50 protein-coding genes and 1 other RNA gene (2 of these 51 cut by a window edge) are annotated in these 57671 nt (G+C 31.1%); 9 read left to right on the top strand and 42 right to left on the bottom strand.

Annotation, left to right across the window (positions count from 1 at the left end; translation table 11 throughout):
• On the bottom strand, positions 1 to 6430 hold the 5' portion of the coding sequence (locus tag B2694_RS14335) for an RHS repeat-associated core domain-containing protein (RefSeq protein ID WP_346886323.1). 1382 nt of this gene lie to the left of the window's left edge; 6430 of the gene's 7812 nt are visible here — the first part of the coding sequence; it begins with the start codon at positions 6428 to 6430; the stop codon falls past the left edge of the window.
• A gap of 312 nt (positions 6431 to 6742) precedes the next feature.
• On the opposite strand from B2694_RS14335, the gene B2694_RS14330 reads away from it, so the two are divergent.
• Positions 6743 to 7009: a DUF1294 domain-containing protein gene (locus B2694_RS14330; protein WP_346870997.1), complete on the top strand. Its 267-nt coding sequence runs from the start codon at positions 6743 to 6745 to the stop codon at positions 7007 to 7009.
• 212 nt (positions 7010 to 7221) lie between these two features.
• Here the strand turns inward: B2694_RS14330 and B2694_RS14325 are convergent, their stop codons facing one another.
• The 9 genes from B2694_RS14325 to B2694_RS14285 form a co-directional block, all read right to left on the bottom strand.
• Positions 7222 to 7731, bottom strand: coding sequence for a flavin reductase family protein (locus tag B2694_RS14325; protein WP_346886322.1), 510 nt, complete (start codon positions 7729 to 7731; stop codon positions 7222 to 7224).
• Positions 7732 to 7760: 29 nt separating this feature from the next.
• Positions 7761 to 8915: an ornithine racemase Orr gene (gene orr, locus B2694_RS14320; RefSeq protein WP_346886321.1), complete on the bottom strand. Its 1155-nt coding sequence runs from the start codon at positions 8913 to 8915 to the stop codon at positions 7761 to 7763.
• Between the two features lie 45 nt (positions 8916 to 8960).
• Positions 8961 to 10289: a GlmL-related ornithine degradation protein gene (locus B2694_RS14315; RefSeq protein ID WP_346886320.1), complete on the bottom strand. Its 1329-nt coding sequence runs from the start codon at positions 10287 to 10289 to the stop codon at positions 8961 to 8963.
• A gap of 167 nt (positions 10290 to 10456) precedes the next feature.
• Positions 10457 to 12637 (bottom strand): D-ornithine 4,5-aminomutase subunit OraE, encoded by a 2181-nt coding sequence (gene oraE, locus B2694_RS14310; protein WP_346886319.1) that lies wholly within the window; start codon positions 12635 to 12637, stop codon positions 10457 to 10459.
• Positions 12637 to 12999, bottom strand: coding sequence for an ornithine aminomutase subunit alpha (locus tag B2694_RS14305; protein ID WP_346886318.1), 363 nt, complete (start codon positions 12997 to 12999; stop codon positions 12637 to 12639). The genes oraE and B2694_RS14305 overlap by 1 nt, the downstream gene beginning before the upstream one ends.
• Positions 13000 to 13070: 71 nt before the next feature.
• Positions 13071 to 14483 (bottom strand): 2-amino-4-oxopentanoate thiolase subunit OrtB, encoded by a 1413-nt coding sequence (ortB, locus tag B2694_RS14300; protein ID WP_346886317.1) that lies wholly within the window; start codon positions 14481 to 14483, stop codon positions 13071 to 13073.
• Between the two features lie 24 nt (positions 14484 to 14507).
• A complete protein-coding gene (gene ortA, locus B2694_RS14295; RefSeq protein ID WP_346886316.1) occupies positions 14508 to 14804 on the bottom strand; it encodes a 2-amino-4-oxopentanoate thiolase subunit OrtA in 297 nt (98 codons plus the stop codon).
• A gap of 37 nt (positions 14805 to 14841) precedes the next feature.
• A complete protein-coding gene (gene ord / locus B2694_RS14290; RefSeq protein WP_346886315.1) occupies positions 14842 to 15888 on the bottom strand; it encodes a 2,4-diaminopentanoate dehydrogenase in 1047 nt (348 codons plus the stop codon).
• Between the two features lie 333 nt (positions 15889 to 16221).
• Positions 16222 to 17580, bottom strand: coding sequence for a sigma-54 interaction domain-containing protein (locus B2694_RS14285; RefSeq protein WP_346886314.1), 1359 nt, complete (start codon positions 17578 to 17580; stop codon positions 16222 to 16224).
• 236 nt (positions 17581 to 17816) lie between these two features.
• On the opposite strand from B2694_RS14285, the gene B2694_RS14280 reads away from it, so the two are divergent.
• Both B2694_RS14280 and B2694_RS14275 read left to right on the top strand, forming a co-directional pair.
• Positions 17817 to 18584 carry a threonine/serine exporter family protein gene (locus B2694_RS14280; RefSeq protein ID WP_346886313.1) on the top strand — a complete coding sequence of 256 codons (768 nt, stop codon included), beginning with the start codon at positions 17817 to 17819 and terminating at the stop codon, positions 18582 to 18584.
• Between the two features lies 1 nt (position 18585).
• The gene (locus tag B2694_RS14275) at positions 18586 to 19047 is read left to right on the top strand and encodes a threonine/serine exporter family protein (protein ID WP_346886312.1); all 462 of its coding nucleotides are present in this window, start codon (positions 18586 to 18588) and stop codon (positions 19045 to 19047) included.
• Positions 19048 to 19199: 152 nt separating this feature from the next.
• Here B2694_RS14275 and ssrS read toward each other — a convergent pair.
• The 19 genes from ssrS to B2694_RS14180 form a co-directional block, all read right to left on the bottom strand.
• Positions 19200 to 19379, bottom strand: a non-coding RNA gene (gene ssrS / locus B2694_RS14270) — 6S RNA.
• Between the two features lie 141 nt (positions 19380 to 19520).
• Entirely contained in the window at positions 19521 to 21305 is a 1785-nt protein-coding gene (aspS, locus tag B2694_RS14265) for an aspartate--tRNA ligase (protein ID WP_346886311.1), read from the bottom strand.
• 93 nt (positions 21306 to 21398) lie between these two features.
• Positions 21399 to 22847 (bottom strand): coproporphyrinogen III oxidase, encoded by a 1449-nt coding sequence (locus B2694_RS14260; RefSeq protein WP_346886310.1) that lies wholly within the window; start codon positions 22845 to 22847, stop codon positions 21399 to 21401.
• Between the two features lie 61 nt (positions 22848 to 22908).
• A complete protein-coding gene (locus tag B2694_RS14255; RefSeq protein ID WP_346886309.1) occupies positions 22909 to 23511 on the bottom strand; it encodes an MBL fold metallo-hydrolase in 603 nt (200 codons plus the stop codon).
• Positions 23512 to 23547: 36 nt separating this feature from the next.
• Positions 23548 to 23997 (bottom strand): D-aminoacyl-tRNA deacylase, encoded by a 450-nt coding sequence (gene dtd, locus B2694_RS14250; protein WP_346886308.1) that lies wholly within the window; start codon positions 23995 to 23997, stop codon positions 23548 to 23550.
• Positions 23998 to 24012: 15 nt separating this feature from the next.
• Entirely contained in the window at positions 24013 to 26184 is a 2172-nt protein-coding gene (locus tag B2694_RS14245) for a bifunctional (p)ppGpp synthetase/guanosine-3',5'-bis(diphosphate) 3'-pyrophosphohydrolase (protein ID WP_346886307.1), read from the bottom strand.
• 106 nt (positions 26185 to 26290) lie between these two features.
• Positions 26291 to 26809 (bottom strand): adenine phosphoribosyltransferase, encoded by a 519-nt coding sequence (locus B2694_RS14240; RefSeq protein ID WP_035134477.1) that lies wholly within the window; start codon positions 26807 to 26809, stop codon positions 26291 to 26293.
• 123 nt (positions 26810 to 26932) lie between these two features.
• Positions 26933 to 27778 carry a DHH family phosphoesterase gene (locus B2694_RS14235; protein WP_346886306.1) on the bottom strand — a complete coding sequence of 282 codons (846 nt, stop codon included), beginning with the start codon at positions 27776 to 27778 and terminating at the stop codon, positions 26933 to 26935.
• A 252-nt stretch (positions 27779 to 28030) separates the two neighbouring features.
• Positions 28031 to 30175 carry a protein translocase subunit SecD gene (secD, locus tag B2694_RS14230; protein ID WP_346886305.1) on the bottom strand — a complete coding sequence of 715 codons (2145 nt, stop codon included), beginning with the start codon at positions 30173 to 30175 and terminating at the stop codon, positions 28031 to 28033.
• Between the two features lie 168 nt (positions 30176 to 30343).
• Positions 30344 to 31708, bottom strand: coding sequence for a thioether cross-link-forming SCIFF peptide maturase (gene scfB, locus B2694_RS14225; RefSeq protein ID WP_346886304.1), 1365 nt, complete (start codon positions 31706 to 31708; stop codon positions 30344 to 30346).
• A 58-nt stretch (positions 31709 to 31766) separates the two neighbouring features.
• Positions 31767 to 31904 carry a six-cysteine ranthipeptide SCIFF gene (gene scfA / locus B2694_RS14220; protein ID WP_035134469.1) on the bottom strand — a complete coding sequence of 46 codons (138 nt, stop codon included), beginning with the start codon at positions 31902 to 31904 and terminating at the stop codon, positions 31767 to 31769.
• A 27-nt stretch (positions 31905 to 31931) separates the two neighbouring features.
• Entirely contained in the window at positions 31932 to 32300 is a 369-nt protein-coding gene (locus tag B2694_RS14215) for a TIGR04086 family membrane protein (protein ID WP_346886303.1), read from the bottom strand.
• 54 nt (positions 32301 to 32354) lie between these two features.
• A complete protein-coding gene (yajC, locus tag B2694_RS14210) occupies positions 32355 to 32645 on the bottom strand; it encodes a preprotein translocase subunit YajC (RefSeq protein ID WP_346848654.1) in 291 nt (96 codons plus the stop codon).
• A 51-nt stretch (positions 32646 to 32696) separates the two neighbouring features.
• The gene (gene tgt, locus B2694_RS14205) at positions 32697 to 33824 is read right to left on the bottom strand and encodes a tRNA guanosine(34) transglycosylase Tgt (RefSeq protein WP_346886302.1); all 1128 of its coding nucleotides are present in this window, start codon (positions 33822 to 33824) and stop codon (positions 32697 to 32699) included.
• Positions 33825 to 33840: 16 nt separating this feature from the next.
• A complete protein-coding gene (gene queA, locus B2694_RS14200; RefSeq protein ID WP_346886301.1) occupies positions 33841 to 34869 on the bottom strand; it encodes a tRNA preQ1(34) S-adenosylmethionine ribosyltransferase-isomerase QueA in 1029 nt (342 codons plus the stop codon).
• Between the two features lie 38 nt (positions 34870 to 34907).
• Positions 34908 to 35915 carry a Holliday junction branch migration DNA helicase RuvB gene (gene ruvB / locus B2694_RS14195; RefSeq protein WP_346886300.1) on the bottom strand — a complete coding sequence of 336 codons (1008 nt, stop codon included), beginning with the start codon at positions 35913 to 35915 and terminating at the stop codon, positions 34908 to 34910.
• Positions 35916 to 35952: 37 nt separating this feature from the next.
• Positions 35953 to 36546, bottom strand: a complete 594-nt coding sequence (ruvA, locus tag B2694_RS14190) for a Holliday junction branch migration protein RuvA (RefSeq protein WP_346886299.1) — start codon at positions 36544 to 36546, stop codon at positions 35953 to 35955.
• A gap of 293 nt (positions 36547 to 36839) precedes the next feature.
• Positions 36840 to 37499, bottom strand: a complete 660-nt coding sequence (locus B2694_RS14185) for a hypothetical protein (protein ID WP_346886298.1) — start codon at positions 37497 to 37499, stop codon at positions 36840 to 36842.
• A 226-nt stretch (positions 37500 to 37725) separates the two neighbouring features.
• Positions 37726 to 38139: a DUF3785 family protein gene (locus B2694_RS14180; protein WP_346886297.1), complete on the bottom strand. Its 414-nt coding sequence runs from the start codon at positions 38137 to 38139 to the stop codon at positions 37726 to 37728.
• 232 nt (positions 38140 to 38371) lie between these two features.
• Here B2694_RS14180 and B2694_RS14175 point away from each other — a divergent pair, with 232 nt between their 5' ends.
• The 4 genes from B2694_RS14175 (at position 38372) to B2694_RS14160 (ending at position 43501) form a co-directional block, all read left to right on the top strand.
• Positions 38372 to 39763, top strand: a complete 1392-nt coding sequence (locus B2694_RS14175; protein ID WP_346886296.1) for a hypothetical protein — start codon at positions 38372 to 38374, stop codon at positions 39761 to 39763.
• Between the two features lie 194 nt (positions 39764 to 39957).
• Positions 39958 to 40251 carry a metalloregulator ArsR/SmtB family transcription factor gene (locus B2694_RS14170; RefSeq protein WP_346886295.1) on the top strand — a complete coding sequence of 98 codons (294 nt, stop codon included), beginning with the start codon at positions 39958 to 39960 and terminating at the stop codon, positions 40249 to 40251.
• Between the two features lie 158 nt (positions 40252 to 40409).
• Positions 40410 to 42902 carry a CoA-disulfide reductase gene (locus tag B2694_RS14165; RefSeq protein WP_346886294.1) on the top strand — a complete coding sequence of 831 codons (2493 nt, stop codon included), beginning with the start codon at positions 40410 to 40412 and terminating at the stop codon, positions 42900 to 42902.
• A 431-nt stretch (positions 42903 to 43333) separates the two neighbouring features.
• Positions 43334 to 43501 carry a hypothetical protein gene (locus B2694_RS14160; RefSeq protein ID WP_167402853.1) on the top strand — a complete coding sequence of 56 codons (168 nt, stop codon included), beginning with the start codon at positions 43334 to 43336 and terminating at the stop codon, positions 43499 to 43501.
• 232 nt (positions 43502 to 43733) lie between these two features.
• On the opposite strand, the gene B2694_RS14155 is transcribed toward B2694_RS14160, so the two are convergent.
• The 7 genes from B2694_RS14155 to hflX form a co-directional block, all read right to left on the bottom strand.
• Positions 43734 to 43982, bottom strand: a complete 249-nt coding sequence (locus tag B2694_RS14155) for a BhlA/UviB family holin-like peptide (RefSeq protein ID WP_346886409.1) — start codon at positions 43980 to 43982, stop codon at positions 43734 to 43736.
• 289 nt (positions 43983 to 44271) lie between these two features.
• Positions 44272 to 44418, bottom strand: coding sequence for a hypothetical protein (locus B2694_RS14150; RefSeq protein ID WP_346886293.1), 147 nt, complete (start codon positions 44416 to 44418; stop codon positions 44272 to 44274).
• A gap of 382 nt (positions 44419 to 44800) precedes the next feature.
• The gene (locus B2694_RS14145; protein WP_035134436.1) at positions 44801 to 45541 is read right to left on the bottom strand and encodes a YebC/PmpR family DNA-binding transcriptional regulator; all 741 of its coding nucleotides are present in this window, start codon (positions 45539 to 45541) and stop codon (positions 44801 to 44803) included.
• A gap of 95 nt (positions 45542 to 45636) precedes the next feature.
• Positions 45637 to 46290, bottom strand: coding sequence for a YigZ family protein (locus B2694_RS14140; RefSeq protein WP_346886292.1), 654 nt, complete (start codon positions 46288 to 46290; stop codon positions 45637 to 45639).
• 73 nt (positions 46291 to 46363) lie between these two features.
• A complete protein-coding gene (locus B2694_RS14135) occupies positions 46364 to 47272 on the bottom strand; it encodes an EamA family transporter (protein WP_346886291.1) in 909 nt (302 codons plus the stop codon).
• Complete coding sequence (locus B2694_RS14130; RefSeq protein WP_346886290.1) at positions 47265 to 47969, bottom strand: HEAT repeat domain-containing protein; 705 nt, start codon at positions 47967 to 47969, stop codon at positions 47265 to 47267. Before B2694_RS14130 ends, B2694_RS14135 begins: the two co-directional genes overlap by 8 nt.
• Positions 47970 to 48040: 71 nt before the next feature.
• Positions 48041 to 49828, bottom strand: coding sequence for a GTPase HflX (gene hflX, locus B2694_RS14125; protein ID WP_346886289.1), 1788 nt, complete (start codon positions 49826 to 49828; stop codon positions 48041 to 48043).
• 151 nt (positions 49829 to 49979) lie between these two features.
• On the opposite strand from hflX, the gene hpt reads away from it, so the two are divergent.
• A complete protein-coding gene (gene hpt / locus B2694_RS14120) occupies positions 49980 to 50507 on the top strand; it encodes a hypoxanthine phosphoribosyltransferase (protein WP_035134426.1) in 528 nt (175 codons plus the stop codon).
• A 141-nt stretch (positions 50508 to 50648) separates the two neighbouring features.
• Here hpt and B2694_RS14115 read toward each other — a convergent pair whose 3' ends face one another.
• Positions 50649 to 51380: a class I SAM-dependent methyltransferase gene (locus tag B2694_RS14115; RefSeq protein WP_346886288.1), complete on the bottom strand. Its 732-nt coding sequence runs from the start codon at positions 51378 to 51380 to the stop codon at positions 50649 to 50651.
• A 144-nt stretch (positions 51381 to 51524) separates the two neighbouring features.
• Positions 51525 to 52157: a sporulation protein YunB gene (gene yunB, locus B2694_RS14110; protein ID WP_346870404.1), complete on the bottom strand. Its 633-nt coding sequence runs from the start codon at positions 52155 to 52157 to the stop codon at positions 51525 to 51527.
• 184 nt (positions 52158 to 52341) lie between these two features.
• On the opposite strand from yunB, the gene B2694_RS14105 reads away from it, so the two are divergent.
• Complete coding sequence (locus B2694_RS14105) at positions 52342 to 54933, top strand: transglycosylase domain-containing protein (RefSeq protein WP_346886287.1); 2592 nt, start codon at positions 52342 to 52344, stop codon at positions 54931 to 54933.
• Positions 54934 to 55005: 72 nt separating this feature from the next.
• Here the strand turns inward: B2694_RS14105 and spoVAE are convergent, their stop codons facing one another.
• From spoVAE to sigF, 4 genes are all read right to left on the bottom strand, one after another.
• Positions 55006 to 55365 carry a stage V sporulation protein AE gene (gene spoVAE, locus B2694_RS14100; protein WP_346886286.1) on the bottom strand — a complete coding sequence of 120 codons (360 nt, stop codon included), beginning with the start codon at positions 55363 to 55365 and terminating at the stop codon, positions 55006 to 55008.
• Between the two features lie 2 nt (positions 55366 to 55367).
• Positions 55368 to 56387 (bottom strand): stage V sporulation protein AD, encoded by a 1020-nt coding sequence (gene spoVAD / locus B2694_RS14095; RefSeq protein ID WP_346886285.1) that lies wholly within the window; start codon positions 56385 to 56387, stop codon positions 55368 to 55370.
• 4 nt (positions 56388 to 56391) lie between these two features.
• Positions 56392 to 56844 carry a stage V sporulation protein AC gene (spoVAC, locus tag B2694_RS14090; RefSeq protein WP_346848631.1) on the bottom strand — a complete coding sequence of 151 codons (453 nt, stop codon included), beginning with the start codon at positions 56842 to 56844 and terminating at the stop codon, positions 56392 to 56394.
• A gap of 265 nt (positions 56845 to 57109) precedes the next feature.
• Positions 57110 to 57671 carry the 3' portion of an RNA polymerase sporulation sigma factor SigF gene (gene sigF / locus B2694_RS14085; protein ID WP_035134413.1) on the bottom strand. The gene runs 194 nt beyond the window's last position, so only the last 562 of its 756 coding nucleotides appear in the window; the start codon falls outside the window, past its right edge; its stop codon occupies positions 57110 to 57112.

Raw genomic sequence — 57671 nt, 5'->3', positions numbered from 1 at the left:
TATTTACAGTTTCAATTCTTCCTAAATCATCATAGGTATATTTTATTTCGCTATTGCCATTTTTTATTGATGATACCATTGAAGTTGTTGAACCTGCATAACCAGCTTTGTATTCATATCTTGTATCATAGGTATAAGCAACATCTAAGTTTAGTGTTCTAGATTTAGTTCTTCCTATAGAATCATAAATATAAAAATAGGTTTTTCCTGAAGGCACTGATCCATTTGCGGGTTTTCCATCCTTATCAAACTCAAAGAATGATGAATATAGTTTCCCATTTATATAGTTTTCTTTTTTACTAGTTTTATCAGTCTTATCATAATCATATTTAAACCAATTTCCACTTGAATCCTCTGTTTTTACTAGTCTGTCTGCTAAGTCATAGGTGTATTTATTAGTAATTCCGCTTTTTAAATCCTGTGATATAGCTAAATTCCCAGAATTATCATAGGTATATTTTGAAGCTGTCTTACCATCTAGGGTTTTACTAGTTACCCTATTTAAATTATCATAACTGTAGGCTACTGTATTGCCATTTCCATAGGTAGCATTTTTTAATACACCTGATACATTATCATAGTTATTGGTTATTAAAGTGCTACTTCCCACTGCTACAGATTTCTGATTTCCATTTCCATCATAGGTAAAGTTGTAGCTTGTACTATTGCTAGAAACCTTTGATAATCTATCATTATTATAAGCATAGTTGTTCTGTCCAACCCTAGCAGTTGCTTTTCCTCTTCCTTTAGTATACATTGATTTTACAGCATTGTCATCATAGCATTTGCTTGAAAGTATGAGTTCATCTAGATTTCCTTCTATTGAACTACCAGATAATTTTTGACCTATACATATGTTAGCTCCTGAAAAATCTTTATAGGTACCTGAAGCTGATTTTTCTTTGTTTCCATTAATATACATATTGGTTGTAAGAGTTGTTCCGCTTTTATTCCAAGATATTGTTAACATATTCCATTGTCCTGTGGTTACAGCTGTATTTGATGTTATTATATCTACAATACTTCCACTACTATTCTTAACAGATAACTTTACTTTATTATCCGAAGCTAAATATGCCTCTATCACACCAATATTTTCTCTAGTTGTTCCAGAAAATATATATCTTGTACTAGTACTTGCACTAGGTTTAAGCCAAATATTCATTGTTCCTGAGTTGTCCCTTATTCCACTACTATAGTTAGCATATCTGCCTCCTGTAGCTTGCATAGTTAGCTCATTAGATGAATCATACTTACTCTTATCTGTAAGTGCTCTAAGTCCATTAATACTTGAAGAATTTCCTCTTAAAGGAACATATTCATCCCAATTTTTGTAGTATCCATAGTTACCACTTTTTAGCTTATTATAGTACCCTTTTAATTCTGTTAAATTATCTAGTTCATTGGAACAGTAGAACTCTTCAACTTCTCCATTAAGTGCATTACTTCTATTTGATTCAGCCCCTACTCTAACATTACCACCAGTAAAGTCTTTTACACTACTAACAGTAGCATTCTTTATTTCATCATCTATAGTTAATGTAGCTTTTAATCCTGAAGTTGTATTTTCCCATTGTAATATAGAAGAATACCAAGTGTTAGCATTAACAACTTTACTTGATATAATTATATCTTTCGAAACGCCGCTACTGTCTCTAACTGCTAGACATAATTTATTACTTGTATTTATATACGTTTTAAATAAACTTCCATTAGGAGATGAACTATTGAGTAAGTATCGTGTAGTTCCGTTGTTATAAGTTTTAAATTTAATAGCCATGGTTCCCTTATTTTTACTAATACCAGTATTATATAGTGGTCCTCCACCATTTTGAATTTTAAAAGTATAATGTCCATTACTATCTTTTACTGGAGTAGCACCTAACTCAATATATCTGCTTCCTAGATCTCCACTACTGTTACCGTTTATAAAGAAAGTTTCTCCGGTTTTCTGAGTCCCATATTGTTTATATCCAGTGGTGTTTACCAGCTTATCTGTCTCATCGTATCCATAATAAGTAGCAACTCCCTCTGAATTAATTGTTACATCTAACGTATCCTTAGATTCGCTATATACGTTCAGTATTTCGTTTCCACTGGTATCTATAGTTCTTTTTGTGTATCCTGCAGTATCACCTGAAATATTACTGCTTTCCATAAACAATCCACTTCCAGATATCTTTGATACTACTGCATTCCCATACTCATCATAAATAAAAGAACTTATAATGTTTTCTGCCGTAGTAGTTTGAATTAAATTCCTATTACCATCGTATGAATACTTAGTTGTATTTCCTTTTGGATCTGTAACAGAAGTTAATTTATCGTCACCATCATATTTATAATTAGTTTTTTGTTTTATTAAATCCTCTGTAGATATAATATTACCCTTATCATCGTACTGATAGCTTGCACCAAATTCTTCTTTATATAATTGGAATCCATCAAAATAAGCTATATTAGCATTTTTATAGTAAAGTCCATATATTTTTACACTTTTATAATCACTTTTAGCCACAACTTGTCCTGATACATATTGCCATGTTGATGAATCTCCATTAAAAGGAATTACAGTCCATTCATAACTACCGTCTGGTTTTTCTAGTCCTACATCTAGAGCAAAGTATCTTCCGCTAACATCAACTGGAAGAGATTCTCCTTTTGCCCAACCAGATGCTACAAAAACATCATCTTTCTTACCTGAAATATTTATAGTTTGATATATATTCTTATTTTTATTAGGATTCCCTGGTATTTTATAAACAGCCTTTATTTTATCTAAACTTGAAGGATAAGTTGCGTCCGTAGAAATATCTAGACCCATACCGTTTTCCCAATTGCTGGCATCCCAAAAGCTAGCACTTTTGCCTCCATTTTCTACAAAGTTGGCATTCTCCACCAGATTATATCTATTAGCAATTTCTCCATCCTCTACTTGTAGATTATCAAAGTATGCAGTCCCCGTTTCTTCAACTACTCCACATCTGATATATACAGTATTAGATACCGAATCTGCCGGCAGTGTAAATGTAACTGACTCTCTATTCCATCCCGTAGTTCCACTTATATGTTTAGATTCTATAGTTGAGTATGCCCCAGCATTATTCTGATAGTTTACAAATAAAGCAGCACCTTTTTTATTAGTATTACTTATTCCATCAGTGGATACATATCCTGAAAATGTATAAGTCTTACCCTTTTCTAAGGTGACAGCTTGACTATAAAATCTCCTACTAGTTTTATTTGTCATATTTACCTTTAATGAATATTTTCCCATGTTAGCTTTTGTAGTAGTAAATTCATTAGTACCTGCAGAACCTGTCCAGTAATCATTTGCCCAATATTTATCCTTTAACTCACAATTATGATTCATTAAATAATTACTACTTGTCTTTTGAACTTTAGATTCTAATTCTAGTCTGTTTTTTACTTTTTCATTACTATTATACTTATAGTATTGTGCACTTCCATTAGAATCTTTAATAGATATTGTATTTCCTCCATTATTAAATTGATAAGTATTAGTTCTACCCTTAACATCCTTTATTTCAGTTTCATTATAGCTGTATTTAAAGGTTAGACTTTGCCCCTGTGTCCCAGCTGTATCTACATAAGTGGCAGTTTTAACTCTTGAAGTAGAACCTCCATAATAGGTATAAAGCAATTTAGCACCATCTAAACTTTTAACAGCAGATAAATTGTTATTACCTTCATAAGTATAATAAGATGCCTTACCATCTGGATAAGTTATTCTGCTTAATTGTATTCCATTATAAGCATAGCTAGTTTTTCTTCCCGCCGGATCAGTAATACCAATTAACGTTCCACCTGATGTATATTGTAAAAGTGTAGTTCTTCCTATGCTATCCTGAACTCCACTTATTATCGTTCCACTATAAAGTATAGTGTTAGTGTTATTAGTAGTATCTGTTATAGTTTTAAGATAACCACCAGGAACAAAATATAATTTATTTCTATCTTTATCCGTAATTATATAGCTTCCATCACTATTTTTAGAGAATTTAATACCTTCAAGACTTTCACATTTATAAGTTTTAGATGCTGAATCATAATAAAAATAATGATTAGTTCCATCACTATCAAAATATTTATAATAGGTTTTACCATTTATTACTTCTTCTGTTATCCTTTGTTGAATATTGAGTTTCCACCCTTTTCCGTATCCTATATCAATGCTTTTATCATTACTATTATAAACATGTTCAATTTTCAATGCTAACCTACTATCTGAGGCTGTATAATCATTATGGGTAAAAACAACATTACCATTATAATCATTAATATATCCTATTCCTGTTCTGCCCATATCCTGTGAATGATATGTCCAATAGTTCTCTAACCCTGTATTATTAACATATTGAATTGATACTAATGGCCATCCAGAACTATAAGCACTATGACAATCTGAAGATAAAAAAGCCGTATTTCCGGATGTAGGTTTATCTCTTTTTAAAGCTATACCATAATTATTTCCTTTTGTATACCAACCTTTTACAGCTTTGGTTACATTCCAGGAATACCAACCATTTTTAACAGTTTGTATATCTAGTATTCTGCTTTCAACTCCAGGTTTAGTTTTCCATACTATGCCTTCACTTGATGTTGCCTCCCATGGACTAGAGACTTCATATGCATTTATTTGTCCATCAGTTCCACTATAACCACTTTGCTTAAATAAAGCTAATTCTGCATTTACCACCATATCCCCAGCATTTAATTTTGGTAATTTAGTAAATTTAACATATGTTTCTGTAGTTCCTACGTTTTGAACGTTTCCAACTCTAAGAAATAAGTTGTTCCATTTATTTTCAGTATCCGTTGATGCTACAAAAGTATCTTCTATATAATTAGTATTAGTATCTGTTCTTACTATTGGGTCCACTGTGATGGGAAATTCTCTTTTGTCATCATTAATCCATTCATTATTTGGAACTATCTCTAAGGTATATCCTCCTTCTTCTGGTTCTTTGAATATTAGCTCAATATCCTCAGATAATTCTCCCTTTGCATCATACATAAAAGGCTTATCTAATTGGAATACTTCAGCTCCAGTCTCTAGGTCTTCAAATATAATTATATTTCCTTCAACTCTAGGTTTTAGATTTTCTATATTCAAATTAAACAAAATTGAAGGATTATCTATTTTTTCATTTAATATTATATTTTCCTTTACTGTTTTTCCTATCAATTTATACTCTAAGTCAATATTTTCGTAAATAGACTTAAATTCCACACTTGATTTAACATTAGGTAAAAACTTCTTATCAATTTCCTTTTTAATCTTATCTCTTAAACTCTTATTATTACTAATTGATCTTTTTGCCCTTCTATTACCTCCAAGTTGTTGTTCCACCATTTCATCAATAACTTTATCTATATCTGTATTTTCTATTGATGCTTTACTTAGTTTGCTTATATTTTTTATTTTCCTATTTTTATTTAATTTATCATTATCTTTATTCTTATTTTTATCACTACTATTAGATTTTTTTACATCTCCATTAATATCATCTTTATTATTTTCTTTAGTTTCTTTACTTACTTTCTCATCTTTATTTGAATCTTTTTTTTCTTCTTTTTCTTTATTCTCTTTAACTTTTTCTTTTTCTTTATTTGCAGTTTTATCTATTGTAGTATTTTTTGATACTTTTCCTATTAAATTAGTTTTCTTTTTTAGTTTAGTAGTTTCACTATCAATAGGTGAATCATCTATTCTATCCTTTATTTCTTCATTTGTAGTTGGTTTTTCTGTTTCTCCACCTTTTTTGTCTTCAGTAGATGGTGATTCTGTTTCATCCTCTGTTTTGCCATCTAACGGTGGATTATCTATTTCCCCTTCTTGTTTATCATCATTTGATGGTTTTTCACTTTCCTCGCTTGGTTTATCCTCTGTTGATGGCTTTTCTGTTTCTTCGTTTTTCTCATTATCTATAGTTGGTTTTTCTTCTTCAACACCTTTATCATCTGATGCTGATACTTCTTCTAATTTTTCTCCGATGCCAACACCTATGTTCCACCATATTTTATACTTATCCTTTGATACAGAAATAAGCTCTTTATCACTGGCATTTTTACCTATCCTAACAGTGAATTCATTTTCTTTATTTTCATAATAATTCCCTTTATCCTGCAATGAATTATTAATATCTACCCATTTGCCATTTTTTAAATAGTGTATAGGTTCTTCATATAATATTGCTTCATAAGTTCCATCGTCTTTTAAAAAGTACTTTGTATTCTCCTCTCTCTTCTCTTCAAGTTCTCTAACTATTTCTGCCTCCTGATTTTTTTTAGTAGTTACTTCTCCTGTGTCACCCGCAGCACTTACTATAATTGCATTTATTGGTGTCATTGTTACCAATAATGTAATTACAAGTAATCTACATATAACCTTGTAAAATTTCGTCATAATTATCCCCCCAAAATATTTATTACATTTTTACAATTCTACAAGTTTCACCTTTTACCTTTTTATTTCCATGTACTTTCATGTTCAAAAATGAGCCTTTCATGCACATTTTGTATATTAGAATAACTACCTAACTCTAAAAAATATTTTCTTCTCAAACGATTAGTTGTATTTTATTATTAAATTGAACAATGGGTGAGAGTTTTTTACATTGTACTTTTAACTAATACAACTCATTAAATTAAATATATCCTTATTGCTTTTTATTTTTATATAATATAAATTAAATATATAAATACTTTAGGAGGTCTTATGTTTAATAATTTTATTTTATATTTAATTGTAATAAACCTAATTGGATTTTTTATAATGTTGATAGATAAAAGGAAGGCTATAAAAAGACAATGGAGAGTTAGTGAAAAAGCTCTTATATGTATATCTATAATAGGAGGTTCCATTGGTATGTTAGCTGGTATGAGCACTTTTAGACATAAAACTAAGCATAAAAAATTCACTATTGGTATTCCTCTTATCCTTGTTATACAAATAGCTATATTAACTTATTTTAGCAGTTTATAATTATAGAAACGGCTTCTTAATCCTTGAGCTTTCAGTGTGTTTTCTCTGGTATTATATGGTAAAACCCTAAAGCCCGCATGAATAGAACAAATAGTTAACTAGTTATATAGTTTTATAGCTTCATAGTTAACTATTTTTATAGTTCCATATAAAAATAGCTTCCTATACAAATATTTATATAGGAAGCCATTAATTCAATTTAAAATACAATTCTATAGTTTATAGCAAGCTTCTACCTCACCTGCATATAACACATGATAGTCTTCTGCTGGATAGCTTGAACTCTTTATTTCATCAGATAAAAATTCTGGATTCATTTCTTGTTTATAAACTATTTTACATTCATAAGTCAATACATTAGATTTTTCTATTATTGGAGTATCTACAGTTTTAGCTGGAATTAGTTTCAAATCACATTCCTTAAATTTATCATAATCTCTTCCTGATTTAGTACCACAGAATTTAATTTCCTCCTTTAAGCTATCATCAAGAGGAATTGTTACAGTAAAGTTATCAGCTTTTTCTATAATAGAAAAGGTATGTCTATGCTTTCTCACTAGTACTGTAAATATAGGTTTTCCCCATTGGAAGCCAACATTTCCCCAACCTATTGTCATAGTATTAACTTCATCTCCAGCCTTTACAGTTAAAAAGGCACCTTTTTCATGCAGATTCCTTATTGCTACATTTAAGTCTTCAGTAAATAATTTAAAATCAACCATTTAAATCTCTCCTTAAAATTATTTTTTATTTACATTATACACTTATTTATATAGGAGGAGGTCATTGAAGATAATAATGCTCCATAATCTACATCAAAAGAAATTATATCACCAACTTTGTAGTCTGCTTCACTTTCCGTTACATCTAATAAAAGATGATCACTACTGCCACCTAATATTCTTATTTTTTCATCTCTAGGAGTTATTCCATCAATTTTTACGTCTTGTCTTCCCATTGAAATTATAGCTCTTTTTATTGTTCCTCTATCCTGAAAGGTTGGAACCTCTCCAAAGGCATCCATACCAATATTTCCTATTGGTACAGATGGCTTATCCTTAATTTCTATAATTTCACCTTTTAAGGTAAACACATCTTTAAACATTCCTGGAATATCTCTTCCATAAGCAGTTTCTCTTCCTAAAACCACTGATTCCCCAAGTCTTAAATTATTAATTCCTTCTGGAATAGTTTTATTCATTACCATATACAAACTACTAGAATTTCCTCCTGATACTATAGGTATCTTAATATTTAATTCTTCTTCTATAGTGTTTTTTATTTTAAGCAACCTTCCTAAATTTACTTCATCGGGTATTACTCCTCCATAGCAAGTTAAATTTGTTCCTATCCCCATAAGCTTTATATTAAGCAATTTAATAATTTTCCTGGACATTTCTAGTACATCTTTCTCTAAAACACCTTCCCTTAAATCTCCTAAATCTACCATTAAAATTATTTTATGAGTTTTCTTAGCTCTTATAGCTTCCTTTGATAATGCCTTAATTGTATCTATCTCTGAATTAAGGGAAATATCACTATACATGATTACTTCTCTTACTTCACTAAGAGCTGGAATTCTAAGAAGTAACTTTTCACAATTTAAATTTGCTATCTTTTTTAAATTTGCCACTCTTGAATCTCCTATGGTTTTTACCCCTGCATCTAAAACCCCTTGAACTATATCTGGGTGTGAACAAAATACCTTAGTTACTACAGCTACATCTATCATCTTTCCATTACACATATTTAATAAAAATTTAGTATTATAGGTTAATTTATTTAAATCAATTTCAATTCTAGGATATCTATCCTTTACTTCTTCTTTCCATAACTCTTGTTCAAGGACAGTATTATAAGTTAAATTTTCTTGATTTAATTCTACTTCTGAATAACATTTTTCCATTCTCTAACTCTCCTCTTTTACAGAAACTAAAAATCTAATTTGTTATTATAGATTTAAACTAGCTTTAAGCAATTCTATTGCAGCTTCCTTATTTTCTCTACTTAAAACTCCAGCACAGGCCATGATATACATATTATCTAGGAGTACCTTTGCCTCTTTTGTGGGACGCATGGTAATGTCTCCCTTAACATCCTTTATACTCTCCAGCATTTCCTCGCCTTTACCTAACCTAGTTAGAGCACCTCCTGTACCTATGATATATTTAACCATTGATAAATCCTTTCCATAGGCACTAAACTTTCTTCCTGAATTGTATACTCTTTTAATTTGCCCTACATGTCTATCTATGGCAGTGTTTACAGCCTTTTGAGCAAGGACCCTACTCCAATATTTCTCTTCTTCTGTAGTTGGAATAGGCTTAATGAAACTACTTATACTATCCTTAGTTCTTCCTTCTAACTCGTGATGTTGTAAAAGCTCTAATACATTTTCTCTATTTACATATACCCCTAAATCACCTTCTACGGTACGCTTTGCTTTTGGTTCTGGAGTCACTAATATATCTAAAATTTCCACACTACCTTCTGTTACGGAATGAACATCTGTAGTAGCTCCTCCTACATCCACCACTATTACATCACCTATTATTTCATAGAGTAACTTTGTAGCTTCCATTACAGCTCCAGGAGTTGGCATTATAGCTCCATCCACCATTTCCTTAATTTTATCCATGCCACCTGCTTTAACAATATTTAATTCAAAAGCATCTTGAATTATTCCTCTAGCAGGCTCCACATTTAATTCATCTACCCTAGGATATACATTATCTATTACATAAAGCTCTCTACCTTCAAATATCTCTTTTATTTCCTCTTGGTTAGCTATATTACCACAATAAACCACAGGGATATTCAGCTCAGCATCTCTTATAATCTCAGCATTATCTAAGGCAGTTTCCCTCTCTCCATAGTCTGTACCACCTGCAATCATTATAAGATTAGGATTTATTTCTTTTATTTTTTTAATATCCGTTCTTCTAAGCCTACCTGCTGTTACCATTTTTATAATTCCGCCTGCACCTAGGGCTGCTTCCTTTGCAGCTTTAACTGTCATATCTTGTACTAATCCATGAACAGTTATTTTTAAGCCTCCTGCGGCGCTACTAGTACCTATCATTCTGTCATATTCAATGGATTCTCCTAGCTGCTTCTCCATTTCATTAATTGCATTTCTAAGTCCAATAGTTACATCACCTTGTAAAACAGAAGTAAAGGCCTTACCTTGTCCTACAACCTCAACTCCTTTTTTAAAATTAAAGGCTGTTACTACAGTGGTTGTACTTCCGATTTCCGCTATTAAATATTCAACTCTCATAGCTTCCCTCCTAGTTTAAAGGGGATACCTCAAAATTTTACTAAGCATTAATCTATCCTTAAGGTAAACTTAGTTTAATTATTTGAGACACCCCCAGTACTTTATATAAATATCATATATTTTATTATTATTTAATATAGTTTATCTAATAATAAATCTTCAAATTATTATTGTTCTTTTTTAATTAAGGTTTCAATGATAAAGGAAGCAACATTATTTCCATGAGTTCCTCTACCAAAGCCAGCATCCATACCATGAGCTACAGCAATTTCATTAGTTACTTGAGTTCCTCCACAAGCTATTATGAATTTGTCTCTCACACCTTTTTCTATGCATAGATTATGAATCTTTTGCATGTTCTTTGTGTGTACATCATTGTGAGTGATAATAGTACTCATTATTATAGCTTGAGCCTTTGTCTCAATAGCTGCATCTATTAACTTTTCTACTGGACAAGAAGTTCCAAGATATACTACATCTATACCATATCTTTCAATACCACCATGCTTAATATCTATAATTTCTCTTAGACCAACAGAGTGTTCATCTTCTCCAACAGTAGCAGCTACCACTCTAATAGGATTATTCTTAACGTAATCTCTCATTACATCATCTGGTAAAAGCTCTTGCTTTTCTGGAATCTTAAGTTCATCTTTTTTAATTGCAAAGCTTACTCTACCTTTGATTTCTACTAAAGTACCTTCTGCATCTTGCATAACCTGTTTATGAATAACTTCTACGTCAGTTAAATTCATTCTTCTTCCTATTTCAAGGGCTGCAGCCTCTGCTATATTTTCCTCTTCAGTTAGGAATAATGTTGTAGATACATAGCCATCATTCTTCCACTCTACTTCTGGAATTATAGTTCCTTCCTCTTTACTATTTTTAGCCATTCTTACATTAACATTATCTTCTTCATCAAGTTCATCTATATAAACTATTTTGCTATGATTACATAATGTACATTCATCTATTGCATCACATGGCTTCTTATATTCTTCTGGAATATTATTATATCCAAAGTGAGCACATACTGGAGCAAAGTATTCTTTATCTCTTGGAACTACTGTATCAACAGCAATACCTCCATCTATCTTTCTTGCAATACCATCACTATTTCTTTCTGGATATTCTCCTGAATCTACAAAGAATCCATCTTCTACAGCTTTGAAGTATCCACCATTTTCAATCATTTCCTCTAGGAATAATACTGCTCTTTCCTTAAGTTCTCTAACCTTCTCTGGAAGATATCCATCCTTTTTAAGCTCTATCATATCCATTAAGCCATCCATACCAATTAAAGCTTGCTTAGCTGTATTTACAGCATGGATATTATTATAATGCCAAGGTACATTTCTTCCTTCATCAGGAGTGATTGTACTTTGAATATCTGCTGAAGTAAGTTCAGATATTAACAAGTTTAATGAATGGGTTACTGTAGCTTCTCTAGTACAAGATGCCATGTATTTTGTGTTCATCTGTGCTCTCATTTTATAGTTTTTAAATAAGTCTCTAAGTGCTACAGCATAAGGTAAATCATATCTTAAACATGGAGCTGGTGGTGCTGTTGGTGGTACTGTAGATAGTGATATATTGCTTTGTTTCATACCAACCTTCTCAGAGAATTTTGAATTTATAGCATGTTGAACCATAAGTTCAGGCATTACCTTATAACCCTTCATTGCAGTTGCGTTTGCATTATGTGCTCCATCTATTTGTAAAATATCAGCCCATGCCATTATATGTTTTGCTACTGCTGCATCAACGAAGGATCTAACCATATTTATGTTTCTGTAAAGTACATTATATTGAGGATCCTGGTGAGCTCCATTTATTCCTTCCTCTGCAAACATTACAGCAATATCTGGCCCTGCAACCCCTGATACATAGGAGTGGAAATTTATTGGTCTTCCTACTTCTTCCTCTATCATATCAAGAGCTTTTCTTGTAGCTCTAACTTCTTTTCTAGTTATTGGAACTCCTCCAGTTCCTTCTGGACTTCCTTCAATTAAACTATCATAGTGACTTTGTCCTGATGTTCTTATAACCATTATATGATCTGCACCGTGCCAAGCTGCCATTCTCATTCTTCTAATATCATCTTCAAATCTTCCTGAAGCTATTTCTGAAGTTATTACAGCTTTTGGTTGAGGGTCTATATTAGCAAAGCTGGTTGCCGATGGAAGTGCTTTACTATTTTTTAGAGGTTTTGATATCTCCTTATATTCAAACTCTCCCATTGGCTCTTTATATTCTTCTCTCCAATGCCAACCTCTTCTTTTAGGTTCATACTTATCTAAGTCCTTAAGTATTTCTTCTACATCTATTTTCTTATTTATATCTAGCATTATTTATCCCCCCCAAACAAATTAGTTACTTCATTCCAGCCTTTTCCTTCTCCAAGTTCTCTACCAGCTTCTAAATATGGCACACTCTTTAATTTTGCATATTTTAAAACTACATTTCCCATACCTTTTCCAAGAAGTCCTGCTTTTAATCCTTCTTGGACTATACCTTGAGATTCTATACTTGAGAAGCCCATTCTAAGAAGTACTGACCTTTCTATAGAGGATGAGGTATTTCCATATGCTAAATCCACCATTGGATTTACTATTTCTTCTGTCAATTTCCAAAACCTTTCATATAATTCTTCATCACTTAAACTTTCTAAATGTTTTCTTCTTATTTCAAAATCGTCTTCTCTTTTCACTACTTCTCTCCCCCTAATGGTTTTTTATTATTTCACACATTATTTATCTTTACCCTATTTACTTATTAACCCTATTTCACATTAATCCCAAATTCTTTAAGAATATCTATTACTGTTTCTTTTCTAAATTTTGTTTCCTCACATAAGAAATCTAAATCTACCTGTCCCACTTCTTTTTCTTTTAAGAGCTTTACTGTGTTTTTAATTAATGATTTTCTGTAATCATCTAGCTCTTTATTATCTATTTGCAAATAAGATGGATTCTCTGGAAGTATAATATTTTCTCCTGGAACTTCATCCATTGGATTACCTTTAAGCACTTTAATTCCATTTTCCTTTGCAAAGGTTAATTGTGGAACTATATGCTTTCCAGCACCAGTATACTCAGTCTCCTGAACTACTAAAATTGCATCATCCTCCATCTCTTGAGCTATGACAAAGGCCGCTGCTAAAGAAGTATTTCCAGCTGGTCCTCTTTCAAGTCCTTCAAGCTGTGCTAAAAGCTCAGTCATATAGAAAACTTCCCCTTGTGGCAAGGTTACATATCTATCTAAATATCTAAGAGGTCTTGCAGCACTTCTTGGAACATCACTTCTATCTGGCCATACCATGAATGGAATACCAAATCCAGTATGTCCAGTAGTGAAGGATTTTCTATTAAAGGCTTTATCACTTGCCATATGAAGGCCTTGTAAATTTACAGAAGCTCCAATAACTTTTGTATTATTTGCTCCTGCTTTTATAAGCCCTCTTGCAGTACCAGTAACATTTCCACCACCTGCATGGGTAATTACTACTGCTTCTGGATCCTTTCCAAATCTCTCCCTACATTCTGTGGCTATCTCATAACCTAAAGTTTCAACTCCAGCTATTCCATAAGCAGAATATAAAGATGCATTATAAAAACCAGTTTCTTCCAAAGTCTCTAGATAGGTGTAGAATAATTCTGGTCCTACTGTTAATTGTAGAACTTCAGCTCCTAACCATTCACATTTTCTGCCCTTCTCTAAAATTTCTGGTTGTCCTACTTTTTTAGAATCATAACATTCTTGAACTATGGTACATTTTAATCCCTTCATAGCTGCTTGGGATGCTACTGCTGCCCCATAGTTTCCAGAAGTAGCTGATGCTACACCCTTATAGCCTCTTTCCTTAGCATCATACACAGATACAGATGCTCTTCTATCTTTAAAACTTCCAGATGGATTACAGCTTTCATCCTTAACAAATATCCTAGCTGCTTTTCCAGTCTTTGATACCTTTCTTGCCAAGGCTGTAATATTTCTTAATTCTAATAGTGGTGTATTTCCAACTCCCACTTCTCGTTGAATTTTCATAATATCGCTTAGGGAATATCCTATATCTCTCATCATTGCTTCATAATCAAAAGCTATACTTCCCTTTTCATATTTGTCAAAATCCATTCCTACAGACTTAATCATAATTTGATTTTTTCTGCTCATAACCTCTTCATACTTATTCATATCAATCACCTACTTTCTGTATAACTATTTATTGAAAATCATTTCCTTAGCTTGCTTTCCAATATAGGCTATTTCACTTACATAGCTACCAAAATTATGAGAATATGAAGGTTCTACCACCTTAGCTATACCTCTCATAGTTCTTCCAATAGTTGTAGTGATTTCAACTTCATCACCCAGCTCACAATCTGAATTTACGAAACCCCTAACCCACATTTTAAGTGGAGTTTCCTTTGTATCTTCTGGAATTGCTGGCGATCTATCCTCACATTGTAATACTACTGTTTCTATTTCAATAAATGTGTCCTTCTTAATCAACACCTTCACCTCCGAAGTAAATATCTATAATTAAATAAGTTTATCTATCTATGAAATTTCTAAAGTCTCCCATTATAGCCCTTGGTACTGGTAAATCTATCATAGTTTTTAATCCTGGATTTGCATTAATTACATGTGGAATCATATTAACGCACATAGCAATTGTGCCAAGTCCTCCATCAACCTCTGGCTTAATTGACATATTAACTTCTGGTGTACCTTTTATTGTGATGTAATCTCCAGTAAATGTACCTTCCATCTCAGGTTCTATTTGTTGTGGATGAATCATATCTATTTTTACTTCTCCATCAACATATCCTTGCCCTGTCATGTTAACACCTGCTACATCTCCAGCAGCTGCAAAACCATAAGGTGACTTTCTATCTACAGTAGTTACTATTGGAGCCATTTGTTGTTCAAACTTATCAACTTTCCAGCCCATAGAATCAGCTATCATATTTACAGATTCTATAAATCCAACATGTCCTGCTAAACTTCCATCCTTAACTCCTGCATTAAAATCTTCAACCTTCATACCAACTCCTTGTTCTTCCATAACAGCTGGTCCAAATGGTGATAAACTATTTACTCTCTTCGCTTCAACATGAGTTACTTCAGTCATACAACCTGTTAAACATACAACAAGTAAATCCATGATTAATCCTGGATTTATACCTGTTCCAAGAATTGTAACTCCATTTTCTTTTGCAATTCTATTTAACTCTGCAGCTAATTCAGGATTTTTAGCTTGAGGATAAGACATTTCTTCTGCTGTAGAAATAACATTTATTTTCTTTTCAAGTACAGATTTCAACTTTGGAAAAGCATTTTTTGTGAAAGAATCTGTTGCACATAAACAAATATCACAGCATTTTTCTGTTAATACTTCATCTATGTTAGCTTTTATTATTACATCTTCCCTATCTCCTTTTTCTACTCCCAAAACTTGAAAAATACTTTTCCCAGCTCTATCAGGGTGCATATCACAAACCCCTATTATGTCTACACCTTTTTTAGTTAATAGCATTTTTGCCATTCCACTTCCCATAGCTCCAAAGCCCCAAATTGCTACCTTAACATTTTCCATTATAAAATCCCCCTCGTGATTAAATTATTTTTATAAATTCTATATTTTACTAGAGCAATTCCCATGCCAAAGAAAATATAATATTTAGAGAATTTCATAACTTTAAATAGGTTAAATGTATATAATTTCATCACTTTTTAAAATTTACCGCAAAAAAATTTTCTCTATTTACTTATGTTCTATCCACTTAAAAAGCGTATGCAAAATTATTTGCATACGCTTTGCCGAATTTTAGGCATATATGTTTCTAAATCTTTTTAATATTTGATTTATTCTTTTTTATTAACACATTGTTTATATTTTTCATATTCTAATTCCCTAAAAAGTGAGTAACTAAAGTAATTTATATTTTTTAAGTTTATATTGAAGATTTTGCCTTGATATTTTTAATTCCTCTGAAGTTTTTGTTATGTTTTTATTGTTCTTTTTATAGCTTTTTTCTATTATATTTTTTTCAAGACTATCTATATATTCATTTAAAGGGATATCTCCTTTAAATCCCTCTTTTGCAGTTGCTTCTACTACAGAATTAATCTTATTACCAAAGCACTCCTTTGTTAATATTTCTCCATCTTCAACCATATTCATAGCACTTTCTATATTATTCTTAAGTTCTCTTACATTTCCAGGCCAACTATAATTTAAAAATCCCTCCATAATATCTTCACTAATTCCTTTTACATTTCTATATAAAATACCATTATAATAGTTTATAAAAAAATCACATAACTGGCTTATATCTTCTTTACGTTCTCTAAGTGGTGGTATCATTACTTTAATTACACTTAATCTATAATAAAAATCTTTTCTAAGCTTTCCTTCTCTTATAAGTTTGTCTGCTTCCTCATTTATTGTTGCTATAATCCTTACATCTACATCAATAATCTTATTACTTCCTAGTGGTCTTATATATCCATCTTGAAGTACTCTTAATAATTTTGATTGTAAATATGGATCCATAGAATTTATTTCATCAAGTAGAATAGTTCCTCTATGAGCTTCTTCAAAAAGCCCTTTTTTATTTTCTGCTCCTGTAAAACTACCTTTAACTGTTCCAAAGAGCATTCCCTCTAACAGTGCACTTGGTATAGCTGCACAGTTAATAGCTATAAATGGCTTGTCTCTTCTTATTCCTTCATAATGTATACCTTGTGCAAATAATTCCTTACCACATCCAGTTTCTCCATATATAAGTACTGAGGAATTAGATATACTAGCTCTTTTACTTTTTAATATCTCTTCATTTAGTACCTTACTACTTCCTATGATATCATTAAAGGTATAATAATTTTTCTTTGATTTACTTTTATTTTCTAATTGACATATAGTTTCATTTAATTTCTTTATTTGTGTCATATCTCTAGCTATCTCAATTACTGCTTCAACTTTTCCATCTACCATTACTGGAATAGTAGAGTTTACACTTGTTATTATCTTTCCTGCTCCATTACTATAGTTTTGTATAGTATCCCTATAGGTGTGTCCACTTTTTAAACTTCCTAATATAGTTGAATGTTCTATATCCCTAAGATACTCTTGAATTTCCTTTCCCATTACATCTTCACTTTTCATACCTTCTATGTTTTCCATGGCATGATTATAATAGATGGTCTTACCTTTACTATCAACTATGTGAATTCCTTCTTTTAAGTTACTAATTAGACTTTCTAATAATATATTTACATTATCCATAAAATCCCCCTTAGCCATCTCTTTAATTGAACCTAAACTTGAAAACAATATCATATTGAAAGTTTTCCTTGATTATTGTAACCTTATAATATTTGCCTATATAATAAATTTAACACAATATTGTAATATAATAAATTTATTATTCTAACAATTATACATTATCTTGTTTTTTGTTCTATAATATCTTTGATGAATGTTAATAATAAGATATTGTAATATAACAAAGGAGTACCATTATGATTACTGATAATATAGTAAACTTGGCTGCAGAGGCCGGAAAAATAATGCTTGAAAATGGTGGTGAAACCTACAGAGTTGAACAAACAATAAATATGATATGTAAGTCTTATGGCATAGATAATGCTGAAAGCTTTGTTTCTCCTACAGCAATAATCACCTCAACTATGGATGAAAACGGTAGGAATAGTACCATAATTAAGAGAATTACTTCTAGAGCCACGGATTTAGAAAAGGTAGCTTTAATTAATAATTTATCTCGACAAATACAAAGTCATCCTTTAACTTTAGATGAGCTTAGAAAAGAATTAAAATATATACGCAGCTTTCCAAAATATTCTAACAGTGTAAAAACATTTTTTGCTGGAGTAACTACTGGTACATTTACCTTACTTTTTGGTGGCAGCCTTAGTGACTTCATTATAGCCTTTGGCGCAGGAGTTTTAATTAATTTATTATCTTCCATGTTATCTCGATTAAGTGTTAATGAATTTTTCATTAATGTGGCAGGTGGTGCTTTAGCAGCTATAATTGGACTTTTCTTTTCTTACATAAATCCTCTATTTCATAAAGATGTGATAATTATTGGTTCAATTATGTTACTTGTTCCAGGCTTAGTTATTACTAACGCTATTCGGGATACTATATCTGGAGATTTACTTTCAGGTCTTTCAAGAACTCTGGAAGCTATTATGATAGCTGGAGCCATTGCTATTGGAGCTGCATTTAGTTTCAAAATATGGATGTTTATTCTAGGAGGAATGTAAAATGTTTTTTCAAGTTATATATGCTTTTATTGTTTCCTTAGGCTTTGGAGTTCTCTTTAATGTAAGGGATAAAAATTTGTTCTTTGCAGCCCTTGGTGGTGCCGTTGGATGGTTTTTTTACAGCCTTACTCTGAACTTATCTGACTCTAACATCTTAGCTATGCTTATAGCATCTATAAGCATCAGTATCTATGCTGAAATCTTCTCTAGAGTTTTAAAAAATCCTGTAACATTATTTTTAGTTTGTTCTCTTATTCCCTTAGTTCCTGGAAGTGGAATGTATTATACAGTTTTTGAAGCAGTTGAAGGTAATGTATTTGATTCCTTAAATAATGGAATCGAAACTCTTTCTTTAGCAGGAGTTATAGCTGTTGGAATTATTTTAGTATCTACCTTGAGTAGATTGATGCAAAAATTAAAAATCAGAAGAGCTCAACGTAAACTAGGAAATGTTGAGGAATAATATTTCCTAGTAGTGCATCTTATAATAATTTTATAAGATGCACTATATTTTATTCCATGGCTAACTTTAATAGAAGCTAAGAACTCTATGTATATAAAGTCTATCTAAAAAGGAGTAAATACAAAGTATTTACTCCTTAATATTAAAACTATTGATACCCACCATGCCGTATTAATGATGTATTTGAACCCTGTCTACCAGGGGTGGAATCGCCTCATTACTTCTGGTACCAACTATAAAATAGTCAGTCAACACTCCATAATGAGAACATCAGCCACAACGTTTAAATGTTGGCTCAACATAAACCATTTCTACGCACACAGCAGAATATTCTTTAGTATTATTATATAGCAATTGTAATTAAATTGCAATTGTAAAATAAATATTAATCAATAAGTATCAATAGTTTTATGAAGTTATTATGTCCATATAACTTTTTATTATTCTCTATAATAATAAAATCTTCTATTAAATTATTTTTCTACTTTACTTACTTCTATTCCTAAGTCAATCAATTGCTTTTTATCAACTACATTAGGTGCTTCACTCATTGGGCAATAAGCATTTTGATTTTTAGGGAAGGTAATTACATCTTTTATGTTATCAGTTCCTGCAAGGAACATAACCATTCTATCTAAACCATATGCAAGTCCGCCATGTGGTGGTGGTCCATATTTGAATGCCTCTAGTAAGAATCCAAATCTTTCCCACGCACTTTCATCAGTAAAGCCTAGAAGATTAAATATTCTTTGTTGAAGGTTTGTATCATGAATTCTTATACTTCCTCCACCAAGTTCTTCTCCATTTAATACTATATCATAAGCCTTAGCACGAGCTCTTCCTGGATCTGTTTCTAGAAGTTCTAAATCTTCATCCATAGGTGCTGTGAATGGATGGTGAAGAGCTACGAATCTCTTCTCTTCTTCGTCATATTCAAACATTGGGAATTCAGTAATCCATACAAAGTTAAATTCTTTGTTTCCTTCTAAGATTCCAAGTTCCTTAGCAAGTTCTAATCTTAAAGCTCCAAGAGATTGAAGTACTACACTATCAACATCTGCAACTATTAAAACTAAATCTCCTACTTCTGCTCCAGCAGCATTTAACAATTTAGACATATCTTCTTCTGAGAAGAATTTAGCTATTGGAGATTTTATTTCGCCTTCTTTATAAGCTATCCAAGCAAGCCCTTTTGCTTTATAAGTTTTAACAAACTCACCTAGTTTATCAATTTTCTTTCTACCCATGTCTGCACAGTTTTTAGCTACAATAGCTCTTACTGATCCACCATTTTCAATGGCTCCTTTAAATACAGCAAAATCTGTACCTCTTATTGCTTCAGTAATATTTTGTATCTCCATACCAAATCTTAAATCTGGCTTGTCACTACCATATTTATTCATAGCTTCTACATAAGGCATTCTCTTTATTGGAAGTTGTACATCTACATCTATAACTTCTTTAAATACTCTTTTTAGAAGACCTTCATTTAAAGCTATAATATCTTCCATTTCAACAAAGCTCATCTCTAAGTCTATTTGTGTAAATTCTGGTTGTCTATTAGCTCTTAAGTCTTCATCTCTAAAACATTTAACTATTTGAAAATATTTATCATATCCAGAAACCATTAATAATTGCTTAAATATTTGTGGAGATTGAGGTAATGCATAAAACATTCCTGGATAATTTCTACTAGGCACTAAGTAATCTCTAGCTCCTTCTGGAGTACTCTTAGTAAGCATTGGTGTTTCCATTTCTAAGAATCCATTTTCATCTAGATAATCTCTTACTACTTTTCCAGCTTTATGTCTAATCATTAATATTTTTTGCATATCTGGTCTTCTAAGATCTAAATATCTATACTTTAATCTTATATTTTCACTAGCATCTAAGTTTTCTTTAATATATATAGGTGGAGTTTCTGATTCTGAAAGTATTTTAATATTCTCTCCTTTAAGCTCTACCATTCCTGTTGGTAAATTTTTATTAGGAGATTCTCTTTTTATAACCTCTCCAGTAACAGCTATGCAGTACTCAGATTTAACTAAATCAGCTTTTTCAAAGGCTTCTTTATTTATTTCTTCACCAAATACAACTTGTAGTAGTCCAGTTCTGTCTCTTAAATCAACAAAAACTAAACTTCCTAAATTTCTTTTTCTTTGGACCCACCCCATAACAGTGATTTTTTCAGAGATATTTGATTCTCTTACTTCACCACACATAATGGTTCTTTTAAGTCCATTAAGTGATTCTCCCATTTAAATTCCTCCTATTTACTTATTAAGTCTAAAATATATTATAATATCATTACCCAAATGAATTTTTCTTTAAAACCTATGTACATAATTGTTTTAATATAGTGTATTGAGTAATTCTATCTTTCTAGCTATCATCTCGTCTATTCTACCATTATACTCTTTTACATCCTTGACATTTGCAAATCTCTCTATTCGATTTTCATCTAGGAAAACAACCTTTGAAACTCCATCTGCTCCAAGAGCTATAATAGTTTGTTTTTCCTCTATCATCTGAATATTATATATACATATTTTTTCATCTCTACAGTAGCCTACATTCTCCATGTTACCTACCATATTTTTTTGTCTATACATATAATAAGGTTTCATATTTAATTCTAAAGAAAGATTTTTTGTAGCTTCATACATAGCATTTAACTCATATTGATTAGGAATAGTAAACTGTCCCTTATTAACTAGATTTTCATATAGTCTAGAGCCTCTTTTAATAGACATACCATGTATAGTTATGCTATCTGGATTTAGTTTAAGTATTTCTTCACAACTTCTATTTATATGACTTAGCTCTTCTCCTGGGAGACCAACTATCATATCCATATTTATATTATCAAAACCTAGACTTCGCGCTAGATTAAAGCAGTTTTCTACATCCTTACTACTATGATTCCTACCAATGTTTTTTAAAGTAGCATCATTCATACTTTGGGGATTTATACTAATCCTATGAACCTTATATTTTTTCATAGATTGAAGTTTTCTTTCTGTTATACTATCTACCCTTCCACATTCTACAGTAAATTCTTTAACACCCTTACCTTCAACAAAGCACTTATATATCTTATTCATTATATCTTCAAATTCTTCATCATTTACAGAAGTAGGCGTACCTCCTCCAAAGTAGACACTTTCAATAGTTAAATTCTTTTCTGAAACATATTTACTTATAGCTTTTATTTCCTTGGTAATAGCATTAAGATAGTCTTTAACTAAAGTTGACTTTCCACCTATAGGATTTGAGGTAAAAGAACAATAACTACATCTAGTTGGACAAAAGGGCATACCCACATATATACTTATAGTATTTTTATCTTTGTTAACTACGCTTTTTTCGTACTTAGCTACATCAATACAAAGTTTTGTCTTCTCCTTGCTAGTTTCATGTCTATCCTTAAATTCTTTTATTACCTCTTCTTCACTATATCCTTTTTCTAAAAGATCTAGTGCTTTTTTAGAAGGCCTTATCCCAACTAAAGTTCCCCATGGAAGAACCTTGCCAGTGATATTTCTAAGATATATGAATAAGGACTTTTTAACTTCCTCTGAAAGCTTATAATTTCTATTGATTTCATAATTAAAGAGTCCTTCGGTTCCTTCAATTATAATACTTCCTGCTTCTTCATCTATATCTATAGATAAATCAAATTCCTCATTTACAAATTCTATATTAATAAAACTATAAAATAGATTTATCATAAGAAATATATCATATCTAAAATTCATATTACTTAGCTTTACTTTTATAGACTTTATATCCTTTGTCATATTTATCAAATCCTTATTTCAAATTACCTTCTTATAACTCAATATACAGTTTAATTTTTACCTATAAAAATGGGTTTTCCATTCTTTCTTGACCTATGGTACTACTTGGTCCATGGCCTGGGTGAACTGCCACACTATCACTAAGAGGCATTAAATAATTTTTTATACTTGTTATAAGCTCATTGTGATCCCCACCAGCTAAATCACTTCTGCCAACAGATCCCTTGAATAGAGTATCTCCAGTAAACACATTTCCATCTACTAAAAGACTTATTCCTCCTGGTGTATGTCCTGGCGTTGCTAAAACTTCTATTTTATAATTACCAAACTTTAATATATCACCATGTTTTAATAAAAGTTCTGCTCCACCTTCAATAAGTGGTCCATAATACATTATATTATTTAAAATCATATCATTATCTTCTTTAGCCATAGCTACAGTTGCTCCTGTTTCAGCCTTTAATCCATCTACCCCTGTAGTATGATCAAAGTGACCATGGGTTAATATGATATATTTAACCTTAGCTTCTAGTTGATTAAGAGCTTTACATACATCATCTATGTCCCCACCTGGGTCTAAAACTACAGCTTCCTTTGTTTCTTCATCAAATAATATATAACAGTTAGCAGCATAAACTCCTGCCATCATTCTTTTTATAATCATAGTATCACCTCAAAATGCCATATATTTCTTAAAATTTTAAAAATCTTTCTTACTCTCTAATAAAAGTGTTACTGGTCCATCATTTATAATTTCAACCTTCATATCAGCTCCGAATTCCCCTGTTTGAAGATTAGGTATTTCTTTTTTAAAGGCTTCAACTAGCTCATTATATAATTCTCTAGCAGCATCTCCACCTTGTGCCTTCATAAAATCAGGTCTCTTTCCCTTTCTACAATCACCATATAGAGTAAATTGAGATATTATTAATAGCTCCCCCTCTATATCTTGAAGCGAAAAGTTCATTCTCTCATCTTCATCTTCAAAAATTCTCATTCCAAGAACTTTTCTTACTATATAATCTATGTCTTCTTTAGTATCTTCCTTACTTATTCCCACAAGTAAGTTAATTCCTTTTCCTATTTCACTAATAACTTTATTATCTACTTCAACCTTTGAAGATTTAACTCTTTGTACTACAGCTCTCATATTAAGCACTCCTTTTTACTGTTTCTTCCTATAGACATCCTTAACATCCTTGATTTTCTTAAGTTTAGTTTGAATATCCTTTAAATGCTCTATACTAGAAATATTTATTTTTAGGCTTACAACTGCTGTATTTTTTTTATTTGTTACAGCACTTATTGATAAAATATTAGCTTTTACAAGCCCTAGTATCTCTATAATATCTGTAAGAAGACCTAGCCTATCCTCAGCTATTACTTCTATGTCAGCAATATATTTATCTTTATTTTCTTTTCCCCAAGCCACTTCAACTATTTTATGACTTTCTTTATCCTGTAGGTTAATTACATTCTTACAGTCACTTCTATGAATAGATACACCCTTGCCTCTTGTAATATATCCAATAATATCATCTCCATATACAGGACTACAACATTTTGCAAATCTGACTTGAATATTAGACATATCCTTAACTGTAACTCCAGAATAAGTATTATTCTTTTGTTTTTTACTTTTTTCTTCATGAATTAGCCTTAATTCCTCAAGTTTTAACTGCTTAGAGTTCTCTTTATCATAAGCATCCTTTAGCTTGCTTATCATATTATTAGGGTTTATGTCTCCAATGCCTACACCATGATATAAATCATCCATGTTCTTTAGGTTATATCTTCTAATAATTTTCTCAATAATGTCCTCATTAATTACTTGAGAAAATATACAATTTTGCTTCTTACACTCTTTATCTACTAATTCCTTTCCCTTTGCTATGGTCTCTTCTCTATTTGCCTTTTTAAACCAAAGTTTAATTTTACTCCTTGCTTGATTACTCTTAACTATATTAAGCCAATCAATGCTAGGTCCTTTTGAATTAGTAGCTGTAATTACTTCTACAATTTCCCCTGTTCTAAGCTTATAATCTAGAGGTACTATCTTCCCATTTACCTTACCTCCAACACACTTGTGACCTACTGCAGTATGGATAGCATAGGCAAAGTCTATAGGTGTAGAGTCATTTGGTAAATTTATAACATCACCCTTTGGAGTAAAAACAAATACTTCATCTGAAAATAAATCTATCTTAAAGCCTTCCATAAATTCTTCAGCATCAGAAGTCTCTCCTTGCCATTCTAGCATTTCTCTAAGCCAATATAGCTTTGAATCTAGAGATTTATCCTCATCTTGAACACTTTCTTTATATTTCCAGTGAGCTGCAATACCATATTCAGCAGTTCTGTGCATTTCAAAGGTTCTAATTTGTATTTCAAAGGGTTTTCCGAAAGGTCCTATTACCGTTGAATGAAGTGACTGATACATATTAGGTTTAGGCATAGCAATATAGTCTTTAAATCTACCCGGTATAGGCTTATACATAGTATGTACTATTCCCAATGCAGCATAGCAATTTCCAATATCATCTACTAATATCCTCACTGCTGTAAGATCAAATATTTGATCTATGGTTTTACTACTTTTTATCATTTTTCTATAAATACTATAGAAGTGCTTTGGTCTACCTTCTATTTCTGCTGTAATTCCACCCATATTAAGATTTAATTTAAGTTGTGATATTATATGACTTATTTGCTCTTCTCTTTCATTTCTCTTATCTGAAATCAGCTTTACTAAGTCATAATATTCTGTTGGATTTAAGTATCTTAATGCTAAATCCTCTAGCTCCCACTTTATTTTTGATATACCTAATCTATGAGCTAATGGCGCATATATATCTAGAGTTTCCTTAGCCTTTTCCTTTTGTTTATTCTCTGGCATGTATTTTAACGTTCTCAAGTTATGTAATCTATCAGCCAATTTTATAAGTATTACTCTTATATCCTTAGCCATAGCAAGAAGCATTTTTCTAACATTATCTGCTTGTTGTTCTTCTTTTGACTTATATTTTATTTTACCTAGCTTAGATACCCCTTCTACTAAATCTGCCACTTCTATAGAAAAGATGTTACAAACATCTTCATATGTATATTCTGTATCTTCAATTACATCATGTAAAAGACCTGCCACTATGGTAGAGGTATCAAGTCCTAGTTCAGCCAAAATACAAGCTACTTCTAAAGGATGAATAATATAAGGCTCTCCTGACTCTCTTTTTTGTTCTTTATGGGCATTTACAGAAAATTCATAGGCCTTATTTACAAAATTGATATCTACATTGTGACAATTACTATTAATTTTTTCTATCAATTTATCAATCATTGTAATACACTCCTAAAATTAAAGGCTGGTTAATGAACCAGCCACCTATTTAAACTCAGTAGTAATTATATACTATAACCCAAATTATTGCAATTTATGTTCAATTCTAAAATGGATAGTCTATAACAGACATAATATCATATTGTGCTATTTTTTCTCTACCTTTAAGTTCTGTTAGCTCTATTAAAAAGTCTATGGCTACAACTTCTCCACCTGATTCCTCAACAAGCTTTGCAACAGCAGCTACGGTTCCTCCTGTAGCAAGTAAATCATCAACAATTGCTACTCTCTGACCTTTTTTAATAGCATCCTTATGAATTTCTAACGCATCACTTCCATATTCTAAATCATAGGAAGTTTTAATAGTTTCATAGGGTAATTTACCAGGTTTTCTAACTGGCACAAAACCAGCTCCTAAAGCATAAGCTACTGGTACTCCAAATAAAAACCCTCTAGCCTCTGGTCCTATTACTATATCAATTTTTTTATCCCTCAAATGATTGGCAATAACATCTATTGACTCTCTTAATGCCTCTCTATCTTGAAGTAAAGTAGTTACATCTTTAAAACTTATACCTTTTTTCGGAAAATCTTCTATTATTCTAACTTTATCCTTTAAATTCATTTTCTACCCCTCCTAAAGCCTTTACCCAAACACATCTTTACTATAATTAAATTATATATTAACCTTGATATTTAATGCAATACTTTAAAAAATATGTATATTTAAATGCTTATATATATTATTCTATTCTAAACTCATCATAACCTCTTTATATAAGTATTTTGATATTTGCTTTGCTCTATAACTATCATTAGTGGTAAAAAGTTCAACAATTATTCTTGCATTATCTAGCTTATTCTTGGAAATCATCTTTGGTAAGAGCCTTATAATACCTTCATCATAAAACTTCATTATACCACCATAATTCCGCTCATGTTCTCTTATCAACGCCCTAACTCCATAGTTATTAGTTTGTTTTAATTTTTTGCACCCTTCTTCTACAAAGTATTTATTCTCTTCTTCTATTTCTATCTCTGTTGTAATTATACCCATCATTACTAAATCTAAATACTTTTGTGTGCAACTTATCTTATAATAAGAAGCTATAACTTCTATGAATTTATATATAAGAGAACAAGCTGTAAAATCCTTAAAAGGATAATTACACTTTGTTTGATAGGTATTTATTGTTATACAATTATTATCCTCTACTATGTGATTATGATAATCCGTTACAATTATATCTATGTTGTTTTCCTTACAAAGTTGTATTTCTGCTTTAGATTTAACTCCACAACCAACTGTTATAATTAAATTTGCTCCAAGACATAATAAATTATTCTCTATATCTTCTTTATTTAAATTTCTATCATTTCTATATACACTGGGTATATAATACTCTACATCACTATTTACATATCGTAATACTAACATAAGAAGAGATATGGCACATACGCTATCAAAGTCATGATAGCCATATATAACTATCTTTTCTCTCTCATTGATAGCTTTCACAATTCTGTTTAATGCAATTTTCATATTTCCTAATAGAAACGGATCATTATCTTTCCTATTCATACTATACTCCATATGCGCTCCTCCAAATTAGTTCCATGAGTAGTTTTTTGATCCCTTATATTTTCATCATATATTTCAGTGATCACATTCTCCTTGAACAAAAAACTTCTAACTCCATATTACTTGTACATATTATGGAGTTTAAGAAATCTATTTATAGAAAACAAATATATTATAATTTAAAACTGACAATTTTACAAACAAATTATTATAAAAATGGCGAAAAACATGATAAAATGTTTTCCGCCATGAACTTTGTTTATATTATGCTACTACTTTAGCTTTCTTTTTTTGCTTTGCATTTTTAATTATTACCCATAGTGGTGAAGCTATAAATATTGAAGAATAAGCTCCACAGGCAATTCCCACTATAAGTGGAAGTGAAAACTCTCTTATGGATGGCACTAAAACGTAAACTGCCACTATAGTTATAAGTGTTGTTAAGGATGTATTTATACTTCTAGTCATAGTTTCTTTTATACTCATATTAGCAACTTCTAATTGATCCATCCTTCTATTTCTCTTAACATTCTCTCTTATTCTATCAAAGATAACAATAGTATCATTAATAGAATATCCTACTATAGTCAAAATAGCCGCTATAAATGGTGAATTGGCTTGAATTCCAAATATAGCATAGAAAGAAAGAGTAATTAATACATCATGAAGTAAAGCTATAATAGATGCTGCTGCATAGCTAAATTCAAATCTAGCAGTGATATATATAAGCATAGCAATAGATGCTACTCCTAAAGCTAACAGTGCCTTCTTCTTTAATTCATTTCCAACAGTAGCTCCTATACTTTCCTTGCCAATAAGTGCACTATCTTCTAATGAATACTTTTCTTTTATTTCATCAATAAGAGCATTAGTCTTTTCTTCATTTAATACCCCTTCTTGAACAATAATTTGTATCTCTTTCCCTTCACTAGCTAATTTGGTAGAGTATTTATCTTTAGCATACTTATCAATAATAGTATTTACATCAGCCTTATTGAATTCTTTATTTATATCTAATGTAATTAATGTACCACCCTTGAAATCTATTCCATAATTTAAACCTTTGGTTGCTATAAATCCAACTCCAATAGCAATTATAATTATTGATATAGCAAACCATATTTTAGTCTTCTCTATTATTTTTAAACTACTAAATTCATGTTTTTTTCCTTCTCTTACGCCAAAATATGAAGGCTTATTTATCCACCCGGCATTTACAGCACTGTTAAGTAAGAACTTAGTAACAAAGAGAGCGGTAAAAATACTTATAAGTATACCTACAAGTAGTGTTACTGCAAACCCTTTTACAGAGCCTGACCCTAGAAAATATAACACTAACGCTGCTATAATTGTAGTTATGTTAGAGTCTAAAATTGATGATAATGCTCTATTGTATCCTGCTTCTACAGAAGTCTTAATGGATTTTCCTAACCTTAACTCTTCCTTAGTTCTTTCAAATATGAGAACATTGGCATCCACAGCCATACCAATGGTAAGTATCAATCCAGCTATACCAGCTAGGGTTAATACTACTCCAAATTGTGAAAATACAATAAGTACTAAGCTTACGTATAAAACAATAGCCACAGAAGCAATTATTCCTGGAACTCTATAGTATGCAACCATAAATAGTATTATACAAGCTATACCAATCATGGCTGCCCTTTTGCTAAGGGATAATGCTTCAGCTCCAATAGTTGGTCCTACTGTTTTAACTGAAATAGCTTCTATTTTTACTGGAAGAGCTCCTGAAGTTATGATACTAGCAATGGAATTTGCCTCTTCTAAAGAGCTCATACCTTCAATAATTGCTTTTCCATCACTGATAACAGCATTAACCTTTGGATTAGTTAAAATTTCACCATCCATTTTTATAGCTATACTTTTCTCTAAAAAAGTCTTAGTTGCTTCCGCAAATTTTTCAGTTCCAGCTTCATTTAATTCAAGGTTAACAATATACTTATTATCTTGAGATATATATGCTCCTGCTTCTTTAACCTCTTTACCAGTTAAAATTACTTTTCCATCTGGACCTTCAAAGGTTAATTCACCAGTTTTACCAATGGTGTCTAAAACCTTATCTGTATCAAACTCTCCGGGTATTTCTATTCTAATTCTATTTTCCCCTTCTTGAGTTATAGGAATTTCGCTTACTCCATCTTTATTTATTCTCATAGAAATAAGCTCTATAGTTCTATCTATAACAGCTTGATCTACCTTCTCCTCCTTTATCTCCATTAAAAGAGAAGTTCCTCCTACTAAATCAAGACCTTTATCAATACTACTTCCAAAGGTCTTGATTCTATAATCACCTAAATTCACCCCATAAAGACCAGAGTATGCAAAAAGACCTATTAATATTATTGCCATGATAACTACAATTCCACTTTTTCTATTTTTCCTCCTCATGGTTATCCCCTTCCTGTTATTAAATTGTATTTTTCTAATTGTCTATTTATTATTTATTTTACAGGTATTGTATGGATAAAATCAAGTATATATAATTTAATTTTCTGTATATTACTCATTTTTATCAAAATAAGGATAGAATTTAAAATTCTATCCTTTAAAACACAATTATTTATTCATTGTTTTCGCTTTTAAAGCAATAGCACACTCTATTCTCTTCTTTTGCATTTTACAACCTAATTCATATGGCACGTGAACATCACCATTAAAGTTAAAGTTGTTAGCTTGACATCCTCCACTACAGTAGAATCTTGCCCAGCAGTTTTTACATATAGGTTTATTATATATATGAGCATCCTTAAGATTTTGAACTATAGAAAAGTCCTTAACCCCTTCGTATATATCCCCCATAAGAAAGTCTTTATTTCCTACAAATTGATGACAAGGATATATTTCTCCATCAGGAGTAACTGCTACATACTCGTGTCCAGCTCCACATCCTGAAATTCTCTTATAGATGCATGGACCTCCTTGTAAATCTATATTGAAGTGATAGAATTTAAAGGATTTTCCTGCTTCATATTTTTCAACCATATATTCATATAATCTATCATATTGCTGAAAAATTGTAGGAAGGTCCTCTTCTCTTAATGAAAGTTCATGGTCATCAGGAAGTACTACTGGTTCAATAGATACTTCATCAAAGCCTAGCTCCACCATATGCTTTACATCTTCAAAGAAATCTGTATTTTCTCTTGTAAAAGTACCTCTTACATAATAAGTCTTAGACTTATCTCTTATATCTACCATTTTCTTTATTTTAGGTAATATGGATTCATAGGTACCAGTTCCATCAAATCTTATTCTTACTTTATCATTGACTTCTTTTCTTCCATCTATACTTAAAATTATATTTCCCATGTTTTTATCAAGGTAGTCCATTATTTCATCATTTAAAAGAGTAGAGTTAGTAGTCATAGTAAATCTAATGTTTTTCTTGTGAAGTTTTTCTTGTTCTCTACCGTAATCTACTATTTCCTTTATGATATCAAAGGCCATAAGTGGCTCTCCACCAAATAAGTCAATTTCTATATTTTTTCTTTTCCCTGAGTTTTTTATAACAAAATCTATAGCGTCTTTACCGGTTTGTGCGCTCATGGTTTTTCTACAACCCTTATATTCTCCTTCATCTGCAAAACAATATTTGCACTTCAAATTACAATCATGAATTATATTAAGACAAAGGGCTTTAATAGCTACCTCTGCTTGTCCACTCATCATTGCTATATTTTCATATAAATCTTTAGAATAAAGCATTTCTTCATGAACTAAAGATTCTAATTCCTCATATACCTCATCAACTTCTTCACTGGAGTATCTATCCTTATATATTTCTTTTAACTCGTCTTTAGTTTTAAGTTTATCTGAGTCTAACATGTCATATACAAGCTCATCTACTTCATGAACTGCACCTGAATTTACATCTATAACATAAAAATCATTGCCTTGTCTAAATTTATGAATTAATTCCATTGTTTTTCCTCCTAACTAAACACAAAGCAGTAACTTTTTGTTACTGCCTTTAAAATGATTAGTTTTCACACTCTAAATTAGCTACTGTACAAGAAGTTTTGCAAGCTGATTGACATGAGTTAGCACACTCTTTACAACCTGGTTTTTTTAAACTTTCTTTAATGTTAGATTTGTTGATAGTTTTTATATGTTTCATTTTTATTCCTCCTAAAATTGATAATATCTATAGATTCACTCCTAGCATTCCTGACAATGATCCTGCTGCTAATGCTAAAATTAATCTAACTATGTCTTTTCCTCCTAATGCCAAGTCATTTCCAAAGCATAAGGATACTATATAAAGTATTAACATATAAAATACTGCTACTAGCAACCCCACAAGCCAACCTTTACTTCCCATTTTTAATGTAGCATATATAGCTCCATATACCACACTAGCCAATGTAGCTATAACTAAAAATACTGATGTGACTGCGTCACTAAATGGGAAATATGAAGTAACTAGTGAATATACTAAAACGCAAATTACTGTTAAAATTGATGCTCTTAGCACCCCTACTCCTATAGCGGAATAATTAATTTTTTTATACATACCCAAAACCCCCTTATATTAATAAATATGTTTATATAAGGGGTTTTATGATGATTATGCCTTTATTTCTTCTGGTTCATTAGCTGATTTTGTAACTGAAGCAATACCTAGTTTGCTCATTTTTATTCTCGCTCTATCTGGACCGCTTTCTAAAATAATATATTCTTCTTGAATATTTATTATTCTTCCCATGATTCCACCTTTAGTCATAATCTCATCATTTATAGCTAAAGAATTCAACATATCATTGTATTGTTTCTTTCTTTTCTTTTCTGGCATGAAAATCATGAAGTAGAACAACACAAGTACAAGTACCATTGGAAGAAACGCCATTAAGTTTTGCATAATATCTCTCCTTTCACTAGTTATGTATATATTTTAAAAATAGATACCTAATTATTTTTTTCCCCACTCTGAAAGTCTTTGATTTTTAAATTCTTCAAAGTAATCTCCATCAATTGCATTTCTTATATCTTCCATTAATTTATTATAGAAATATAAGTTATGAAGCACACAAAGTCTCATTGCCAACATTTCCTTGGCTTTAAATAAGTGCCTTATGTATCCTCTTGTATAATGCCTACAAGTAGGACAATCACATCCTTCATCTATAGGTTTTTTATCTAATTCATATTTAGCATTCATGATGTTTATTTTACCATACTTAGTAAACACATGTCCATGCCTTCCATTTCTAGCTGGTAATACACAATCAAAGAAATCTACACCTCTTGAAACTGCCTCTAATATATTTTCTGGAGTACCAACTCCCATAAGATAAATTGGTTTATCCTCTGGAAGATATGGAACCACAGCATCAATAACTCTATACATGTCCTCATGACTTTCACCAACCGCCAATCCTCCAATTGCATATCCATCCAGGTCTAGTTTTCTAATGGTCTTAGCATGTTCTATTCTAATATCCTCGTAAACTCCACCTTGATTTATACCAAATAACATTTGCTTTGTATTTATTGTATTAGGATCTGCATTTAATCTATCCATCTCTACTTTACATCTTTCAAGCCATCTAGTAGTTCTTGCTACAGATTTTTCTACATATTCTCTTGAAGATGGATTGGGAATACACTCATCAAAGGCCATAGCAATAGTTGAAGCTAGGTTACTTTGAATTTGCATGCTTTCTTCAGGTCCCATAAATATTTTTCTTCCATCAATATGAGAGCTAAAGTATACACCCTCTTCTTTAATTTTTCTCATGCTTGCTAATGAGAACACTTGAAACCCACCTGAATCTGTAAGAATAGGTCTATCCCAATTCATAAATTCATGAAGTCCTCCCATTTTTTTAACCACTTCATCTCCTGGTCTTAAATGAAGATGATATGTATTTGACAATTCTACCTGACACCCGATTTCTTTTAAATCCATGGATGATACTGCTCCTTTTATTGCAGCCAAAGTTCCAACATTCATGAACACAGGGGTCTGTATTGTACCATGAGGAGTAACAAATTCCCCACGTCTAACTTTTCCACTCTTTTTAAGTAATTTATACACCTATTCATCGTCCTTCCTATTCATGGATAAACATAGCATCACCAAAACTAAAGAATCTATATTTGTTTTCTACTGCAATTTTATAAGCATTCATCACTATTTCCCTAGTTGAAAAAGCACTTATAAGCATTATTAAAGTAGATTCTGGTAAATGAAAATTAGTTATTATGGCATCTACTATTTTAAATTTATACCCTGGATATATGAATATACTAGTATATCCTGATTGTTCTTTAACTTGACCTTTTTCATTAGCTATACTTTCAAGGGTTCTATTTGATGTGGTTCCTACAGCTATAACTCTTTTCCCACTTCTTTTAGCATTATTTATTATTTCAGCATTTTCCTTATCTAAAATATAATACTCAGAATGCATTTCATGATCTTGAATATCTTCAGCTTTTACTGGTCTAAAGGTTCCAAGTCCCACATGTAACGTTACAAAAGCTATATTAATCCCCTTTTTTTTGATAGCTTGTAGTAGCTCATCTGTAAAGTGTAGTCCAGCTGTAGGGGCTGCTGCAGAACCTACTTCCCTTGAGTAAACCGTTTGATATCTTTCTCTATCTTCCAGTTTTTCTTCTATATATGGAGGCAATGGCATTTCACCAAGTCTATCTAATACTTCTTCAAATATACCATCATAGTAAAACTTTACTTTTCTATTTCCATTGTCTAAAACTTCTACTACCTCGGCTTTTAGTTCTCCATTTCCAAATACAAATTTAGCTCCAACTTTTCCTCTTTTGCCAGGCTTAACTAAGGTTTCCCATATATCATCTTCATGCCTATTTAAAAGCAAAAACTCCATTTTACCACCGGAGCCTTCCTTAGCTCCATAAAGTCTAGCCGGCATAACTCTTGTATCATTTAATACAAGACAATCTCCTGGATTTAAATACTCTATAATATCTTTAAACACTTTATGTTCTACTTCACCACTTTTTTTATTTAGAACCATAAGCCTTGATTCATCTCTTTTTTCTAAAGGATGCTGGGCTATTAATTCCTTTGGTAAATCAAAATAAAAATCCTTTACTTTCAAAGTCTATACACTTCCCTATTCTATCTATATGTTTATTTCTATAATATATGATCTGGAATAATCCTTCCTAAATGTTCATAGGCTTTCTTTGCCCCCATTCTACCTCTTGGAGTTCTTACAATAAACCCCTTTTGTATCAGGTATGGTTCATATACATCCTCAATGGTACTGACTTCTTCACCTATAAAATAAGCTAGTGTCTCAACTCCAACAGGTCCCCCATTAAAGTTATCTACTATGGCTTCTAATATCTTATTATCTAATCTATCAAAGCCTTCTCTATCCACTTCTAAAAGTTCAGCTGCTTGCTCCACCATGTTACTATCAATTACATTTATACCTTTAACCATAGAGTAATCTCTAACTCTTTTTAGTAACCTATTAGCTATCCTTGGCGTCCCTCTAGATCTCATTCCCAGACTAAAGGCACCTTCCCTATCAATTTCAACTCCTAATATTTCAGAAGACCTTAAAACAATTTCTTTAAGCTCGTCATCATTATAATATTCCATTGAACATAGTACTCCAAATCTATCTCTTAAAGGTGCAGTCAAAAGTCCTACCCTTGTAGTTGCTCCTATGAGGGTAAATTTAGGTAAATCTAGTCTTATAGATTTTGCTGATGCCCCCTTACCAATAACAATATCTAGAGCAAAATCTTCCATGGCTGGATATAAAATTTCTTCTACAGACCTATTCAATCTATGAATTTCATCTATGAATAATACATCATTAGTATTTAGATTAGTTAACAATGCTGCTAAATCCCCTGCTCTCTCTATAGCAGGACCAGATGTAATTTTTAAATTTCCACCCATTTCCTTTGCTACTATGTTAGCTAATGTAGTTTTACCAAGGCCTGGTGGTCCATATAATAATAAATGGTCTAAGGGTTCTTTTCTCATCTTTGCAGCTTTTAAAAATATATCTAACTTATTTTTAACTTTTTCTTGTCCTATATATTCCTTAAGTCGCTGAGGTCTTAAGGAATATTCTACTTCTATATCTTCCTCAATAATATTAGATGTAATAACTCTATCTTCCATAATCCCCCTCCTTAACTAAAAACCATTAATAAGGTTATTATCCCATTAAAATTTTCAAACATTCCTTTATAATATCTTCAACACTATTACTTCTATTAGCTTTTTCTATTGCTTTTTCTGCCTCTTTATCCGAGTATCCAAGAGCTATAAGTGCCCCCACTGCTTCTGATAGTTTTCCATTATCTATGTCAATATCACTAATAGTAGTTCCCTTTGGCATGGCGCCTCCTACGGTTATCTTATCCTTAAGTTCTAATATGATCCTTTGAGCAGTTTTCTTACCAATGCCCGGTGCCTTAGTTATTAATTTATCATCATCGGTAATTATAGCATACTTTAATGTAGAAACATTGGCAATAGACATAAGTGATAGTGCCGCCTTAGGTCCTACACCATTAATGGAAATAAGAAGATTAAACATGGATATTTCATCTTTAGTTAAAAAACCATAAAGCCCAATGAAATCTTCTCTTACAATTTGATGAGTATAAATCTTTATTTGTTGATCTATAGCTGGCATATTAGAAATTGTACTACCTGATGTGAAAATTTTATATCCAATATTACCACATTCTATAACTATATATTCCTTTTCTATAGACTTAAAAATTCCTTTTATATATTCATACATGCTTTGTCACCTATCTTTTTTATTTAACATTTGTTAATTCTTCATTACTATATAGTCATCATCTGCAAATTTAGACCTATAATCTATTATATACCTATATGTATTAATATTAAACTTCACTAATTAATTATATTACCTTACAATCGTAACTACATTATACTTTACCATCTACAATGTAACAATTCAATAAAAACTATTTTAAACTTATTTTAAATTAGATTTATACCATTTCTACAATTTCTCATGAAAAAAGAGTGCTTCAAAATTCCTTTCGAAACACTCCTTTTCTGATACTATGTGCTACAAAGAGCCTGAGCATATTCCATAGCCTCTTGTATATTGGAAAACTGATAATCTTTATGTCCTTCGTAGAATGTCCTCAAAAGATTACCTCTGTTCTCTATGTCGTTAATTTTTAAATACGACTGTCCATTATCATCTTTAGGATTCAATATCTTCTCTTCTACTACTTTTATTGTTCCATTAGAATCCTTATTATAAATAACAATATTTTCATCCTTTATTCCTATAAAATAAGAATCTTGTTTGTAGGAATATCCTTCTATGTCCTTTACAAATATAATATCTTCTTTTGTGAATTTTTCTACCTTGTATCCAAAACTAGAAAATATCTTTTCAGCCTGCTCCTGATTAAGACCAATCAAATTATCTTTTTCTACATTTATAGTTTTATCTAATTTATCATTAATCTTTACCTTACCTAAAGAGTTTTTATAGTTTAACATGAACTCTATATTACTTTTATCTGAAATTAATATATCATTCATATTTAAAAAGCTTGCTTGAGATGATTCGCCTAAAATTCCAGCTCCTCCATCTTTTGAACTTCTTAAGAAGGCTATACTCACAGTATAGCTAAGTAAAAAAACTATTATTCCTACAGAGGCTATAAAAATATATAATCCTTTATTTTTTTTATATCTTTCAATCATACAATCCCTCCTACTAGGAATTGTATCCAGCTTTGATATGTTTATACACTATTGCTTACAAAAATTTATAAATTATACATCTCCACTCTTCTTCCATTAAAGAGTATATGGAATTAACCTAAAAATATACACAGATAATTAAATTCATGCCACATATATTTAAATTCATGCCACAGATATTTAAATTCATGTCACAATTATTTAATTACATATCACAGTTATTTATTTACATATCACACTGTTCAACTTCTATGGCAAAATTCTTACAACTTTCACAGATGATAATGGATACTATATAACTTTCATCAATTTTTTTCATTCTCTCTAATTGGGAATAAGTAGTGGTTTCAAACTCATTACTTATATTACTAATTATATATTCTCCTTGTTTAGTAAAAATATAAAAATGATACTCTAAATATCTATAATGTTTTTTATCTATAGCTTCACTATTTCCACATGCTTCACAGTTATCAGCATAATATTCATAGTCAAATTCTACTTTTTCTTTACCTTCTTCTAAAATTTCTAATACTTTTTCTATGGTAAAATCTTGTACTTCCTCAGCTTCAATATAAGAAAGGCTATCTTCTGATAAAATAAACTCTTGATCCTTATGTTTAAATTTAAAATTATTCATATTATTTCTCCTCAATTCTTCAATTTGTTCCAAAATATCATACTATTATTATATATTATTTAAAACTATTTAAACAGTTTTATTCATAATATAAAACTCTTATATTTTTAGTCCATAGAACTAACTAATGGAAATCTGAATTTTTAAAATTTCCATCTTGCTTTTTTAACACTAATTTCTCCTGTCAGCATATTCTATTATTAAATTAGGATAAGTTAGTAGGAGGCTACAAATGATTGAATTAACCGCAATACACTATATATATTTAATTTTTATTATATTAATTTTAATAGCAATGATAAAAAAATTAGACTGTTCCCTTATTTGCATTGTTGGAATAGTATTAATTGCATTAATTAGCACTAAATCTATTCCTGCATCTTTAATTAGTATTTTTAATAGTTTTATCTACTCAATTACGGAATTACTGCCAACAATACTTATAATATCTATAATTGCTGGATTAAGTAAAGCATTATCCTATACTGGCATAAGTAAAGTTATAATAGAACCCTTTAGTAAGTTTATGAAAAATGATTTTATAGCCTTTTGGGGTATAGGTATAATAATGATGATTATTTCTTATTTCTTTTGGCCATCTCCAGCCGTTGCACTAGTTGGAGCTGTATTAGTTCCTGTGGCTATTAAATCTGGTCTCCCTGCCATAGGTGCTGCCATAGCTATGAATCTTTTCGGTCATGGTATTGCATTATCTACAGACTTTGTAATTCAAGCTGCTCCAAAGTTAACTGCGGATGCTGCCGGTATTCCTGTATCTGAAGTAGTTAAAGCTAGTGTTCCTCTTATAATTATTATGGGAATTGTCACTACTGTTACAGCCTTTATCATGTTAAAGAAAGATATGAAAAATGGAACCCTTGAAAATCTCACCTACACTGAATATTCAGAAGAGGTTGAGTCTACAGATGAATCTCTTTTAAGCAAAGGATGGAAATCCTTTTTTGCAATATTAATTCCTCTTCTCTTTGCTATTGATGTATTTTTGATGGTTTCTTTAAACTTAAAAGGTGGAGATGCTACAGCACTAATCGGTGGTACAACCTTAATTATACTCATATTGATATCTATAAAAGCTTATAAAAAGGCTTCTCTTGATAAAATCACTAGACATCTGGTAGAAGGCCTCCAATTTGGCTTTAAAGTTTTTGGAATAGTAGTTCCAATTGCTGCCTTTTTCTATGTAGGTGGTGATGGATTTACAGCTATTATAGGTAACTATTTACCTACGGGCTCATTAGGTATAGTAAACGACTTGGGATTTGCCCTTTCTAAGGCAGTTCCACTAAACAATTTTTTAAGTGCTTTCGGTGTAACTACTGTAGGTGCAATCACTGGACTAGATGGTTCTGGATTTTCAGGTATAGCTCTAGCCGGTTCCACTGCAAATTTATTTGGAACAGCCACTGGTGGAAATGTGGCTACTTTAACTGCTCTTGGACAATTAGGTGCTATTTGGGTAGGCGGAGGCACATTAATACCTTGGGCAATTATCCCCGTTTCTGCTATATGTAAGGTATCACCTTTTGAGCTTGCAAAGCGCAACTTTAAACCAGTAGTTTTGGGTTTAATTGTTACTACCATAGCAGCCCTATTCTTCTTATAATATTTAATTCAACTAAACTTCATAGAGAGGTTTATTATCACAGAAGTTTAGTTGAGTTTAATTTTTTATATTACAACACAATATCTAAAATTAAAATAAGTTAATGTTTTAAATATATATTTTTTTATTTTTCATTGACACATTTGTAACTATATCGTATTATATGAATATAGTGATATGGAGGTGTATAAAACATGACTGAGAATGACACATTTTTAACTAACCCAAAACTCTTTGAAGAAAAAGCAAATATTTTAAAGGCATTAGCCCACCCCGTAAGACTATGCATTGTTAAAGGTCTCATTGAAACTGGTGGAAGCAATGTTACCAATATGCAAAACTGCTTAGATATGCCTCAATCAACTATATCTCAACACCTTGGAAAGCTAAAAGCTTTTGGCATTATAGACTGGCAGCGTAATGGTCTTGAAATTATATATAGTGTTAGTGATGAGAATATAAAAAGGTTAATAGAAGTATTATTTTAACTATTAAGAAGTCAAAATTCTTTAGACTTCTTTTTTATAAATATTTTAAATCGTATTATTATGATATATAAATATTAAGATTTAATTGTTCCTGAGTATTGTAAAGGTTATATTGTTTATACTATTTGTATTGTTTAATATTGAAAGGAGATTTTATTATGAGTAAAAAAGTTATTATCGTTGGTGGAGTTGCTGGTGGCGCTTCTACTGCTGCACGTTTAAAAAGACTAGATGAATCTTTAGAAATAATTATGTTTGAAAAAGGGGAATATATTTCTTTTGCCAATTGCGGACTTCCTTATTATATAGGTGAAACTATAAAGGAAAGAGATAATCTTCTAGTGCAAACAGTAGAAGGCATGAGTTCTAGATTTAATATTGACATAAGAAACTTTAGTGAAGTTATTAAAATTGATAAGGATGCTAAAAAAGTTACTGTAAAAAATCATAGTTCTTCTCAAGTTTATGAAGAAAGTTATGATGTATTAGTTTTATCACCGGGTGCTAGTCCAATAACTCCACCTATTCCTGGACTTAAAGAAGCAACCAATTTATTTACTCTTAGAAATATACCAGATACAGATAAGATTAAAGCCTTTGTTGATAATAACTCTCCAAAGGAAGCTGTAATTGTTGGTGGTGGCTTTATAGGTCTTGAAATGGCTGAAAACCTTAATGAAAGAGGAGTTTCTGTAACTCTTGTAGAGATGGCAGATCAAGTAATGGCTCCTCTAGATTACGAAATGGCAGCAATAGTTCACGAACATCTACTTCAAAATGGAGTTAATTTAATTCTTAAAGATGGAGTTAAATCCTTTGAAAACCGTGGTAAAAAAGTAGTTTTAAATAGTGGTAAAGAAATTGTAACAGACATGATTGTTTTATCAATAGGAGTTTCTCCTGAAAGTAAGATTGCCATAGATGCTGGTCTGGAAGTTAACAATAGAAAAGCAATTGTTGTAAATAAAGAAATGAAAACTTCTGATGAAAACATCTACGCGCTTGGTGATGCTGTAGAAGTAATTGATTGTATAAATGGTAATCCAACTATGATTCCACTTGCATGGCCAGCTAATAGACAAGGGCATGTTGTAGCTGATAATATCTGCGGTAAAAAAGCTGAATATAATGGTACTTTAGGTTCTTCTGTAGCAAAGGTATTTTCACTAACTGTTGCAACTACAGGCAATAATGAAAAAACTTTAAAAAGACTTAACTTAGAGTATAAGGCAATCCATTTACATCCAAATTCCCATGCTGGTTACTATCCTGGTGCCTTCCCTATCTCTCTTAAAGTTTTATTTAATCCAAAGGACGGAAAACTATTAGGAGCACAGGGTGTAGGTTTAGATGGGGTAGAAAAGCGTATTGATGTTATAGCTACTGCTATAAAAGGAAATCTAAAAATAATGGATTTACCAGAACTTGAATTATGCTATGCTCCACCATATTCTTCTGCAAAAGACCCTGTTAATATGGCTGGATATATAGGAACTAATATAATGGATAATTTGGTTTCTATAGTTCAATGGGATGAAGTTGATAATTTAATAGCTAACAATGAATTTATTCTAGATGTAAGAGAAGAGATGGAGTTTGAAGTTGGTCATATAGAAAACGCTTTAAATATTCCTCTAAATACTCTTAGAAATAACTTAAATAAGATACCAAAGGATAAAACAATCTATGTTTATTGTCAAGTAGGTCTTCGTGGATATATCGGCTGTAGAATACTTTCTCAATATGGATTTAATTGTGTGAACTTAGATGGTGGTTATAAAACTTATACTACCGTTAAATCTTCTTTAAATGATAAAGATACTCAATCTAACTTAAATAATAATACTGAAGACTGTACTTGTGAAACTAGTGCTTCTTCTAATATAGAAGATTCTAGTAAAGTTACTGTAAGTCTTGATGCTTGTGGACTTCAATGTCCAGGTCCCATTAGAAGAGTTTTTGAGGAAATTGGCAAAATGAAGGATGGAGATATCTTAGAAGTTAAAGCTTCTGATCCAGGCTTCCAAAAGGACATCAATAGTTGGTGTAGTAAAACAGGAAATACTCTTGTAAAAGGTGAATTTGATAAAAAAGAAAAAACCTTTGTGGCATTAATCAAAAAAGGTACCTCTCAAGATTTAACAAGTAGCCCATCACCTATTAGCTGTGATATTTCTAAGAAGGATGGTGCAACCCTTGTAGTCTTCAGTGGAGACCTTGATAAAGCTATAGCTTCCTTCATCATAGCTACTGGTGCAGCATCCATGGGAAAACCAGTTACCATGTTCTTTACTTTCTGGGGACTTAATATCTTAAAAAGAAAAGATAAGCCTTCTGTTAAAAAGGATACTATGGAAAAAATGTTTGATATGATGCTTCCAAGTAGCACTGGAAAGCTTCCATTATCTAAAATGAATATGGCTGGTATGGGTCCTGCTATGATTAAAAACATTATGGCTAAAAATAATGTAGATGACCTTGATACTTTAATTGCTAATGCTCTTAAAATGGGAGTTAAAATCATTGCTTGTGTCATGTCCATGGATTTAATGGGTATTAAACATGAAGAATTAATTCCTGAAGTTGAGGTTGGTGGAGTTGCAACGTATTTAGCTTCCACAGAAGATGCTGGACTTAACTTATTTATTTAATGAATGCACCACAGATAAATAGTCTTATAGTTAAATTTTTATATTCCTATTTAAATAAAGGATTATCTCAACAAAGAGATAGTCCTTTACTTATTTGAATCACTCTATAGCATAAACAAACATATTAAATTATTCTTTTTCCTTAGGAGATTTAATTCCTGCCTTTGAAGATATATGATCTTTTACATTTCCAGTCTTAGGATTACTTGGAGTATGTTCATGCTTTTTATGATTTTTAGCCATTTTTAATACCTCCCATATAATTTTATTGTCAATATTATTATGTGTCCAAACATTTAATATATACGTCTAATAAAATGGTAATGTCTCTTTCTAAGGAAGCAAATCCTATACTTTCCTTAATAATTTCTTACTTTAAGGACAAAATAATTGTGTAAGTTATCCTTTATATAATTTAAGGAGGTGTTTTTATGGTTGATAATAATAAAAGTCGTCTTAAGGATAGAAAAAGAAGTCAAGCTGAACTTAGAAAAATGTATCCAAAGGATGGAGCTGACGTAGGAATAATCGATGGAGTTAAAATAGGCTCCTATGCTAATAGCAAAGACCATTCTGAGAAGGACGAAATAACCTATTAATAAAGATTAGCAGAGAAGTCTTTATAGAAATTTCTAATTTACTAGATGTATTATTAAAAAATTTCCCTATATAACTATTTATATAGGGAAATCTTTAAATATATAAATATATGCCTATTTCGCTAGTTAAATAGTTAACTAGTTGTTCTGTCCATGCGGGTTTCAAGGATTTTCATATAGGACTCTTATGATTTTATATAAGAATTAATGCTTTAATTATATTTTTGACTTATTAACTTTTTCTCATATAATTTTTTAGCTCCCCTACATCCTTCTTTAGATCTTCCACATCTTTTTTCACTTCATCTACTATCCTTAATTTATCGGTAAGGTGTGATATTACATCTTGATAATTTTTTTCTCTTTCTTCTTGCTTCACATCTCTTTTTTCTTGAGCTTTTAGTATATAAAATAATAAAAATATACTTAGTACAGCCCAAATACCTTGGGATAAAGCTACCTTTAGAATTTCATTCTCCATCATTTATTTCACACTCCTTACTTGATATATTTATTTATTAGTAAGACTGTAATGACGTTTTGCTAAGAGAACACACTTTTTGTTTATTATTTACATGCTTAAAGCTTACAAATTAATATATAATATAAAAGTATTCTATTTTACAGTTATAAATTATCTGATAATTCTGAAAATTAATTATCCATTTCCACTTCATTAAATATGAATTTTATCTAGACTATAATAACCTAATATAAGGATTTCTTGATGTAATTTACTAATGTTCCTTCAGATAAGTTAAAGATATTTACTAATTGAATAAATTATTTTTAGCATAGTCACATCTTAGCTTCCTTGATAAAATATTAGTAATAGAATCAAATTTAATTAACAATGATTCCATACTATTCTTATCATAAGGTTTTGCTTTTTTCACTAGAGTCACTATTAACCCCATTCTATACATCCTCCTTAAAATTACTTAATAAAATAAGAAGTTATTTTATGTAAAAGACAACTAGTTCAATTATCATTTATGATATTTTGTTATAGTTTATGCTAGAATCAATAATAATACAACTAATAAAGCCTAAAATGGATGAAACGCAACATGAAATTCAATAAGAGTATCATTAAGGGTATATTGTTATTAATAATGCAACATTAAAGTTAAATTATGAGGTTGCAAGTCACTTACTATCCTATTTATAGAAAGCAACTTGCAATTTTAAACATATATCCTTATACATAAAACATAATCATTATGTGTCATAACCATATTATTTATTAGTAATTAATGAATAAATTTCAAAGTTAGCAATACTAACGGTTACTCACTACTAACCTTCCCATCCTTCTGGGAATTCAGCATTATGATATACATTTTGTACATCATCATCATCTTCTAAAACATCTAACATTTTTTGGAATTTAGTCGCAACTTCTTCATTAATTTCAGTGTATGTGTCTGGAATCATTTTAACATCTGCTTCTAAGAATTCTATTCCATTAGACTCTAAAGCTTCTCTCACAGTACCAAAGTCTTCTGGAGTTGTAGTTACTACAAATACTTCATCTTCAGCTACAAAGTCCTCAGCACCTGCATCTAAAGCCATCATCATTAACTCATCTTCATCTACTGAATCAGTTTTTTCTATGATGATTTCACCTTTACTTTGGAACATGAATCCTACACATCCAACGGTTCCCATATTTCCACCTTGTTTAGAGAAGGCGTATCTTACATTTCCTGCTGTTCTATTTTTATTCTCAGTAAGACACTCAACTATAACTGCTATTCCTTCTGGTCCATATCCTTCATAGATTATAGTTTCATAGTTTACTGCACTTAACTCTCCTGCAGCTTTTTTAATTGCTCTAGTAATTGTATCATTAGGCATATTAGCTGCTTTTGCTTTTGCTATAACGTCTCTAAGCTTAGCATTTGTCTCTGGATTAGAGCCACCGTTTTTAGCTGCAACAACTATTTCCTTACCTATTTTAGTAAATATTTTACCTCTCTTAGCATCTGCTTTACCCTTTTTAGCTTGGATATTATGCCACTTTGAATGTCCTGACATATTAACTTCCTCCTGTACTATATATATAATTATTAACTTTAAAATCAATGTACCTATTATAACATAATATGTCTAATAATTTCAAATTTCAAGAGCTATCCTTCAATAGCTCTATAATATCTGTATCCTTCTTTAAGTAAATACTCTTCATCCTCTTCACATATAGTTACTTTTCCACTAGTAGCCTCTACAAAATCTGCAATTATTGTTTCCTTATTTTCTACCTCTGTGAACAGTGATAACTCCACTTTATCTGTATATATGGTATCTTCAATATGCCAATTATTTGTACCACATATGTATTGTATTTTACCTATTAAGTCATATTCTAAAGTAAATCTTAATTTTAAGCCCTTTACTTTTTCTACAATACCTGCTTCTTCAATGGCTGAAGAGGCTCCTTTAGAGTAAGCTCTGATTAGTCCGCCTCCCCCTAAAAGAATACCACCAAAGTAACGAGTAACTACCACCGCTACATCGGTTAAATCATTTTTCTTTATAACTTCTAAAACTGGAATACCTGCTGTTCCTTGGGGTTCCCCGTCATCACTGTATCTTTGTATGCCTTTATTTTCTCCCACTATATAAGTATAAACATTGTGGGTTGCTTCTTTATGCATACTCTTTATTTCATTTACAAAGTTCTTTGCTTCTTCTTCAGTATTTACTCTCTTTATGTATCCTATAAATGTAGATTTCTTTTCTTGAAATTCTGAAGTAGCACTCCCTTTCACTGTAAAATAACTCATATTTAAGCCCCCTCTATAATATTTAAAATAGATTTCTGTACTCTAAACCATAATGAAGATTTCTCGAAGACTGTTAGCTCATAAGTATTATGGCTATTATGGTAAGTACTATAGCAGTAATCTCCTTCTTCCCTAACTTTTCTTTAAAGAATATAACTCCACAAAAGTTTGTGATTAAAATAGTTCCTGCACTTACCATCGGAAAGGCTATAACTGCTCTTACATCTTCTAAGCCCTTTATTAAAAAGCTTGGCATTAATACATTAGGAATACCTACCATGACACCAAAACACATATCTATTAACTTTACTTTTCTATTTTTAATAATTAACATAATTAAGCTTATAGTAAATCCTGTTAGGAAAGTATAAAATAAATATAAACTTTTATATTGTACCATACCAAAGTTTTGAAATAGCTTTGTTACAAAATCTCCTCCACCAGCTAGTATAAAAAGAAGTATTAAATCTACTTTCATAGTATCTTTAACCTTTTGTTCTTCTTTGTTATTTAGATTTATAACTATTATAGCTATGATAGACAAGATTATTCCTAATATAGGTAATAATTCTATGGTCTCTCCTAATAGTATAACAGATAAAATTGTAGGTATTAATACTCCTAGCTTCATAAAAGTTGCAGATACAGATACTCCATTCTTTCCTACAGATTTTTGATATAGAATAAAACTTAAAAAATATAAGATACCTGTTATTATACCTAGAATTATTGCTAAAGCTCCTGTTCCTTCTTTAGAGAAAAGTTGTCCACTTATAAGTACCTGATTAAATTCCTGCATAAACATAGAAAACCAATTTATGTGGAAAATATTTAAACTTCCCATCATTATTATACTTGCCATCATTCCTGATAGATAATTTATGCTAGTTACCATATATCTATTACTTTCTCTGCCTTCACTAAACTTAAATACAATAGCTATTAAAGAACTGCATAATATTGATAATAAAATATTAATCATTATTTTTATCTCCGTCACTTATATCTTGAAAATTTAATTCTTCATTTTCTCTTTGGTTAATATAATTCTCACAAGCCTTTTTAATATACTCTTTATCAGTACTATTAAATAAAGCTCGAATTTTATCATCGGCTTCTCCACTGCTTATCTTCTGTAAGGACTTAACTGCATAACTTATTACTTGAGGATTTTTATCCTCCAAAGCTCTAATAAGGGCTCTCTCAGCTCTGGAATCACCTATTTTTCCAAGAGCTGAAATTGCCATTCTTCTAATATTTACATGATTATTAACCGTTGCCTTTATAAGTATGTCTACGGTGACATTACTTCTAAGTTCACCCATGATCCATATGGCGGCTTCTTTGTCCTTAAGTCCTAGCTCCATATAATTTTTAATTAAAAAATGAATTAGCTTTTCTTTATTAACTCTATCTAAACTATTCAAAACCAAAATTCTTTCTTCCTTAGCTGCTAAGATTAAGGATTTAAATAGATCTGATGACGATTCACTTTTTACTAAAAACCTGTATTTTATTTTACAATTTATAAGATGTTTTTGAACTGTGGCTCTATCTAAATTTCTAATTTTACATATAGCTTCTATAGATTTTCCTTCTAAGCTTAGAAAATAGCTGATTTCTTCATCACTATAATTTTCAATGAAATTCCAATCATATTTAACTAATCCTGTACTCAAATTTTCTCCCTACTCTCCCCTTCGAATAATGCTCTAACTTCGATCCTAACAATATAATGATACTTTAGTTACTACTCTATAATATATTTTGAACTTTTATTATAGACCTCATCATCACCTTGAACTACAAGAATAGTACCTTCTTCACCGTACTCTTCACTTTCTACCAGCGCATTTCTATGTAGATATGCAACTGATGATGAATCGCTATATGGTATTAATACCTTAAAGGTTTTTAATTTATACGGAAGTATTTCTGTACATCTATTTAGCAACTCTTCAAAATTGATTTTATGTTTAGCTGAAACTTCTAAAATAGAGTAGTTATTAAATGTTTCCTTTAAAGAATTTAAAATATCATCATTAGAATTATCAATTTTATTGAGCACCAATAAAGTTGGCTTATCTCCTGCACCTAATTCCTTAAGTACTTCCTCTACCACTGTTATTTGCTTTTCTGCTGCATTACTAAATGCATCTACTACGTGAAGTAATAAGTCTGAATAAACTACCTCTTCTAAAGTTGATTTAAAAGCTTCTACTAAATCGTGAGGTAATTTTCTTATAAAGCCTACAGTGTCTGTTACTGTGGCAACTCTATTGTCTGGAAGAGCCATAGCCCTGGTTGTAATATCTAAGGTTGCAAATAACATATCAGCTTCAAAAACTTTTTCTTTTACCGTAGCTGACTTAACTGGTGAGTATTCACAAAGAGCATTTCTAAGGGTAGATTTTCCTGCATTAGTATATCCCACTAATGATATCTTAGAAATATTATCCTTACTTCTTCTTTCTCTTTGGGTTGCTCTTATACTTTTTATCTTTTCTAATTCTTTATTTAAATCATAGATAGTATCTCTGATCTTTCTTTTGTCTGTCTCTAGCTTTTTCTCTCCTGGTCCCTTTGTTCCTATACCTCCTCCTGTTCTTGAAAGCATAGTTCCTAATCCACTAAGCCTGCTTAATCTGTATTTTAACTGGGATAACTCTACCTGAATTTTAGATTCCTTACTTCTGGCTCTCCTTGCAAATATCTCTAAGATAAGAGTAGTTCTATCAATTACCTTTGTTCCTATGGCTTGCTCTAGATTTCTTACTTGAGATCCTGATAATTCCTCATCAAATATTACTACATTGGCTCTTAGTGACTGTCTTAAATATGCTATTTCTTCAACCTTACCACTACCTATAAAATAAGCTGAATCAATTTTATTACGTTTTTGAAGTATTTCAAAAACTGGCTCTACATCACAGGCTTTAGTAAGTTCCTTTAACTCAGCTAGGCTTTCCTCATCTTCTATAGATACTAATATTGCTCTTTCTGAATTATCTTCCACTATGTTATCTACTTTAAAAACATCTTCAATATATCTAACCTTATCTAAAAACTTGTAGCTTAAAACTTTATTGATAGTTAAATTTTCAACTTCTTCTTCTATGAGCATGTTATCCTTCACATCACAGAAACCCATATTATAAATTAGAGGTTTATCCTCTGATACACCAATTGCAACTATACAATCTAGTTTTAATTTTAGAAGTGCAGATAAATCTAATGCGGATAGTTTAGGATTTCCATTGGGATGGGTATGGATTACTCTCACTTGAGATAATCTTCCCTCTCTAGTGTCAATCATAGGAACTTCAACTGTTGAGCTGTCTCCGATGGCAACACTAACAACACTTCCTTTTCTATCTATAGCAACGCTAACCTCTCTTTCAATTTCAAGGGTAACCGCTCTTAGAAGTTCTGCTAACTCTTCAGTTAATATATCTGATTTTTGAAATCTCATATCATATATAGTATCTAACTTTTTCAAGATGAAGTTTTTAACTCCATCAGTATTTCCATTTATCATATAATCATCTCCAAACTTTATTTTTTCTTTATTAATAATTTTTCTACATTAAACAAACACTGCATTCTTATACATTTTATACTATTGACAATTTCACCTTAATTTTATACTATGAAAACATTAATGTAAATATAAATTGAGGTGTGATTACATGGAAGATAAACAAAGAAATGTTCTCTTTTCTAGAGAAGAAATCAATGAGGCTGTAGTTAAAATTGGAGCAAAAATTTCTAAGGACTATGAGGGAAAATCTGTTTACGTATTATCTCTACTTAGAGGAAGCTTCATATTTGCTGCTGACTTAGTTAGAGAAATTACTGTACCTACAACTATAGGTTTTATGACTACATCAAGCTATGGTCATGGTGAAGAAACTAGTGGTACTTGTAAAATAGTTCAAGATGTACCTGATAATATTGAAGGTATGGATGTACTTGTAGTAGATGACATTGTAGATAGTGGTATTACTATGAACTTTGTGGTTGAACACGTTAAAAAGTTAGGTGCTAAAAGTGTAAAATGCTGTACTCTTTTAGACAAACCAGAAAGAAGAACTGTAGAAATATCTCCAGACTATTGTTGTTTTGAGATTCCTGATTTATTTGTAGTTGGATATGGCTTAAATTATGGTGACTTATACAGAAATATTCCTTACATATTTAACTGGGAATCTAAATAATAATCTTACAAATGTTTTAAATACTTAATATATATTAATAGAAGAAAAAACATGAAAACATACTAAAAGCTAATATTAACTTATTAACTTCTAGTATGTTTTTTTATTTATTAAATTATATATTTACATTACTATAATTTTCTACTTAATAGCTTCTACTATTAAAGGAAGAGCATTTCCTGTATAGGTACTTCTATTAAAATCATCGTAGCTCCAGGATTTTTCAAATCCAATTTCCTTTAACATTTCAAATAACTCTTCATTTTCTAACATAAATAGATCTACTGTATTTTCTAAAATCTCATTATTTTCTTTATCAGTTATTCTTCCCGTAAACTTTACAATATCACTATCTGGTTTAATACTATAAAACCTTTGAAATTTAACTTTAGGACCATCAATAAGAGGCAATTCTTTAATATTCTCTCTCTTCACCTTGTCAAAATTAATAGTTTGAATACATAATGGTGAATCCTTTTTTAATACTTCATAGCATCCTTTTAAAAATTCTTTTATTTGACTTTTTCCTCCTAGGTGAGGAAGTACATTCCCTATACATACAATACCATTAAACTCTTCTCCAAAGGACTTAGCTATAGTTTTCATATCCATAACTTCAAACTTCAAAGTATCACTTTCCTTATACTTATCCTTAGCTATTCTTATCATTTCTTGGTCTAAGTCTATGCCTAAAGCTCTATATCCTTGTGAAGAAATATATTCTGTAGTTTCTCCAGTACTACATCCAATATCTAAAACAAATCCACCCTTTTCTATATTCTTTAAAGCAAACTTCTTTTTACCTAATGGTGCTGGAAAAATATCATCATAATATTTAGCTAAGGCATTATAAAATTTTATACATTGATCCATATTACTCATCTCCTGTTCTTTAATTATTTATTCTATAGGAAATTCCTACTATTTAAATTAATTATATATTTTCATATATCTATATTTATTTACATAAATAGTACACTATAAAAAGAATTTATTCAGTGATTAGCATCACACTTTCTAATTACCGTTAAGATCCATTTGTATTGCAGTACTTGGTACCCTTCCAACTATAATGGTTTCAACTATAGGTATTTCATTAACTATTTCTAACTCACTAGAAGATACTGCCATAATCATCTTTACTCTAGTGGTGGTTTCTATATAAATTTTATGCCTAGTTTGATTTATTCCTGCATCTTCAAATTCGGATATATATCTAGTAGTAATATGCCCTATAGGCCTCATTCTTATTTTTACATCTGGACCAAATCTACCTAAAATATTATTTTTAGTCACATATCCCATGGGTATCTTTATGTCTACTTTAGATTTTTCCTCTAATTCATCTTGTGCTTTTAATACAGTCAATGTAGCAATTTCACTTAGTTTTAAAGTATCTGCTGACATCATTATGATGTTTCCATCATTATCCTTATCAAATTTTATTATATCATTATAATTAAAATTCTTAGAGTATTCCTGGAAAATTGTTTTATTTATTGTATTAGTGACCTCTGCTCTCATCTGTGCATCTGCCACTAATTTTACCGTTGGCATTATAATTTTATCTAAAGTATATATAAAAGTTATTAAAAAAGTCATAATTAAAAAAATTATTATGGTAAATTTTAACTTCAAAGATGATTTCATAGTATTACTCCTTTATAAATGTGGTATAATGTTAATAAATGTATAATGTGTTACATAAAATTATTCAATATCCAATATATGTATATGTATAAGAACTTCATTGAAGAATACTATATTGTATTTATACTAGCATATAAGTTATAATATAGTATCGAAGATATGTTCATCATAAAAGGAGGAGAATATGGGAGAAAATAAAAAAATTAAACCTAAGCAAAAAAAGCCCAAGAAGAAAAGTCGTAAAGTCTTTAAAGTAATATATATAGTTTTACTACTTTTAATAATAACTTGTGCAGCTGCTGGTTTTGGTATTATATCTGGCATGATTAAAACAGCTCCAGAGCTTGATCTTGATATATTTTTATCTAATGGAGAAACTACACTTCTATATGACAATAAAGGAAAAGAAATGGATGAGTATAAGACTCCTGAAAAAAGAATCTCTGTAGATATATCTACAGTACCTAAATATCTACAGGACGCCTTTGTAAGTATTGAAGATCAACGATTTTTAGAACATAAAGGTGTTGACATAAGAAGACTTGGAGGAGCTGTAATCCAAGATGCTAAAATAATTCTTGGTTTATCTAATGATGAAATCCAAGGTGCATCAACTATTACTCAACAGTTGGTTAAGTATAAGTTTTTCCTTGAAGATTCTATAAATAATAGGGCTAATATAGAAAGAAAAGTTCAAGAGATTTATTTGGCACGTAAGTTAGAAAAGCTTCTATCTAAGGAACAAATTCTTAACGAATACATGAATACTATCTTTTTAGGCGGTAACGCTCACGGAATTGAAGCTGCTTCAACCATGTATTTTGGAAAATCTGTAGCAGATGGTTTAACCCTTAAGCAATGTGCATTTTTAGCAAGTGCTGCTCAGAATCCAACTATATCTTATATGAATGCCTATGAAGCCTTTGAAAAGAAAGAAGCCTTTGACTCACCAAGAACTAAATTGGTTCTTGCTAAAATGCTAGAGCTGGGAAAAATAACTCAAGAGGAATATGATACTGCTTTAGCAGAACCTCTTATGCTAAATTTCTCAACTTTAGAGGGTGACAAAATGGTTTATGAATGGTTTTCAAGACCTGTAATAAAACAAGTGGCAAAGGATTTAATGAAAACCTATGGATATACTGAAGCTGAAGCCTATGAAAAAATCACCTTTGGTGGTTTAAGAATATATACAACCATGGATAGAAAACTTCAGGATTCAGTACAAAAAATTATGAACAATTATCTTAAAGATACTCAAGGCTCTAAGGCAGATGGAGTTCAAGCCTCTGCTATAATAACAGATTATCTTAAGGGTGAAGTTAAAGTTATAATTGGTGGTATTGGTGATCAACCAGCTATGTCTTATAATAGAGCTATCTCTGTTGGAAAGGATGGTCAAACCTTCCTACGTTCACCAGGTTCTAGTATAAAGCCACTTACTGTATATGCTCCAGCTATTGAAGGTAAAACTTTAACTGCAGGGTCAGTATTTGTAGATGGTCCATTACCAACTTCTATTGGTTCTAAATATCCAGATAAAGGCAGTTCCTACGTTCCACAGAACTGGAATTATGTATTTGACGGATATATTACTATCCGTGATGCTCTTGCTCTTTCTAAAAATACCGTGGCAGTATCTGTAGTTGATAGAATAGGTTTAGATACGTCAGCATCCTATGGAGAAAAATTTGGATTAAGTATAACTGATAGAGATAGAACTAGTATTTCTGCTTTATCTCTAGGTGAAATAGATGGAACTACACCTTATGAAATGGCTCAAGCCTTTGGTACCTTTGGAAATCAAGGAAATATGACTACTTCAAGAATATATACTAAGGTTACTGATAAGAATGGTAAAGTTCTACTTGAGCCAAAACTTGAATCTAAGCAAGTAATTTCTCCACAAACAGCTTATATTGTTTATGATATGCTTGAAGGTTCTGTGAACAACACAGGTCCACAAGCAAGATTTGGGAATATGGAAGTTAGGGGTAAAACTGGTACCTCTGAATCTACCAAAAACCTTTATTTCAGCGGATTAACTCCTTACTACTCAGGCGCTGTATGGATGGGTTATGATAATAGTAAGGAATTACCTTTTACTAGTAGTAGCGTTCCAGCTGGTCTATGGGGTAATATTATGGCAGCAGCTCATGAGGGACTTGAATATAAATCTCTTCAGGCTCCTGGTGGATTAACTAGTGCTTATATTTCTAAAGATTCTGGAACCCTTCCAACGGCGCTTACTAAGAGGGATCCTAGGGGAAATAGAATTTACTCTGAAATCTTTATAAGTGGTACTCAACCAACTACTCTGGATAATATCCATGTGGAACTTGACGTTGTAAAGGCTGCTGATGGTAAATATTACTTACCTTCTGATAAAACACCTAAAGGTAAAATACAAAAAGTAGTATTTATAACTCGTGATACTAGATTATATTCTGGTAACATGCTTGATAATAAATACCTAGCTCCAGTGGCTAAAGATCCTACAGAATATAAGGTTGAAGAAAAAGATAAAGACAAGGATAAAGATAAAGAAAAAGATAAAGACAAGGATAAAGATAAAATACCTAATCCTAATAAACCTGGTGAAAATACAAATCCTGGTGATACAACTACACCTCCTGTAGGCCCATCTAATCCTGGTGGTGATACTGGAAATGAAGGTAACACTGGAAATAGTGAAAATAAGCCTGAAGCTTTCAATCATCTGTTAAATATCTATACTATGATCCCTAAAATATTTAGTAATAGTATAAGAGGCTAAATAATTCTATTATAAAACTATAAAATTAAAGTCTTCTCAAATACACAAATTTGAGAAGACTTTTTATATGCTTTACTTCGTTTTAGAGTCAAATAGTACTGACATTAGGTATCCAAATACTACAGCAGCCGCTATGCCTGCAGAAGTAGCACTTACACCTCCTGTGACAATTCCTAATAAACCATTTTTATCAACTTCCTCCATAACACCTTTAGCTAAGGAATATCCAAATCCAGGTAGAGGAATCCTAGCTCCCGATAAACCAAACTCAGCTATCTTTTCATATATGCCAAATCCTTGAAGAACTACCCCTGATACTACAAAGATAACTAATATTCTAGATGGAGTTAATTTTGTGGTATCCATTAAAACTTGACCTATTACACAAATGATTCCACCAACTACAAAAACCCTTAGAAAATCTCCCCACATATTTATTCACCCCCAAACTCTAGAGCAATGGCATGGGCTATACCTGGTATAGTTTCACCTTGATAGTTAGATATGGTGCTTAGAAGAGCTCCTGTAGCAATTAGTAACACCTTTTTATACTTTTTCTGTATCATTCCTTTATAAATCATACTACTCATAACTGTAGCAGAACATCCTGCTCCACTACCTCCACAGTTGGTACTCTGAGATTTACAATCAAATATTTCATCACCACAATCAATATAATTTGTTCCTATATTATAGCCATATTCCTTTAATAACTCAGTAGTTATTTGCTTACCAACAGAACCTAAATCTCCACTGACAATGATGTCGTAATCACTAGGCTTTCTACCTGTGTCTTGAAAATGTTGTTTTATAGTATCAACTGCTGCTGGAGCCATGGCTGCTCCCATTTCATTAGGATCAGTTATTCCATAATCCTTTACCTTACCAAGGGTAATATGAGTTACACGAGGTACATTATTTCCCTTTTTAGCTAATACCACTGCTGCTGCACCTGTAACTGTCCATTGAGATGATGGAGCTCGTTGACTTCCCATTTCTAGAGGTACTCTAAACTGACGCTCTGATGACGAGAAATGAGATGAAGATACTGCCATCATATGATTACCTATATCTGCTTCTAAACATATTGATGCTAGTGAAAGTGCTTCTATAAATGTTGAACATGCCCCATATAAACCCAAAAATGGAATATCTACTTCTCTTGCCATAAAACAAGATGGCATTAATTGATTTATTAAATCCCCAGCAAAAACATAAGAGATATCTTGTTCTTTAAGGTGTGCTTTTTTAAGTACTTCTTGAACTACATGTAATTGCATTTTACTTTCTGCCGATTCAAAGGTCTTACAACCACATAAATCATCCTCTAGAATCTCGTCAAAATTATCCTTTAATGGACCTTCCCCTTCTTTGGGACCAACAACGGTATATGTAGCTATAAGTCTTGGTTTTGTCAATAATTCTACTGTTTGTAATCCTACTTTTCTTCCCATATTATTACCACCTAAAAATATAATATAATATTCCAAGTATAACAGAGGCACTAATGCTATAAACAAGCACTGGTCCTGCTATAGTAAACATCTTTGATGCAACTCCAAACACATATCCTTCTTTTTTAAATTCTATGGCTGGTGATACAATAGAGTTTGCAAAGCCTGTTATTGGGACTACCGATCCAGCCCCTGCATAATCTCCAATTCTGTCATATATACCTATCCCTGTTAAAAGGGCTCCTAGAAATATCATAATAACTGTTTCCCATGCAGTAGCTTGTAATTTATCTTGACCTAAATAAATCAATGTTTTAAAAATAATCTCTCCAACTACACATATTAATCCACCAGTCCAAAAGGCTCTGAAAGAATTCTTAAATATAGTAGGTTTAGGTTTGGAACTTTCATATACATTTTGAAACTTAGCTTTTATTTTAGTTTCTTTTACTTTCATTATTATCCTCCTAACATCAAAATTGTAAAAGTATTAATGATAGTATCTGCATTTTACTAAAATTTAAACAAAAAAAGATGCTTACGCATCTTTTTCAAATTTACAAATTAAAAACTTATGATTTTTTTAACCTTCGAAGAAGCTAAGAACTCTGTTTACCCGATGACTATCAGCTCTAATACTCCCACTTCTTCAAAGTGGTAGTAAAGAGCTGCTACGTCCCTGGATAACGATTTCTAACCTTCGAAGAAGCTAAGAACTCTGTTTACCCCGATAGCCTATCTCTCATGATTTTTAGAACTTTTTTTTCAATTCTTGAAACTTGTACTTGACTTATGCCCATCATCTTAGCTACTTGAATTTGAGTTTTATCTTTAAAATATCTAAGTATTATAATTTGCCTTGATTTAACATCCAATTTATTTAAGGCTTCCTTCAATGCTAGCTTATCAATTACCTCATTATCTTCTTCATAATCCTCACTAAGCTTATCTATAAGTAATACTGGAGCTCCGTCATCTTGATGAATAGTGTCATATAGGTATTGCATGCTACTAGCAGATTCTAGTGCAGTGATTATATCTTCTTTATCTACTTTTGAATAATCTGATAATTCTTCAATGGTGGGTTCTCTTCCGAGTTCTTTGGTTAATGCATCCTTATCATAGTGTAACTTTCTAGCCGTATTTTTAATGCTTCTACTTACCTTTATCATTCCATCATCTCTTAAAAATCTTTTTATTTCTCCTATAATCATTGGAACAGCATATGTAGAAAATTTTACATTAAAGTTCTCATCAAAGTTATTTATAGCTTTCACTAGGCCT

Origin of the sequence: Clostridium sp. UBA4395 (assembly GCF_002390995.1) — a bacterium.
Taxonomy (GTDB): domain Bacteria; phylum Bacillota; class Clostridia; order Clostridiales; family Clostridiaceae; genus Clostridium_J; species Clostridium_J sulfidigenes.
Note: the sequence above shows the minus strand (reverse complement) of the source record. Positions and strands in the feature narration are given on the sequence as shown.

Excerpts from the sequence above, each read along its gene's own strand:
- B2694_RS14245 (WP_346886307.1), bottom strand. The coding sequence starts at position 26,184 with ATGATTGATAAATTGATAGAAAAAATTAATAGTAATTGTCACAATGTA.
- B2694_RS14140 (WP_346886292.1), bottom strand. The coding sequence starts at position 46,290 with ATGAGTTATTTTACAGTGAAAGGGAGTGCTACTTCAGAATTTCAAGAA.
- spoVAD (WP_346886285.1), bottom strand. The coding sequence starts at position 56,387 with ATGGGAAGAAAAGTAGGATTACAAACAGTAGAATTATTGACAAAACCA.
- hflX (WP_346886289.1), bottom strand. The coding sequence starts at position 49,828 with ATGATAAATGGAAATACTGATGGAGTTAAAAACTTCATCTTGAAAAAG.
- ord (WP_346886315.1), bottom strand. The coding sequence starts at position 15,888 with ATGGAAAATGTTAAGGTAGCAATTTGGGGCTTTGGAGCTATGGGAAGT.
- oraE (WP_346886319.1), bottom strand. The coding sequence starts at position 12,637 with ATGCTAGATATAAATAAGAAAATAGATGTAGAAGAAATACTTAAGGAC.
- hpt (WP_035134426.1), top strand. The coding sequence starts at position 49,980 with ATGGAAGATAAACAAAGAAATGTTCTCTTTTCTAGAGAAGAAATCAAT.
- B2694_RS14115 (WP_346886288.1), bottom strand. The coding sequence starts at position 51,380 with ATGGATCAATGTATAAAATTTTATAATGCCTTAGCTAAATATTATGAT.
- B2694_RS14185 (WP_346886298.1), bottom strand. The coding sequence starts at position 37,499 with ATGATTGAAAGATATAAAAAAAATAAAGGATTATATATTTTTATAGCC.
- B2694_RS14175 (WP_346886296.1), top strand. The coding sequence starts at position 38,372 with ATGATTGAATTAACCGCAATACACTATATATATTTAATTTTTATTATA.
- B2694_RS14105 (WP_346886287.1), top strand. The coding sequence starts at position 52,342 with ATGGGAGAAAATAAAAAAATTAAACCTAAGCAAAAAAAGCCCAAGAAG.
- spoVAE (WP_346886286.1), bottom strand. The coding sequence starts at position 55,365 with ATGTGGGGAGATTTTCTAAGGGTTTTTGTAGTTGGTGGAATCATTTGT.
- B2694_RS14255 (WP_346886309.1), bottom strand. The coding sequence starts at position 23,511 with ATGATTATAAAAAGAATGATGGCAGGAGTTTATGCTGCTAACTGTTAT.
- B2694_RS14160 (WP_167402853.1), top strand. The coding sequence starts at position 43,334 with ATGGTTGATAATAATAAAAGTCGTCTTAAGGATAGAAAAAGAAGTCAA.
- orr (WP_346886321.1), bottom strand. The coding sequence starts at position 8,915 with ATGGAAAAATGTTATTCAGAAGTAGAATTAAATCAAGAAAATTTAACT.
- B2694_RS14285 (WP_346886314.1), bottom strand. The coding sequence starts at position 17,580 with ATGGATAATGTAAATATATTATTAGAAAGTCTAATTAGTAACTTAAAA.
- aspS (WP_346886311.1), bottom strand. The coding sequence starts at position 21,305 with ATGGGAGAATCACTTAATGGACTTAAAAGAACCATTATGTGTGGTGAA.
- B2694_RS14280 (WP_346886313.1), top strand. The coding sequence starts at position 17,817 with ATGATTACTGATAATATAGTAAACTTGGCTGCAGAGGCCGGAAAAATA.
- B2694_RS14135 (WP_346886291.1), bottom strand. The coding sequence starts at position 47,272 with ATGATTAATATTTTATTATCAATATTATGCAGTTCTTTAATAGCTATT.
- B2694_RS14155 (WP_346886409.1), bottom strand. The coding sequence starts at position 43,982 with ATGGAGAATGAAATTCTAAAGGTAGCTTTATCCCAAGGTATTTGGGCT.
- B2694_RS14260 (WP_346886310.1), bottom strand. The coding sequence starts at position 22,847 with ATGACAAAGGATATAAAGTCTATAAAAGTAAAGCTAAGTAATATGAAT.
- B2694_RS14240 (WP_035134477.1), bottom strand. The coding sequence starts at position 26,809 with ATGAATTTAAAGGATAAAGTTAGAATAATAGAAGATTTTCCGAAAAAA.
- spoVAC (WP_346848631.1), bottom strand. The coding sequence starts at position 56,844 with ATGAAAGTAAAAGAAACTAAAATAAAAGCTAAGTTTCAAAATGTATAT.
- ortB (WP_346886317.1), bottom strand. The coding sequence starts at position 14,483 with ATGAATAAGTATGAAGAGGTTATGAGCAGAAAAAATCAAATTATGATT.
- B2694_RS14235 (WP_346886306.1), bottom strand. The coding sequence starts at position 27,778 with ATGGAGTATAGTATGAATAGGAAAGATAATGATCCGTTTCTATTAGGA.
- B2694_RS14275 (WP_346886312.1), top strand. The coding sequence starts at position 18,586 with ATGTTTTTTCAAGTTATATATGCTTTTATTGTTTCCTTAGGCTTTGGA.
- ruvA (WP_346886299.1), bottom strand. The coding sequence starts at position 36,546 with ATGTATGAATATATAAAAGGAATTTTTAAGTCTATAGAAAAGGAATAT.
- B2694_RS14150 (WP_346886293.1), bottom strand. The coding sequence starts at position 44,418 with ATGGGGTTAATAGTGACTCTAGTGAAAAAAGCAAAACCTTATGATAAG.
- scfA (WP_035134469.1), bottom strand. The coding sequence starts at position 31,904 with ATGAAACATATAAAAACTATCAACAAATCTAACATTAAAGAAAGTTTA.
- ruvB (WP_346886300.1), bottom strand. The coding sequence starts at position 35,915 with ATGGAAGATAGAGTTATTACATCTAATATTATTGAGGAAGATATAGAA.
- B2694_RS14330 (WP_346870997.1), top strand. The coding sequence starts at position 6,743 with ATGTTTAATAATTTTATTTTATATTTAATTGTAATAAACCTAATTGGA.
- B2694_RS14215 (WP_346886303.1), bottom strand. The coding sequence starts at position 32,300 with ATGTATAAAAAAATTAATTATTCCGCTATAGGAGTAGGGGTGCTAAGA.
- B2694_RS14315 (WP_346886320.1), bottom strand. The coding sequence starts at position 10,289 with ATGAGAGTTGAATATTTAATAGCGGAAATCGGAAGTACAACCACTGTA.
- B2694_RS14170 (WP_346886295.1), top strand. The coding sequence starts at position 39,958 with ATGACTGAGAATGACACATTTTTAACTAACCCAAAACTCTTTGAAGAA.
- secD (WP_346886305.1), bottom strand. The coding sequence starts at position 30,175 with ATGAGGAGGAAAAATAGAAAAAGTGGAATTGTAGTTATCATGGCAATA.
- B2694_RS14165 (WP_346886294.1), top strand. The coding sequence starts at position 40,410 with ATGAGTAAAAAAGTTATTATCGTTGGTGGAGTTGCTGGTGGCGCTTCT.
- B2694_RS14145 (WP_035134436.1), bottom strand. The coding sequence starts at position 45,541 with ATGTCAGGACATTCAAAGTGGCATAATATCCAAGCTAAAAAGGGTAAA.
- scfB (WP_346886304.1), bottom strand. The coding sequence starts at position 31,708 with ATGGAATTAATTCATAAATTTAGACAAGGCAATGATTTTTATGTTATA.
- B2694_RS14180 (WP_346886297.1), bottom strand. The coding sequence starts at position 38,139 with ATGAATAATTTTAAATTTAAACATAAGGATCAAGAGTTTATTTTATCA.
- yajC (WP_346848654.1), bottom strand. The coding sequence starts at position 32,645 with ATGCAAAACTTAATGGCGTTTCTTCCAATGGTACTTGTACTTGTGTTG.
- yunB (WP_346870404.1), bottom strand. The coding sequence starts at position 52,157 with ATGAAATCATCTTTGAAGTTAAAATTTACCATAATAATTTTTTTAATT.
- dtd (WP_346886308.1), bottom strand. The coding sequence starts at position 23,997 with ATGAGAGCTGTAGTACAAAGAGTTAAATCTTCAAAGGTTGAAGTAGAT.
- B2694_RS14325 (WP_346886322.1), bottom strand. The coding sequence starts at position 7,731 with ATGGTTGATTTTAAATTATTTACTGAAGACTTAAATGTAGCAATAAGG.